Source organism: Corynebacterium sp. CCUG 51687 (assembly GCF_024453995.1).
In the GTDB taxonomy this organism is placed as follows: Bacteria; Actinomycetota; Actinomycetes; order Mycobacteriales; family Mycobacteriaceae; genus Corynebacterium; species Corynebacterium pseudogenitalium.
Window position 1 is genome coordinate 56,553 of the sequence record NZ_JAGPYT010000003.1, and the last position, 57,139, is coordinate 113,691.

Consider the following 57,139-nt stretch of genomic DNA (forward strand, 5'->3'; position numbering starts at 1 on the left):
AGGCGAGTGCGCGGCGCAGGCGGCGACGCGCGACACGCCGAACCTCTTCCAAATAGAGGAGCAGTGGGGTGCGGTTTGATAATCGCACCCGCTTCTGTGTAGTATTTGACAGTCGCTGTTTTGGGCTGTGAAGCCGCGCCGTTTACGCATGCAGGCACGGTGGAACGCGAAAGGCCACAAAGCGCTAGAGAACTGTACCAACTGTCTTCTGTGCATGCGGGGAGACACAACGAGTTTAGATAAGGGGTAACCCTCTATGTACGCGATCGTCAAGACTGGCGGCAAGCAGTACAAGGTTGCCGAAGGCGACCTAGTCAAGGTCGAGAAGATCGAGGGTGAAGCGGGCGACAAGGTTGCCCTCACCCCGGTTCTGCTCGTCGATGGCGCGGATGTCACCGCAGGCCCTGATGCTTTGTCCAAGGTTTCTGTTGAGGCTGAGATTGTCGAGCACGGCAAAGGCAAGAAGGTCGACATTCTGAAGTACAAGAACAAGACCGGCTACAAGGTCCGCCAGGGCCACCGTCAGCCACAGACAACCATCAAGATCACTGGTATCAAGTAAGACTTCCATCTAAGGAGATTCAGACATGGCACACAAGAAGGGTGCATCCAGCTCCACGAACGGTCGTGACTCAGAGTCGAAGCGCCTCGGTGTGAAGCGTTTCGGTGGTCAGCAGGTAAAGGCGGGCGAGATCCTCGTTCGTCAGCGCGGCACCAAGTTCCACCCAGGCGACAACGTCGGCCGCGGTGGCGACGACACGCTGTTCGCACTGGCAGCTGGCGCAGTCCAGTTCGGCATTAAGCGCAACCGTCGCATCGTCAACATCGTCCCAGCGGACGGCGAAGGCGTTTCGGCAGAGGTGCTCGAGGCTGCAGAGGCAGCTGGCGTCGCACAGGAAACTGCGTAACCCGTAGCAATACTTGAAACACCGCACACCCCGACCGGGTGCGCGGTGTTTTTCTTTCCCACAACCCGGTACCCTCCACTACTAGAACTCTTTTGCAAGGAAGGCGGAACTAATGGCCCAATTTGTTGACCGCGCGGTGCTGCACCTCCAGGCCGGTGACGGCGGACATGGCTGTGTCTCTGTCCACCGCGAAAAATTCAAACCCCTCGGCGGGCCGGATGGTGGCAACGGCGGCCACGGCGGCGATATCGTGCTGGAGGTATCCAACCAGGTGCACACGCTGTTGGACTTCCAGTACCGCCCGCACGTTAAGGCGAAGCGCGGCGGCAATGGCGAGGGTGATCACCGAAACGGCGCCCGCGGAGAGGACCTTATCTTGGAGGTCCCAGTTGGAACCGTTGTGCGTAGTGAGGACGGGGAAATCCTCGCCGACCTGACGGTGCCGGGTACTCGTTTCCTTGCGGCTGAAGGCGGCTTCGGTGGGTTGGGCAACGCGGCTCTTGCCACCGCGAAGCGGAAGGCCCCGGGCTTCGCGCTCAAGGGTGAGCCTGGCGAAGCACACGACTTGATCCTCGAGCTGAAGTCCATGGCGGATGTGGGGCTAGTGGGGTTCCCGTCGGCGGGGAAGTCCTCGCTGATTTCGGTGCTTTCGGCCGCGAAGCCGAAGATCGCGGATTACCCCTTTACGACGCTCGCTCCGAACCTTGGCGTGGTCAACGTCGGCGACGATACGTACACTATCGCGGACGTGCCCGGCCTGATCCCTGGCGCGAGCCAGGGCAAGGGCCTGGGTCTGGACTTCCTGCGCCACATCGAGCGCACCGCGGTGCTCGCGCACATCGTGGACGTGGCCACGATGGAGCCGGGGCGCGATCCGATCTCTGACATTGAGGCGCTCGAGCACGAGCTTGACTCCTACGCCGACCAGCTTGACCTGGACTCTGGTCTCGGTGACCTGCGTGAGCGCCCTCGCATCGTTGTGCTGAACAAGATGGACGTGCCGGAGGCCCGGGAGCTCGCGGAGTTCTTGGAGGACGACATCAAGGAAAAGTTCGGCTGGGATGTATACATGATCTCCACCGCGACCCGCGAGGGCCTTGACCCGCTGAAGTGGGCGCTGTGGAACATCGTGGAGCGTGCCAGGAAGCGTCGCGTGAAAGCCGAGAAGGCAACTCCTACGGAGGTGCTGCGACCGAAGGCGGTTGCGCCAAGGCGCCGTGGGCACGCGCAGGAGGGCGGCATCGAAGTTGTTCCTGACCCGATGTGGCCGGGCGGCTGGCTGGTCACTGGCGAGAAGGCGGAGCGCTGGATTCGCCAGACCGACTTCGAAAACGACGAGGCGGTCGGCTACCTCTCGGACCGCCTGAACAAGGCCGGCGTGGAGGACCAGTTGCGCAAGATCGGCGCGAAGGAGGGTGACACCGTCACCATCGGCGAGATCTCGTTTGATTGGGAGCCATCGCGAGCGGGTGACCCAACCATGGCGGGACGTGGCCAGGACGCCCGACTCTACGACACCACGCGCGCGTCCGCATCGGAGCGCAAGCGCGCGTCCCAGGCGCGCCGCGGCCTTATCGACGAGTTCGATTTCGGCGACGGGGAGACAGCCGACCGGGAACGTTGGCAGGGTTAGCGCTACACTGAGCTGCTATGAACGCAGCAACAACTACGGAGGCGCAGCTTCGCGAGCACATTGCTGGTGCGAAGCGGGTCGTCGTCAAGCTTGGTACCTCCTCACTGGTCAATGAGGATTCCTCGGTGAGCAGGGTCAAGATTGACCGCCTCGTTGATGCGCTGGTGGACCGCATGGATGCGGGCACCGACGTCGTGGTGGTGTCCTCCGGCGCGATCGCGGCGGGCATGAGCCCTCTGGGGCTGCGAACGCGCCCGCGCGACCTTGCGACGAAGCAGTCCGCCGCGGCCGTGGGGCAGGTGCACCTCGCGCAGGAGTGGGGTGCTTCCTTTGCTCGGCATGGCCGCACGGTGGGCCAGGTGCTGCTGACGCAGGCCGATGCCGGCGTGCGGGAGCGCGCGCGGAACGCCCAGCGCACGATCGACAGGCTGCGGCAGCTGGGCACTGTGCCGATCGTGAACGAGAACGACACGGTGGCGACCTCCGAGATGCGCTTCGGCGATAACGACAGGCTCTCGGCGATTGTGGCGACGCTCATCGGAGCCGATGCGCTCGTGTTGCTTTCAGACGTCGACGGCCTCTACGACCGCAACCCGGCCGACCCGAGCGCGCGCTTTGTCTCTGAGGTCCGCACCGGCGCTGACCTCGAGGGCGTCGTGGCCGGTGACGGTGGTGCGCTCGGGACCGGGGGGATGGCGGCGAAGGTGTCGGCGGCGCGGCTCGCAGCCCGCGGCGGAGTGCCAGTGCTGCTGACCAGCGCGACCAAAATCTCGCAGGCGCTGCAGGACGCAAGCTGCGGAACCGTATTCCACACCCGTGAGCAGTCAACGCTTAGGGCATGGAAATTCTGGGCGCTCTACGCCGCGGACGCTGAAGGCGTGCTGCGCCTGGATAAAGGCGCCGTGCAGGCCGTCACCAGTGGGGGCACGAGCTTACTCGCGGTGGGTATCACCGACATCGAGGGGGACTTCCACGCCGGTGACATCGTGGAGATCCTGGGGCCCGATTCGGAAGCCGTCGGGCGCGGCGAGGTTGCGTATGATGCCGCGGAGCTTGCCGGCATGCTGGGCAAGCACACGGATGAGCTGCCGGAAGGGCAGCGCAAACCCGTCGTGCACGCCGACTATTTATCAAATTTCGCCACCCGTCTGTAAATACACGCTAGGTTGGGGTGCATGAAATTTGCATTCTTACCGAAACCTTGGGACGCAGTCGTCGATGACCTGACAGATCACGGCCACACGTTTGTGGACCTCGACGAGTCTCCAGACGTGTTGGTGTTTCGCGGGAATCCGGAAGATTTCCCAGAGGAATTACCGCCGAGCGTGAAGCTTGTGCAGGTGGCGTATGCGGGCGTCGAAAAGCTGGTAGAGGCAGGGGTGCTCGATGTCGATGTGCCGGTGGCTAATGCCGCCGGGATATACGACGACACTGTGGCCGAGGCGGCACTGGCGCTGCTGTTGGGGGTGCTGCACCGGCACAAGGCGGTGACGCCGCAGTGGAACGACAGGCAGCTCAACGAGGAGACGGACTACCTGTTCGACAACAAGAAGGTCGCGGTGATTGGGGCGGGTGGCATCGGTAAGATGCTGATCCGCTTCCTCGAGCCGTTCGGGCCGGAGATTATTGCGGTGAACCGCTCCGGCAACCCGGTGCCGGGGGCCAAACGCACCGTGGCGATGTCCGAGGCGCAGGATGTGTGGTCGAAGGCGGACTACTTCGTGCTCATCGCGCCACTGACGAAGCAGACGCACCACCTCGTCAACGCGGAGGTGCTGCGCGCGATGAAGCCGAACGCGGTGGTGGTCAACGTTGGCCGTGGCCCACTGATTGATACGGAGGCGCTGACCAAGGCCCTGCAGGATGGCACGATTGCTGGCGCTGGCCTGGACGTGACGGACCCTGAGCCGCTGCCGGAGGATCACCCGCTGTGGCAGATGGACCGCTGCCTGATTACCCCGCACACCGCGAACATCCCGCGCTACATGCAAGCGCGCGTGGGTGAACTGACACGCCGAAACTGGGAGGCACTGCAAGAGGGCCGCCCGTTGCCGACGCAGATTGATGTGGAGGAAGGATACTAATGACGACTATCGAAGCTCAGGTACTGCAGTTGGCGAAGGCTGCGAAGCAGGTGGCGCCGGTGATCGCGACGCTACCGACCGTCCGCAAAAACGCTGTGCTGCAGCACGCGGCGCAGGCGCTGGAAGCACGTACTGCGGAGATTCTGCAGGCCAACGCCCGCGACATCGAGGAAGGCCGCGCGGCTGGCATGGACGAAGCGTTGGTAGACAGGCTCGCGCTGGATGAGCAACGCATCGCGGGCATCGCGGACGGACTGCGTCAGGTCGCGAGCCTCCACGACCCAGTTGGGGATGTGGTGCGCGGCGGCACGATGTACAACGGGATCCGGATGCGCCAGGTTCGCGTGCCGCTCGGCGTGATGGGCATGGTCTACGAGGCCCGCCCGAACGTCACGGTCGATGCGTTTGGCCTGGCGCTGAAGTCAGGCAACGTGGCACTGCTGCGTGGTTCGAAGTCGGCGGCGCATTCGAACGCGGCGCTGGTCGCGGTGCTGCAGGACGTGCTGGCGAAGGAGGGGCTGCCAACCGAGGCGGTCCAGCTGCTGCCGAGCGACTCGCACGACTCCGTCACCGCGCTCATCACGGCACGCGGCCTCGTCGATGTGGTCATTCCGCGCGGCAGCGCCCGGCTTATCGACGCCGTCGTTACCCAAGCAACCGTGCCAACCATCGAGACCGGCACTGGCAACTGCCACGTATACGTGGATGCTTCAGCGGACATTCAGCAGGCGACCGACATTGTCGTCAATGGCAAGACGCGCCGGGTGTCGGTGTGCAACGCGACCGAAACGGTGCTGCTTGACGCGGCGTTGCCGGATGCGGACAAGCTGGCCGTCGTAAAGGCACTGCAGGACGCCGACGTGACCGTCCACGGGGACCCGGCAGCACTTGGTGCGTTCGGGGCTTGCGACGTAGTCGAGGCCGACGAGCACGATTGGGCGGAGGAGTACCTTTCGATGGACGTTGCCGTCGGTGTCGTCGACGGCGTTGAGGAGGCCGCGAAGCACATCGCACGCTACTCCTCGGGGCACACGGAAGCCGTGGTCGCCACTGATGCGCGCGTGCTGCAGTACTTCGCGGACCACGTGGATTCGGCAGCCATCATGCTCAATGCCTCGACCGCGTTTACGGATGGCGAGCAATACGGCATGGGTGCAGAGATCGGGATCTCTACCCAGAAACTGCACGCACGTGGACCAATGGCGCTGCCTGAACTGACAAGCACGAAGTGGATCCTGGAGGGCAGCGGGCAGACTCGAAGTTAGGAAAATGGTGTGGGCGGGCTACACTAATGCGCAGTTTCTTCACACCCGGAGTCCAAGGTGTGACTCATCCATAGAGAAGGTGCATAGTGTTCCGCAAAATGCGTACGTTTTTCCGTCGTCGGCTACCCGTGACTGCAGTTGCGTTCGTCGCAGCAGCAGCTGCGGTGGTTACCCCCGTGCTGCCGACGGAGGAAGCGACCGCCCAGCAGCGGTGCCCTTCGGTCGCGGTAATCGCTGCACGCGGCTCCGGTCAGAATAACCAGATTTACCGAACACGCTATGCCGGGGAAGCCCCGTGGACCTCGAATGGTTGGGAGGGGGAGACCATTCGCGCTTTCCTTCGCTATTCGGAGTCGCGCTACCGTGCCACTCACGGCGGGAACTCCCTGATGAAAGACGTGGAAGTCCTCGGTATGGAGCCGCGCTACTACCCAGCGATTTACCCGGATTATGATATCCCTTCCGTTGCAGCACCCGCGACGCTGCTGCAGGCGCTGGGTTTGGCTATCCAGTACGCGGTGCCGTTGTTTACGATGGCGCGACAGGCTGGCACGGACTTTATGGACTCCGTCAACATTGGTCGTACTGGCGTGATGGCGCTGGTGAACGACTACGAACGCGCGAGCGGGTGCCATCCGAAGTACGTGCTGTCCGGTTACTCACAGGGCGCGATGATCCTGCTGGAGCACGAGCGTGAGCTGGCACGCCGCGGCAAGCTGGCGGGCGTTGTCTACTTTGGCAACCCGATGACTGCTGCGCGTGATGCTGGCACTGTGGGCGTGACAAACGGTGGTGCAGGCGGCATGCTTGGCTTCCTGCCGTTTAACACCCGCACCGCGGGTGCGACCCGCAACAAGGTCAACTACTGCTTGCCGCTGGACGCAGTGTGCGATCTTTCCGTCCAGGTCCTGCGGGCCGCTGCCCCGACGGGCGGTACCCACGGCCAGTACTTCCTGCGGTGGAACCGTTGGGATGACCAGGTGGCAGACTCTTTTGGTCGCTTTGTTGATCAGGTTCGGTACCGCTAAGAGTTGACGGAAGGACAAGGATACAGTCATGGTTTCGTGGAAGCGGGCAGCGTGTAGCGCTCTTGTAACAGCGACGCTGTTGACCAGTGGGGTGTCGGTTGCGCAGGCTCAGGAGACTGAAGCAGGCGTGGCGGTGCCGACGCCCTCACGCGGGGTATACATCCAGTCGCAGAAGTGCCAGTTCCGGACGGATGGCAAGGGCAACGTACTTGTCGACGCCAACGGGCAGCGCATCCCAGTGCTTGACGAGCATGGCAAGCCGGTGTGTGAAGACCTCAACGCCAGCTCGATGTCATCGAAGAAGCAGCGCCCAGATTCATCCGCAGAAGGCAAGGAGAAGCTGCCGTGGTGGGGCATCCTGCTCATTGTGCTTGGCTCAATTGTTGGCGTGGGGCTTACAGCGTTCTGGCTCGCTTTCGAGCAGGCGAACGTCTGGATCGGGTAAGCACGTGGCAGAGGCCGTAGCAGCATCATTGCGCGACGCCCGACGAGTGGGCGTCATGGGCGGTACTTTCGACCCGATCCACAACGGCCACCTCGTGGCCGCGAGCGAGGTCGCCGACCGTTTTGACCTCGACGAGGTCGTGTTTGTGCCGACGGGTCAGCCCTGGCAGAAAGCGGATCGGCAGATCACCGACTCTGAAGATCGCTACCTCATGACGGTCATCGCGACTGCCTCGAATCCGAGGTTCTCGGTCTCTCGGGTAGACATTGACAGGGAGGGACCGACCTACACCCTGGACACGCTGCGGGATTTGCGCGCCCTGTTGCCGCAGGCGGAACTGTTCTTTATCACGGGTGCGGATGCGTTGGCGTCGATAATGTCGTGGCGCGACTGGGACCTGATGTTTGACCTGGCGCAGTTTGTCGGCGTGACGCGCCCCGGCTACGAGCTGAGCGAATCCTTCCTGCCCGAAGACGTGCAGGAGCAGGTGCATTTGATTGAGATTCCTGCGATGGCGATCTCGTCCACGGGGTGCCGCGAGCGCGCCAAAGAAGGCCGCCCGGTGTGGTACCTGGTGCCAGATGGCGTGGTGCAGTACATTGCGAAAAACGACCTATATCGTTCAAGTGGCGAACAGCGCCCTTAGCGTGGGACAATAGGCGCGTTACTGCTATTTTTCATTACTGACGAAGGACTGAGTACTTGACTGCTCTGCAGATCTCTCTTGATCAGGCCGCGATCGCCGCGAAGGCCGCCGACGAGAAGCTCGGCGAGAACATCGGCGTCATCGATGTGTCGAACGTGATCGGCATTACCGATATTTTTGTGATTGTCTCCGCGGACAACGAACGCAAGGTAAACGCGATCGTCCAGGAGATTGAGGACGACATGACCGACGCCGGCTTCGAGCCGAAGCGCCGCGAGGGCGTTCGCGAAAACCGCTGGGTGCTGCTGGATTACGGCAACATCGTGGTGCACGTGCAGCGCAGCCCGGAGCGCGACTTCTACGGCCTGGACCGCCTGTACGCAGACTGCCCGGCAATTAGCGTGGAGGGCCTGCCAGCCTACGAGCGCCCGGGTGCGTTTGCTGACGGCGAGAGTGTGCGTTCGGCGCAGCAGATTGAAGACCTTCCGCTGGCAGGCGATGCCCCTGAGGACGAGGACGAGTTCTAACACCATGGCGCGACGACTCATCTTGCTGCGACACGGCCAAACCACGTATAACGCCACGTCGAGGATGCAGGGGCAACTCGACACGGAGTTGTCGGAAGAGGGGAGGCAGCAGGCGCGAAACATTGCGCCGGTGTTGACAGAAATGGGCGTCGCCAAGATTGTGGCTTCGGACCTGAGCAGGGCTGCAGTCACGGCACAGATCGTCGCGGAGCACCTCGAGCTGCCGGTGACCTATGATGCGCGCCTGCGCGAGACGCACCTCGGGCAGTGGCAGGGCAAGACACACGCCGAGGTCGATGGTGCCGACGGCAGCGTTCGCGCCCACTGGCGCAATACCCCAACGTGGGCGCCGCCGGAAGGCGAGAGCCGGATTGACGTCGCGCAACGGGCACGCCCGGTTGTTGACGAGTTGATGGAGCACTTCGACGGGTGGGATGACGCGGCGGTGCTGCTTGTCGCCCACGGGGGTACGATCGCGGCGCTGACGTCGAGCCTGCTGGACCTGGAGATTTCGCAGTACCCGATGATGAAGAGCCTGCGTAACGCGAACTTTGCGCAGCTGCAGGCGTTGCCGCGCTACGGCGAGCCGGACACTGGCGTGCAGTGGTACCTCGAGGCGTGGAACCAGGGGTTGACGGTCTAGATGGCGGTACGGGTTGTTGTTGATTCCTCGGCGGGCTTGCCAGCTGATATTGCCAGTGAGCTCGACATTACGGTGCTCCCGCTGCACGTCATGGAACAGTCTGAGGACGACGAGGTGTCGACGAGCGGGCTGTCGGCCTTGGAACTCGCAGCGGCTTACGGGCGTCAGCTCGAGCGCTCTGGGGACGATGGCGTGGTAGCCCTACACCTGTCGAAGCACTTTTCTTCCACCTGGTCCGCGGCGGTTTCTGCTTCGGGGGTGTTTCCGGGGAACGTGCGGGTGCTCGACACCAGTACCGTTGGTATGGCGGTCGGGGCGGCAGCGATGGCGGCGGCGACCGTCGCGCGCGAGGGGGCGAGCCTCGACGAGGTAGAAGCGATGGCGTCCTCCACGCTGAAGCGCTCGGAGACGTGGTGCTACCTGCACCAGCTGGACTGGCTGCGCAAGTCTGGCAGGATTTCCACGGGGACTGCGGTGTTGTCGGCGGCGTTGCTGGCAACGAAGCCGATTCTGCGGATGCACAACGGCAAGCTCGAGTTAGCAGGCAAGACTCGCACCCAGACGAAGGCGTTTTCCAAGCTCACGGAGCTTGTTTTGGAGCGTGCGGATTCCCAGCCGGTGTTTGCTGCGGTGCAGCATGCGGACGCGGAAGAGTCCGCGCAGCAGCTGGCGGGCATGCTTGATGAGGTGCTGCCGCGGCACTCACGAGTGCTGGTGGAGCCAATGGTCGATGTGCTTGCCGCGCACACCGGGCCCGGCGCGATCGGGCTGTCGGTCGTGTTTGGTTCACGCACGTAGCGGCGCTGTCAAGGGGGTTGGCTGCGACTGTGGAGAAGTAGCCTGCACGGGGTGTGCGGTTTGGGGGTTGTCCACAGCGGGTTTGCTTGGTCTGTTGGGGCGAGGACACCGGTTTTAGCCTGTGGTTATGCAGGTCAGTGAACGGATTCAAGAGCTTACGCGCCCGACTGGTGAAGAGGCGCTGCTGCAGGTGAAGTACCCGACTCCTCGCGTGCACGTTCCGGTGAAGCCGGCGGCCGCGGTGATGGGGGTTGTGATGAGCCTACTGGTGCTGTGGGCGGTGGTGCAGGTCCGCGGCCCGGACGTGGCGGAGGAGGACGCGCCTGTTTGGGAGAACGTTGCTACTGCGACCGATGTGCCGGAGCGCGTGGTGGTTGCGGTGGTGGGGGAGGTGGCAAATCCTGGGCTGGTGACGCTGAACCAGGGTTCCCGCGTGGCGGATGCGCTGGATATTGCGCAGCCGCTCGACCACGCGGACTTGCTGCAGTTGAACCTCGCTCAAGTGCTTGTCGACGGCCAACAGCTCCACGTCGTCGCAATCGGTGAAGGGCCCGCCGCACCGACTGGGGATGGCGCACCTGCGGGGGCGAGCGGCCAGCTTTCACTCAACGGGGCGTCGGCCGCGGAGCTGGTCACGCTGCCCGGGGTGGGGGAGGCGACCGCGGCGGCGATTATCGCGCACAGGGAGGCGAACGGCCCGTTCCAGAAGGTCGAGGATCTGATGCAGGTCAAGGGGATCGGCCCTGCGAAGTTTGAGGCGATTGCGCCGCTGGTGGGGCTGTAAGCGGTGCAGGAGCTTCGGCTGGTGCCCACAGCGCTGTGCGTCTGGATAGCGACGATCATGACTGTTGCCCTCGCGCCGTGGGCCGGGTTCGCGGTAGTTGCCGCAGTGGTAGCGCTGTGCGGGTGTGCGCGTGCGGTGGGCCAGGCGGTGCTGGTCGGTTCCGGTGGCGTGGCGACCGTCGTGGTGGCCTGGGTCCGCATCACGGTGGCGCGGGCGGGGACGCTGCGCCTGCCGGTGGAGGCCACCGTGACCGCTGCCCCAAAGGAGCTTGCCGCTGGCGGGATGCTGGTACGCGTGCGCGCCGGGAGCGGTGGCGCGGAGCTGCCGGTGTTCGTCCGCGGCGGCGTCCCCGATGGGGTGGTCAGTGGTGCGACGGTGCGGGTGGACGGCACCGTGTCGGAGTCTTCGCGGGCGGGCGTGAACCCGTGGGCGGTAAATGGCACGGTCGAGCCGTTGGCCGGGCCGACGGGGGCAACCGGGTGGGCGCAGCACGTGCGGGCGACGTTCGCCGATGCGGTGCGCGAGCACGTCGGGGAACACTCGCAGGGCCTCATCCCGGGCATGGTGCTGGGCGATACCTCGATGCAGGGGGCGTCGGAGCAGCAGGCGTACATCGCTACCGGGCTATCGCACCTCTCGGCGGTATCGGGTTCGAACGTTGCCATCGTGACGACGTTCGCCGTGGTAGTAGCTGCAGCGCTGCGCATCGGGCTCTATGGCAGGCTCGTTGCAGCGGGTGCTGCGTTGGCGGTTTTCGCCTTGCTCGTTGGGCCGGAGCCGAGCGTGCTGCGGGCATCGGTGATGGGGCTGGTGGGGCTCGTCGCGGTCGTCTCATCGAGCCAGACGGAGGTCATTCACGCGTTGTGCCTGGCGGTGATTGCGCTCATTTTCTTCGATACCGACCTGGCGCTGCACTACGGGTTTGCGCTGTCGGTGGCTGCGACCGTCGGCATCGTGGTGCTCTTCCCGCTGTTCTACAGGGCGCTCGCACCGACGGCGTTGCCGGACATCCTCGTGCGCGCCGTCGCGGTCGCCATCGCCGCTGACGTTGCGACGATGCCGCTCGTGGCCGCGATGGCGGGCCAGGTCTCGCTGGTCTCTGTTGGCGCGAACGTGCTGGTGGCTCCCGTCACGCCCCTGGTGACGGTGCTCGGGCTGTGCGCGGTGATGCTGGCGGTGCTGCCGGGAGGTCTTGAGGCGATCGTGCTGTGGTTGATCTCCCCGCTGACCTGGTGGGTCCACACCGTGGCTGAACGTGGAGCGGCGCTGCCCGCCGCGACCGTCGCTGCGAATCCGGTGACGGTGCTCATCGGCTACGGGTGGGTGGTCGCCGTGCTGTTGCTTGTGCCGTGGCGCCGCCGGACACTGGCGCTGTGCCTGACCTGCGTGGTGGTAGCAAGCGCTTGTATCGCGTGGCCACGAGGCACCGTTGTGGATCCCGCGACGCTCCGCAGCCACGTCGTGGCCACCAAAGACGACATCCTCCCCGTCCCGTCAGGCACCGAGCTCGTCGTGGTACTCGAGGAAGGCAGCGCACCCAAGCGCCCGGCAGCAACCCCGGACGGCATCCCCGTCATCTTCCCCAACCGGGGAGCGGTGCCCGTCCTCTACGCAGATGGGAGGCAACAGCTACGCTAAGAAGCATGCTCAACCCAGTGCACCTGGTCCTCGGGGAAGACGAGTTCCTCGCCGAACGCGCCACCAAAGCCATCATTGCTCAGCTCAGCCCAGCTGCGGAGCGCACCACCCTGCGCGCAGGCGACGTCACCGAAGGCGAACTTGCCATGGCGACCAGCCCGTCACTGTTCGCCGAGGAACGCATCGTACTGATCAAAAACACCGAGCTGGCAGGCAAGGAACCGCTCGAGATCCTGCTGCGCGCCTGCGTGGACCCGGCGCCAGGTATGACGCTGATCATCGAGCACTCCGGAGGTGGGCGTCAAAAAGCCTATGTGAAGAAGTTCGAAAAGATCGCCGAGGTCCACCGCGCGAACCCGCTGCGCGACCGCGACCGGCACTCGTGGCTCACCCAGGAGTTTAGGCGCTACGGGCAGCGCCCAACCCCGGACACTGTCGCTGCGCTGCTCGAATCCGTCGGCTCTGACCTGCGGGAACTCGCCAGTGCGGTGAGCCAGCTCGTGGCGGACACCGACGGGGAAGTCGACGTAAACGCTGTGCGCAACTACTACACGGGCGTGGCGGAAGTCGCGGGCTTCGACATCGCGGAGCAGGCCATCGCCGGGCGCGCCGACCGCGCGCTCGCCTCCACACGCCGGGCACTGCAGCTCGGCACGAGTCCGGTGGCGATCGCGGCGGCGCTCGCGCACAAGGTCGGGGACATCGCCAAGCTGTACGGGGTGCGGGGTAACCCGGACCAGCTCGCGCGAACGGTCGGGATGCACCCCTTTGTGGTGAAGAAGACCATGAACGTTGCGCGCCAGTGGTCGGGTGATGCGGTGTCGCAAGCCGTCATCATCGTCGCTGAGCTGGAGTCTACGGTGAAGGGCAATGGCGGGGAGCCGGAGTACGCGGTGGAAGAAGCAGTCCGCAGGATTGCCCAACTCGCGTGATAGCGTAAGAAAACTATGACGCAGCAACCAAACGAGATCCCCGAAGACGTCCAAGCCTTCGCCGCCCGCCTCTTCCAGATGGCGCGTGACGGCGAGGCAACCCTGCTCGATTACGTTGACCAGGGCGTCGACGTCAATCTGGCGAACCAGGACGGAAACTCGTTGTTGATGCTCGCCAGCTACTCCGGGCACCTCGCCCTGACCGAAGGGCTCATCGCGCGCGGCGCAGACGTCAACGCGCTGAACGCGCGCGGGCAAAGCCCGCTGGCAGGGACGATCTTCAAGAAGGAAGACGACATCGCCCGTGCACTTATCAACGCGGGTGCCGACGCCACCATCGGCACTCCGAGTGCCATCGACACGGCGAGCATGTTCGGCCGTGAGGACCTCATCGACCTGCTCAAGGGCACGCAGCGTTGATCGCGCCGGCAGATCTCGCGGTCATTGTCGGTCTGAACTTGGTTGGTGCGGCCGCCCCGGGGCCCGACGTCATCCTGGTGACCCGTACCGCGACGCGCTCGCGGCCGCACGCGTGGGCAACGACGTGCGGAATCCAGCTGGGTGTGCTGTGGTGGTGCTCGCTGACCGTGTTCGGTGCGGCGGCGCTGCTGACCGCCGTGCCGCGCGCGCTGCAGGTAGTGCAGGTGATCGGCGGAGCGTATCTGGTATGGATGGGTATCAACGCGGTGCGCCAGGGTTGGCGCGACCGGCGCAACCCACCGCTTTCCCTCGAGGAAGCAGAGCAGAGGCTCGGTAGCCTGCGAGCCAGCTTTGTTCGGGGACTTTCGACGAACCTGGCGAACCCGAAAATCGTGCTGGCGTTGTCCGCCATGATTGCGCCACTGCTGCCAGCCAGTCCGTCGTGGGCAACGCAGATTGTGGTGATCCTGTCGCTGTGGGCCAGCTCGTTCATCCTGTTCGGCGTGCTCACGCAGGTGGTGTCTACGAACCGGGTGCGGCGCAAATTACTAGCCGCCGGGCCCGCAATCGATATGGGCTCCGGCGGCTTCTTCTGCGTTGTTGGCGCGCTCCTCGTGGTGCGTGGTCTGCTTAGCGCAGGCTGAGCAGGAAGTCCACGGTGGCGGTACTTGCAGATGGATCCGTGAACCACGTGTGGCCGCCACCTTCGACGCGCTGCAGCTCAGTTCGGGCGCCACAGGCAGGGCTCAACGTGGTGACGTTGCCCAGGCGGGTCTCGGTGGCGGAGCCCGCGATGCAGCCGTTCTTGTCCATGAACAGGTTGAACACGTCGTTGACGGAACGGAACGGCTTGCCGTGGCGGGTGCCGCCGTCGTAGCCGACGACGTTGTCGTTGGTGCCGTGCATGATGAGCGTCGGCACGGAACCGCTCTTGCAGCCCTCGACGGTCGGGTTGTAATAGGCGCCCGCCACAGAGGCGATACCGTTGACAATCTCAGGGGCGTGGCAGGCAAGCGAGGCCACCATGCCACCGCCGTTGGAAAGTCCGACGGCGCTCACGCGGTTGCGGTCGGCGCCGAAGTTCTCGACGAGGTCGTCGATAATCGCGCGGGTGTATGCAATGTCCTCGCGCGTCGACGTACGTGCGTACGGTGCACCCGCCCAAGCCTGGGACTCGCCCTCGGCGTAGACGACGATGGCGCGGCCCGCAGCAGCGGACTCGAGGTGGGCGTAGCCCTGCATCTGGTCGGCGGTGTGCTGCCACCCGCCGTAGCCGATGATGACGGGGTAGGACTTTCCTTCCTCATAGCCCGAAGGCAACACCACATTGTAGGAGCGCGACAGGCCATCAGCGTTGACGGTGCGGCGCTCCTGGGAACCGCGGCGGCCCGGCTCGTGCGAGGAGCCGATCGTGCCGGTGACCGGGCCCAAAATCACAATGGCCGCGACAAGGCCGACGAGCAGCGCCAGCCGGTCCAGCCGAATGTTTTGCGGGTTCAACATCTTCTGGAGCTGACGCAAGTCAGGCATCTGCTGCGCCTGAGCGGTAGGGGTGACGGCGGACTGCTCAGGGGCCACCGCTACGGCGCCCAACGTCAGAGTTGTAGCTGTTACTGCTGCGCAAAGCGCACGACGATAGTTCTTCACAAATTCAGTATCGTAGAGCAGATCCAGCAATGTTACGAATGCAAAAAATCCTGCGCACCGGACGGAGCCGGGGCACAGGATTGCTCTACGCGAAAAACTTAAGCCATCTTGTTCAGAGCGCGAGCCATGTTCGACTTCTTGTTCGCCGCGTTGTTGCGGTGGAACACGCCCTTGGACACAGCCTTGTCCAGCTTGCGGGAAGCGAAACGCAGCTGCTTCTCAGCGGCAGCCTTGTCGCCGGACTCAACAGCCTCACGGAACTTACGGATCTCCGTGCGGACAGCGGAACGGACGGACTTGTTGCGAACGCGACGCTTCTCGTTGGTGAGAACGCGCTTCTTCTGCTGCTTGATGTTAGCCATAATGTGCACCTCTTAAATAAGTTGGTATCGATTGCAATGTCGAAGATTCGGCAACGGGCTGTTACTGCGTAATGCTTTGAACTTGACGCGAACCCAAGGTCCTGCCCGCGTAGATCACGCACCCGAAACCGGATACAAACAACTCGACTAAGATACCCCACCACGAGAAACGGGGCAAGTGGCAGGCTTACTAGGTCCAGTGGTAGGTGTCGCGCAGCCGGTTCGCCACGCGATCGAAGCGCCGAGCGGGGAGGGTGGCGCCTCGCCGGTGGATACTTGCCTCCGGCACGACAAGCAGCAGGTCCAGGCGCAGCCAGCCGGGCTGGCCGGAGGCGTCCCAGTCCCCGGTGCCGATGCCGAGCCACTCCTCAGTGGCGGACGCAGGGTCCGACACCGGCTCCTCGCCGCAGTGGATGAGCAGGGCGAGAACATCGTGGTGGTCGCGTCCGACGACGAGCATCGCGCGTTCCTCCGGGGGAGTCGACGGCACGAGCGCCCACACGACCTCGCCGGGCTCGGCGTTGCCATCCATGTCCGGACCGTAATACAGGTTCCGGGCGTGCTGTTCCGTAGGTTGGACGTCGATACGCGTGGCGGTGGTGCGGGTCTTGGTGTCGGGGGTGAGCCCGAGGCGCTCGTTGAGCAGCGCGAGCCCCTCCTCGAGGGAGGCACGCCGTTGCTGTTGAAGCTTGCGCCAGAAAACCATGGTGCAAACTTTAAGTGTTTTGCCTGGCCTGGGCAAGGTTGTGTTTCGAAATGGGGCACTGCGAGGTAGAGTGGCACAATTATGGCTGCCCAAAAACGAAATTTCGCGGAAACCACGTTCACGGACCCGGAGCGGATCCGGAACTTCTGCATTATTGCCCACATTGACCACGGAAAATCCACGCTCGCGGACCGCATTTTGCAGCTGTCTGATGTCGTCGAGGCCCGTGAGATGCGTGATCAGTACCTGGACAATATGGATATTGAACGCGAGCGCGGCATTACTATTAAGGCCCAGAACGTGCGCCTGCCATGGACACCGCGCTCCGGCGAGTACGAGGGCCAGGAGATGGTCCTGCAGATGATTGACACGCCGGGCCACGTCGACTTCTCCTACGAGGTCTCGCGCGCACTCGAGGCGTGTGAGGGCGCAATCTTGCTTGTCGACGCCGCCCAGGGCATCGAAGCCCAGACCCTAGCGAATCTGTACATGGCCATGGACAATGACCTGGAAATCATCCCGGTCCTCAACAAAATCGACCTACCGGCAGCCGACCCGGAGAAGTATGCGCTGGAGATCGCCAACATTATCGGCTGCGAGCCGGAGGACGTGCTGCGCGTATCCGGCAAGACAGGTGAGGGCGTCCCGGAGCTTCTGGATAAGGTGGTCGAACTAATCCCGGCACCATCGTCAGACTTCGATGCCGATGCGCCGGCCCGCGCCTTGATCTTCGACTCCGTCTACGACACGTACCGGGGCGTCGTTACTTACATCCGCATGATGGACGGCAAGCTGCTGCCGAACCAGCAGGTGCAGATGATGAATACCGGCGTGCGCCACGAGATCCTCGAGATCGGCGTGGTCTCTCCAACCATGAAGAAGACAAAGGGGCTCGGCCCCGGCGAGGTCGGTTACCTGATCACCGGCGTGAAGGATGTGCGCGAAACCCGCGTCGGCGACACCGTGACCTGGGCTAACAAGGGCGCAGAGGAGCCACTCGACGGCTTCGAAGAGGTCAAGCCGATGGTGTACTCGGGCCTGTTCCCGGTCTCGCAGGAGGACTTCCCGGCGCTGCGCGAATCGCTGGAGAAGCTGCAGCTTAACGACGCCTCCCTGACCTGGGAGCCAGAGACCTCCGTGGCGCTGGGCTTCGGTTTCCGCTGTGGTTTCCTGGGGCTGCTCCACATGGAGATCACCCGCGACCGCCTCGAGCGCGAGTTCGACCTGGACCTGATTTCCACCGCGCCGTCGGTCACCTACCGCGTGATCGCCGAGGACGGTTCGGAGCAGATGGTGCACAACCCATCCGACTGGCCAGGTGGCAAGCTGCAGGCGGTGTATGAGCCGATCGTCAACATGACAATCATCGTCCCGCAGGAGTTCGTCGGCACCACGATGGAGCTGTGCCAGTCGAAGCGCGGCACCATGAAGAACATGGAGTACCTCTCGGAGGACCGCGTCGAGCTGCGCTACTACATGCCGCTCGGCGAGATCATCTTCGACTTCTTCGACATGCTCAAGTCCCGCACCAAGGGCTACGCCTCCCTGAACTATGAGGACGCCGGCGAGCAGGAAGCGGACCTGGTCAAGGTGGACATCCTGCTGCAGGGTGACCCCGTGGACGCGTTCTCCGCGATCGTGCACAAGGACTCCGCGCAGTGGTACGGCAACAAGATGACCAAGAAGCTCAAGGAGCTCATCCCACGCCAGCAGTTCGAGGTCCCCGTGCAGGCGGCGATTGGTTCGAAGATCATCTCGCGTGAAAACATCCGTGCGCTGCGCAAGGACGTGTTGTCCAAGTGCTATGGCGGCGACATTTCGCGTAAGCGCAAGCTGCTGGAGAAGCAGAAGGCCGGTAAGAAGCGTATGAAGGCGATCGGCTCGGTCACCGTGCCGCAGGAGGCGTTCGTCGCGGCGCTGTCGACCGACGAGGCGTAGCCCCTCAGCGCCGAGTGTGGTGGAAATCACCACGCAATTTACGGTCTATATTCTTTGTGAGGCATCCACCGCGCGAGTGCGTGGTGGATGTTTTTGTGACCTTGAAGTTTCGTTAGTGTGCGGCGCCTGTTTGTGACCAGGCGCTGAAAATGTACTGAATGGGCCAAGGTGTGACAGCTCGTAAACGTGCAGGCAGGAGAATTGTCTACCGTGTTTCATATGTTTTTGTCGGGCTAATTAGGATGCGTGTTTTCGGGAAACTTTGAAGTAGCATCAGGGCGATTTTATTGCCTCCGAAAGGACACCCCTCATGCGAAACTTTGGAGCGTCCCGCGCCGCCCGCCGACGTGCGCTGATCGCCGGAACCATCATCTGCTCACTCGCGCTTAACGACGCGCCCGCTCTCGCGGCGGACCCGCACCCCGCTGTAGAGCAGGCACAATCTGAAAATGACGCCATCGCCGCCGGCCGCGTCACCTCGTTGGAGCAGATCGAGCAGCAGCAGGTGCAGGGAGTCGTGCAGGGCCGCGCAGTGCTGGCTACGGACGCCTACTCGCTGAATGCACAACAGCAGGGACTTGGAAACGGCTACACCGTCTACCTGCAGTGGATGGACAACACGTCCCCGGCGTCGCCAGTGTTCACTGCGAGCACCCACACACTTGCCGACGGCACCCCTCCGGGAGAAGGCTACTTCGTCTTCGACAACCTCGACTGGGTCGACTCCGAAGGCGCCCTGCACCGCTTCGCCCCGGAATCTGGAGGCAAACGGACCCGCTACAAGCTGTGGCTGCGCCCCAACCAGCAAGGCCCCGCTGGCAACACCCTGGTCACGCTGCGCCAGGGACCAGGTTCCGGTGTCGGATTCATGAGCCCCGACACCGACGAATTACTCGGCGCCAAAGTCATCGAAGGCTCCGCACTGACGCACGCCCACATCTACGCCTCCGAACAACCCTCCACCGCCGACGCCCCCTTCGCGTTCGCCCGCCCGCGCGCTGAGTGGCAACTCGACGAGCACGGCCCCGCCGGAGATCGACCACAGTACTCAGTCTCCGGCGCGGTGTACTGGTCCAGTATCAACCAGGAAGACGGATTCCCGCGCAAAACCGAAGGCCAAGATGGCGACGGCCACTACGTGGTGATGAGCCGGTTGAGCGAAGAGGGCGTCGAAAAGCTCAGCGAGGCCACCGGCGACATCGCAGACCCTGCCGAGCTTTCCCGCGCACAAGCCGCATACCTGCGCGAACACCCCGAAGCGATCGCTGAAACCGTGATGGCCAAGGTCGAGCACGGCCACTACACCGTGCGATTCAGCGGCCGCGTAACCGAAGACTCGCTGTACGGCTTCGTCGTCGCAGGCTCGAAGCACTCTGGGCCAACGCAGCAGGTGCTCCCGGCGTACTCGGGATGGTCCGTGCCGATGTTTGGCCCCGCCGGCGAACACTCCGTACTCCCCGCAGCCCAGTACCGCGCGGAAGGCATCTTCGCCGCCGACGGCGTCCACTTCGCCCTCGTCCCCGACGCCTCCGACCCCCGCCTCCACCTCAGCGCCTCCACCGGCCTGCACCGCGCCGCGCCTGGAGCCGACGTGCACCCCTTCGTAGAAATGGTTTCCGCACTTGGCCAGTCCGCCGACATCGAGTGGACCAACGCACGAGGCGAAATCGTCGGCGCCTGCAACGACGACAACCTCAACACCTGCACCTTCACCGTCCCCGATGACACCCCCGACGGCGCCACCTTCCAGGGTCGATTGATGCTCGAGTCCCAAATTGTGGACTCCGCGCAATTCTCAGTCAGCGCCAAACCACTCGCCGAGGACTACCAGCCGGAATGGCAACCAATCACCGTCGAGGCAGGGAAGCGCACCACGGCGCCGTCACCCACACTCGCCCCCACAAGTCGTCCCGCGCCTGACGACATCAGCTTCGCCCGCGACGCCCACACACAAGATTGGGTCACCGTATCCTCCGACGGTTCCCTCACTGTCGCACCGCCCGCCGGGACAAAGGCCGGGCGCCACGACGTCCCGGTTTTGGTTACCTACCCGGACCAGTCCACCGAGACGGTTACTGTCGCTGTGACAGTGTCCGCAGCTGAGGCTGAGGCCACGCCGTCGAGTTCGGCGCCGAGTGTGGTGCCGAGTGTAGCGCCTAGTTCGACGTCTACTCCGAAGTCGAAGCCGTCCGCGCCGCGGACAACTACGTCTGCTCCGTCGAGTGCTGAAAGTTCCACGCCGCGGACAACCGCGAAGCCGAAGCCTTCAACTGCAACGTCTGCTCCGAAGACCTCTCCGCGGACAACCGCAACCACCAAGCCGTCCGCCCCGCGGACAACCGCAACCACCAAGCCGTCCGCCCCGCGGACAACCGCAACGACGAAACCGTCCGCGCCGCGGACAACCGCGAAGCCGAAACCGTCAGCCACGACGTCTGCTCCGAAGTCCACGCCGCGGACAACCGCAACGACGAAACCGTCCGCGCCGCGGACAACCACGACCACGACCACGAAACCGTCGGCTACGAGGCCGGCACCGAAGTCCACGCCGCGGACAACTAGGCCTGCTTCGTCGAGTGCTGAAAGTTCCGCGCCGCGGACAACCACGACCACCAAGCCGTCCGTCCCGCGGACAACCACGACCACGAAACCGTCGGCTACGAGGCCGGCTCCGAAGTCCACGCCGCGGACAACCGCAACGACCAAACCGTCTGCCCCGCGGACAACCACGACCACGAAACCGTCGGCTACGAGGCCGGCTCCGAAGTCCACGCCGTGGACAACCGCAACGACCAAACCGTCCGCCCCGCGGACAACTAGGCCTGCTCCGTCGAGCGCTGAAAGTTCCGCCCCGCGGACAACCGCGACCACGAAACCGTCCGCCCCGCGGACAACGAAGGCACCGACTTTGGATGCCCTCGTTGAGGGGGTGACAGAGCTCCGAGGTGGCGCTGACCATGCGGGGCAGAGGCTAACAGTGTCGGTAACAGGTCAGGGCGAGTCGGCTGTGCAGGCGAACAACAAAAAGAGGTGGAGTCTCCGGTTGTCGCGGCCGTTGCGTGCGGGGGACGTCGTGAAGGTTCGTGATGCTGCCGGCAACGAAACGAAAATGACTGTTCAAGCGAAACCGACGGCAGCACCTACGCCAGGCTCCTCGACGGGCAGCATCGTTGGTATCGTGCTCGGAATCTTGGCGGTGTTGATCGGTGGTGCTGTCGCGTTCGGGCTGCACACGGGTATGTTGAAGCTGCCCGGGGTGCTGCATCGATGAGGTGAGGCTCGGCCGTAAAACCTAAAAGGTAGTAACAGGATGGTAGTAATCCCTTTTTCGGGGTCCAAAATCCGGATTACTACAATCCTGTTACTCCCATTTGCGCAAAGGGCGCTGATGAGCCGAGCTGGTCGGCGCCCAACTAGTCCTTCTTGGACTCAGAATCAGAACCGGAGTCCTCGGCCTCGTAGCCGTCGGCCCACGTGCCGGTTTCGTAGTCGTAGCCGACGTTTTCGCCGTCTTCGTTGGTGCGCTGGTACCAGTCGGTGACGTGGGCGGCGGTGGAGTCGAAGTCGGCGCCGGCGCCTTTGCCTTCGTCGGCTTGGTTGACGGTGAGTTCGAAGTCGTCGCCGTACTCTTCGAGGCCCTTGATGACGGCGGCGCGCATCGCGGAGCGCGCGTAGGTGTTGCGGATCGCGAGTGGGTCGGTGGAGAGATCCCGCAGGAAGGCGATGCCGATGAAGATCAGGATGACGGAGAAGGGCAGCGCGGAGAGAATAGTCAGGGACTGTAGGCCGGACAGCGCGTCTTCGCCGCCGGTCAGGAGCATGACGACGGCGATGCCCATCATGCATGCGCCCCAGAACAACACGATGAGCTTCTTCGGTGCCGGGTCGCCCTTGGAGGACATGGTGCCCATGACGACGGAGGCGGAGTCGGCTGAGGTGATGAAGAAGATCGAGAGGATGACGATCAGGAGCACCGAGGTGATGCTGTACAGCGGTAGCTGCTCAAACATGGCGTAGAGGACGCTTTCGGTGGAGCTGGTGCCGTCAAAACCTGGGATGTTATCCCGGTTGAAGGAGATGGTGGTGCCACCGAAGATGGTGAACGCGAGGATGAGCACGGTCGTCGGTACGACGATGGTGACGATGACGAACTGGCGCAGCGTGCGGCCGCGGGAGATGCGGGCGATGAACATGCCGACGAACGGGGTCCACGCGATCCACCATGCCCAGTAGAAGGCAGTCCAGGCCGACTGGAAGTCGAGGGTTTCCGTGCCCCAGGTCAGCGAACGGGACGCCATATCCATGTACTTGTCGACGTACGCGATGGTGCCGGACGGGATCAGGTTCGTGAGGAACAGGGTCGGGCCGGTGACGAACACGAAGAAGATCGCGCCGAGCGTCAGGGTGATGTTGATGTTGGAGAGGATGCGCACGCCCTTGGACACGCCGGAGACGGCGGAGATCATGAAGCCAGTGGACAGCAGCATGACGATGGCGATGAGCACGCCGGTGGATACTTCGATGCCGCCAACGATGGAAACGCCTTCGGTGATTTGCAGCGCGGCAATGCCGAGGGAGGCTGCGGTGCCGAAGAGGGTGGCGACGATCGCGAGGATGTCGACGATCTTCCCGGTCCACGCAGCGCCGCCCTTGGTCAGCGGGTTGAAGATGGAGGAAAGGAGGGAGACGCGGCCGCGTCGATAGGTGGAGTAGGCGAGTGCGCCGCCGACGAGCGCGTACGCGGACCACGGCGAAACGCCCCAGTGGAAGTGGGACTGCGCCATCGCTTGGTGTAGGGCTTCGGGGGTTTCGGCGTCGACAGTCAGCGGTGGTGGGGTGATGTAGTGGGTGAGCGGTTCGGAGGGGCCGAAGAAGAAGATGCCGACGCCAATACCTGCGGCGAACATCATGGCGATCCACGAGAAGAAGGAGTACTCCGGCTCCTCGTCGTCCTTGCCGAGCTTGATGGTGCCGAAGCGTGAGAACGCGATGACGAGCATCAGGACGACGCAGCCGGACATGATGATGTTAAACAGCCAGCCGAAGTTGTACATGCCCCAGTTCAGTGCGTTGCCGGCGACTTCGCCGACGGTGTCTGGGGCGCTGATGCCCCAAATGATGAACGCGACGATGAGCACCGCTGTGACACCGAAGACGAGTTTGTCCACCCCGAATCGGTTGCGTTGTTCTTCTACGCTGATCCCGGGGACGAGTCCGGGGTGCATGTCGTCGGGATAGGCGGGTGCAGCATTGGTGCTGGACATGAGGTTCTCCTTGAGATTGTGAGTCTCTTAGTTAACCGCATCCGGGACGATATGGCTAGTTGGGTCCGGACGTTTTCGGCGGTTGATAGCCAGGAGGAGCAGGGTCGTGCCGATGGTGAACGCGGAGGAAAACGCGAGGTCAACCCACCCAAGTTCGGTGGGGCTGGCGTCGGGTTCGATGAAGAAAACAGAGATATTATTAAACGCGTGCATCACCACCGCAGCTTCGAGCCCACCGGTGTACCAGACCAGGACTGAGACGCAGAGGGTGAACACGAGGATGTCGGTGAGCCCGATCCAGTTGTACTCATGTAAAGCGACGAAGGGGATGACGGGTACCGCGTACGCCACCCACGGCGAGCGCACCCACGTGCCGACGATCTGGGGGATAGCGCCGCGGAACACGAACTCTTCCGCCGCCGCCTGAAACGGCGTGATGAGCACGTACATCAGCAGGATTGGCGTGAGGTCGATGTCCTCCCACGGCGTGGTCAGACCGAACAGCAACAACATGACCAGGCTGCTGCGAAGCACGATTGGCCAGCGCACGCGGCCCGCCACGCTGACGAGCAGCGCCGGATCGCGCCCGGCCGCTCGAGCTGCGAGAAACGCCGCCGGTAGTGTCAGCGCGAGGCTGAGCACGATGGCCAGCTGGGAGTCCATGTCGCCGGTTACGTCCAGAAACGCGACGGCTGCAAGGGTGAACGCGAGGAAGAACGCGACGAGTAGCAGCGCCTCCACGAGCCCGCGCCACCACGGCCGTTCAGCGGCGAGGAGGTGGTACTCAGGGTAGGGCTGCAACGGCGACCTCCAGCGCGATGCTCGCGGAAGCACCCGGGATCAGGGTCACGCCGCGGCGGTCTTCGCCGAGCAGCGCTGGCTCCACGCACACGAAGTGCGCCCAGTCGTCGTCGCCGAGGTCCTCGGCTACGCGGCAGACGTCGGGGCCCGGGTTCCACACCACGAGGTGGTCGGTGCCGGTGCAGGTAAACGTGAGCTCGCGGGTGGCGTCGCGGAGGACGGCGCTGGTCGCTCCGGCGATCACGGCGTCGGTCTCCTCGCCGAAGCGCAGCGGGCCGTCCACCGTCTTCAACTTGCCGTCAGTTTTGTCGAGGAAGCGGGAGCCGTCGACACCCGAGAGTTCCGCTGTCGCCGCGTCGCAGGCCCAGTAGGGGTGCAGTGCGATCTGGACGGGCCGCGGGGTGGTCGCCCCGTTGGTGATGGTCAGTTCGAAGCGCGAGCGGGCGTCGTCAAGCTGGGTGCGGAAGACGAGGTGGAAGTTGTCGTGGCTCACGCGCATCGTGTCGCCGTCGTGTTGCCACTCGAGGCTGGTTGCCCAGCCGTGCATCTGCTCGCCGAGGGTCTGTGCGAACCACGGGGCGACTACTGGGATGCCTCCGTGGGCCGGATTGTGCTGGGAATGAAAAAACAGTGGTTGTGTCACGGCTCCCAATGCTAGTGGGGGTATAGCATGAGGGCCATGTCTCTGTTTGCTTCCTCTCTCCACTGCGTTGATGTTCCCTTCGAGCGCGAGGGGGTGCAGCTGTTCGCGCGCATCGTGCGCGGCGCCACAACCGCGAAGGACGCGCCGGCGCTGCTCTTCCTCCAGGGCGGGCCAGGCTTCCCGAGCCCGCGCGAGCGCTTCGAGTGGATCGAGTACGCCACCAAGCGCGGCTACCAAGTGGTGCTGCTGGATCAGCGTGGCACGGGCCGCTCCTCCCGCATCGATCGCGCCATGCTTGGCGACGCCACCATCGACTTCACCCGCCTGCGCGCCGACGCCATCGTGGACGACGCGGAAGCGCTGCGCCGCACGCTGGGGCTGGCGAAGTGGGACGCGCTGGGCCAGTCCTTCGGCGGGTTCTGCCTGGTGCACTACATGCTGCGCTACCCGGAGTCGCTGCGTGCGGCGCTGTTTACGGGTGGGTTGCCCTCGATCAGCAGGGGCGTGGACGAGGTGTACGAGGCGACGTTCGCCACCGTGCGGGCCCGCCACGAGGAGCTCTTCGAGGCAGTGCCGTGGGCGCAGGAGCGCATCGCGGAGGTGTGCGAGCACCTCGAGCAGCGCGAGGAGTTCCTGCCAACCGGGGAGCGGCTGAGCGCGCGGCGTTTCCGGACCATCGGCACGCTGTTGGGGCAGGAGGGCGGCGCGGGCACGATCGCGGCGCTGCTCGAGGCCCCCTTCCACCCGAATGGTGCGATGCGCACGGACGTGCTTGCGCAGATCGGCGCGCTGGTCAGCTACGAGTCTGGCCCGCTCTACGGGGTGATCCACGAATCCATCTACGGCGGTACCGTACCGGGTGCGACCGCGTGGTCGGCGCAGCGCGTCGCCGAGCGCACTCCCGGCTTCGGCGCCGGCGAAGGGTTGCTCACCGGCGAGCACGTCTTCCCGTTCCAATTCGACGAGGACCCGGCGCTGCGCCCCTTCAAACAGGCAGCGCACGAGCTGGCGGCCAAGGACGATTGGCCCAACCTTTACGCCGGGGCTGCAGGGTTCAACGCAGCCGACCACGGGATTCGGACCGCGGCGGCCGTCTATACGCAGGATATGTACGTGCCGCGCCAGTTCTCCCTCGAGACCGCCGAGGCACTCGGCATCAACGTGTGGGAAAACGACCAGATGCAGCACGACGGGTTGCGCAGACACGGCGAGACCGTGCTGGGTGCGCTGTTAGAAATCGTAGGCGTCTAGCTCGACGGCGCTCGGGTAGGAGGGCTGCGCGCCGGGCTTCGTTACAGCGATCGCGCCGACCTTCGCCGCGACCTTCGCGGCCTCGTCCAGGGTGTCGCCCTCAACCAGGCGGTGGCACAGCGCGCCCGCGAACGCGTCACCAGCGCCAACCGTGTCGACGGCCTCCACCCGAGGCGTGGCCACCGGGCGCAACCCATCCGCGTCGGCGATGAGCGCCCCGGCCGCACCGAGGGTGAGCACGACGGAGGCGAAGCCGGCGTCGAGAAGCTGCTGGGCGAGCTGCTCCGGGGGCTCCTGCGGGGAGACGCCGAGCTGCTCGAGGATGAGGCCGGCCTCGTGCTCGTTGGCGAGCAGCGGGTCGGCGGCGAGCAGTGCTGCGCGGTCCACCTCCACGACGGGGGCAAGGTTGACCACGACGCGCGCACCGTGGGCCTGCGCCAGCTCGACCGCCTTGGCGAAGCCGTCCGCGGGGATCTCGCCCTGCAGCAACACGAGTGAGGCGTCCTCGATGGCGGCGACGTGGCGCTCAACGTGGTTCGCGTCCACCTCGGCGTTCGCGCCGGGCACGACCAGGACGGTGTTCTCGCCATCGGCGGCCACGGTGATCACAGCAAGGCCGGTGACCTCCTCTTTCTGCTCGACGTGGGTGAGGTCCACACCCGCGACCTCCAGGAGCGCGAGCGCCGGTGCCGCGTTCGAGTCCTTACCAACCGCGCCGACTAGCGCCACATGCGCGCCCAGCTTCGCGGCTGCGCACGCCTGGTTGGCGCCCTTGCCTCCGGCGGTGAGCCCGCCGCCTTCGCCCAGTAGGGTTTCGCCCGGGTTAGGGTGGCGGGCAACGTTGACGGTGAGGTCTGCGTTAATGGAACCAACTACTACGATCTTCATACCCACCCACAGTAGCGCCTAAAACATGCTGTCGATGAGGCGCCGCGTGTATTCGTGCTGCGGATTACGCAGGACGTCCTGCGTGCGGCCCTCCTCCACGATTTCGCCCTCGTGCATCACGATCGTGCGAGGGCACAGCGCGCGCACCACGCCGAGGTCGTGGGAGACGAACACGAGGGTGGAGGCGAGCTCGTCGAGCAGGGTGAGCACCTGGTTACGCAGGGTGGCGTCGAGGGCGGAGACGGGCTCGTCCGCAAGCAGGATATCGGGGGTGGCGGCGGTCGCGCGCGCGATAGAGATGCGCTGGCGCTGCCCGCCGGAGAACTCGCGGGGCAAGCGTCGCTCGGTGCCCTCGAGGCCCACCGCGGCAAGCACCTCGCGGGCCCGCCGCGTATCGACGCCCGCCTCCTCCACCGACGCCCCGACCCGCATCCGCGGGTCCAGGGAAGAGTAGGGGTCCTGGAACACCATCTGGCAGCCGCCGTTGATGCGGACCTCCCCGGAGTCGACGCCGCGCAAGCCCGCGATGACGTGCAGGAGGGTGGTCTTGCCGGAGCCAGAACCGCCCACGATGCCGATGCGCTCGCCCCGGCGGACCTCCAGGTTCACGTTGCGTAGTGCTTTGGTGGTGCCGCGGGTGACGGAGACGTCGCGAAGCGTGACCACGGGCGCGCCTACCTCGCGTGGCGCAGTCGCGAGCGTGGGCAGCGTCGGGTTGAGCAGTTTGCGCGAGTAGGCGCTGTCCGTCGGCTCGATCGACCCAGCGCGAAACACCAGAACTTCCTGCGTCATGTGCCTGACCACCGGCATGTCGTGGGAGATGAACAGCAGCCCCATGCCGCGGCGGCGGACCACGGCGTCGATGAGGTCCAGGATCTGGCGTTGGACGGTGACGTCAAGGGCGGTGGTGGGCTCGTCGCAAAGCAAGAAATCGGGGTCGCCGGCGAGGGCAAGCGCGATGAGCACGCGCTGGCGCTGCCCGCCGGAGAGCTCGTGCGGGTAAGCCTCGGGGCGGTCGACGCCGACTTCCTGCAGCAGGTGCCGCGGCACGACCTTGCCGATCTTCTTGAGCGGGTCGAGTGCCGTCATGGGTTCTTGGAAGACCATTGCGACGCGAGAGCCGCGCACGCGGCGGCGGGTCCGCTCGGAGGTGCCGACCATTTCGACGCCGTCGACGGTGATGGAGCCTTCGGCGGGGAGGTCCGTGAGCCCCATGATGGATAGCGCCGTGAGTGACTTGCCGGAGCCGGACTCGCCGATGATGCCGAGGCGCTGGCCGCGCTCGAGCGTGAAGCTGATGCCGTGCAGCAGGCCCTCGATGCGGAGGTTAGAAACGTTGATCACGGCGGCCTCCTGCTACGTTGCACGCGAGAATCGTCAGCGCGATGGCCAGCGCCGGCCACAGCGCAAGGTGCGGGGCTGTGGCCAGGTAAGGCTGGCTGGCCTGCAGCATCCGGCCCCAGGACGCGTAGGGCGCCTGCACGCCGAAGCCGAGGAAGGATAGGCCCGACTCGGCCAGCACCGCCATGGAAAACGCCACCGCGATCTGGGTGATGACCACCGGCAGGATGTTCGGCAGCACGTGGCGCCACGCCACCATAATCCCAGGCACCTTGTTCAGGCGCGCGGCCAGGATGTAGTCCTGGGACATCACGCGAAGCGTGGCCACGCGCGAGACACGGACGAACCCGGGGATACCCGCGATGCCAAGGGCGAGCACCACGATCCACATGCTGGCGCCGAATGCAGCGGTCAACGCGATGGCCAGCAGCAGCGCCGGAAACGCCATGAGCACGTCGCTGCCGCCCATGATGGTGCGCTCCGTCCAGGAGCGGCGCATGCCCGCGAGCACCCCGAGCGGCACGCCCACAATCAGGGAGAGCGCCGCGGCACCTGCGCTCGCAGCAACGGTGTAGCGCGCGCCCATCATGATGCGCGAGAGTAGGTCGCGACCCAGCTCGTCGGTGCCGAGCAAGTGCGTAGCGCTTGGTGCGGCGAGGCGCTGCGCCGGCATGGCCTGCAGCGGGTCGTAGGGCGTCCACACCAGGGAGAGCACCGCCACGAACACGATCGCCCCCAGCGTTATCCACCCAGCTATTCGTTTCGGGTTCACTTCGCCCTCCTGACACGGGGGTCAACGACCCCGTAGGCGATGTCCACGAGCGCGTTGACCAGTAGCGTAAACGCCACCAGCAGCATCATCGTGGACTGCACCGCCGTGATATCACGGTTTCGCACCGAGTCCAGCAGGAAAGAGCCAAGGCCGGGGATGGCGAAGACCTGCTCCACAACCACGGCGCTGACCACCAGCGCGGACAGCTGGATCCCCACCACCGTGAGCACCGGCAGTGCGGCGTTGCGAAGCACGTGCTCGCGCACCACCTGCGCCATGCTTGCACCGGTAGAACGCGCGGTGCGTACGTAGTCGCGCTCGAGCTCCTCGGAAACCGCGGTGCGGATATACCTCGCTAGGATCGCCGTCTGCACGGCGGTCAGCGACAGCACCGGCAACACCGCGTGCGCAGCCGTGCCCCACCCGTTGGCAGGCAACCAGCCCAAACGCACCGAGAACACCGCCACGGCCACAATGCCGACAACAAAGCTCGGCACCGCCATGCCCAACTGTGTCAGCCCGGACAGCACCGCACTGTTTCGCTGCGCCAGCCAGATCCCGACAGGAAGCGCGATGGCCAGCGACAACACCATCGCAGCCACCGCCAACACCAGCGAGACCTCCGCGCGCTGCCAGATCACCGGGCCCAGGTCCGCGCCGCTGGCCAGCGACACCCCGAAGTCACCGCGCAGCATCGCGACAATCCAGCTCACGTATTGGGCCACCAGCGGGCGGTCCGTCCCTAACGTGTGCGACAGCTCCGCCACCGCTTCATCCGAGGCGTTGAGCCCAAGCGCGATGCGCGCCGGGTCGCCTGGGATGGCGCGCAGCAGCAGGAAGATCACCACGCTGGCCGCAGCGAGTAGCGCGAGTAGTCGCAGGAGCGTTGATGCAACGTGTTTCATCGGCGCACCTCGTTCAGCGGCAGGGAGTCGGTGACCACGTTCGGGTCGAGCCCGTGCACGCCCGGCGCGTAGAGCACGATGTTCGGCGCGTTAACCAGGGTGAGCGCCCCGGCATCCGCCATGATGGTGTCCACCGCGGCCCGCAGGTCGCCCTGCGCCATGAGCTCGCGGGCGTGCGCGGAGTCGTAGCCGAAGTAGTAGTCCGGGTTGCCGAACATGTGCACCATGTCGCGCGGCTCCACGTGCGAGATAATCGACGCCTGATAGTCGTGCTGCTTGTGCACCTTGTTCAGCCACACCGCCGGGAACTCCACGGTGTGCAGCGTGACACGGAAGCCGACGCTGCGAAGCTGGGAGTAGATGAGCTCGCTGGCGGTCTGCGCGTACGGCAGGCTGGGCACCTCGATGGTGACCTCAGGGGTGCGCCCGGCGAGCAGCTCCCGTGCCTTGTCCGGGTCGAAGGGGTAGTAGTTGGTGCCGGTAAACCATGGGTCGGTTGGTGGGACGGGGGCGCCGCCGGTGTCGGTGGCAAGCCCGTTGTAGACCACCGCGTTGAGCGCGTCACGGTCGATGGCGTAGGCGGCGGCGCGCCGCACGGTGACGTCGTCGAAGGGTGCGGCCTTGTTGTTCATGCTGAAGACCACCTCGCCGTTGGTGGTACCGACGGCGGTGGTGATGTCTTCAGGCAAAGCGTCGAGTAGCTGCGGCGCCTGCATCGCCCACACGACGTCCACATCGCCCACGCGCAGCGCGTTGACCGCAGCGATGGCGTCGCCGAAGTAGCGGATCATGGCCCCGCTTTGCGGCTTTGTGCCCCAGTAATCGGGCCGCGGGTCGAAGGCAATCGAGTGGCCGGGCTCAAACGAGCGCAGCGTGTACGGCCCGGTGCCCAACGGGTTTCGAGCGAGCCTTCCCACGGAGTCGGGCGTCATCATCGCGCCCGTCATCGTTCCCATGGACCACAGCCACTGCTCGCTCGGTGTCTTCAGTGTCACCTCGAGCGTGCGCGGGTTCACCGCGCGCGCGGATGCGACCGGGTCCATATTCTCCTTGATGCCGTTGACCCAGGAGTCTTTCACGTAGTTGATGGAGAAGACGGCGTCGCTGGCGTCGAAGGGGGAGCCGTCGGAAAAGGTCACGCCCTCGCGCAGGTCGAAGGTGTAGACGGTGCCGTCGTCGCTTACGCGCCACGAGGTCGCCAACCACGGCTGGGGCTCGCCGTTGGCGTCGATACGCACGAGCGTCTCATAGATGTTGCCCATCAGCGCCTGTGGTGCCGCGGCACCACCGATGGAGGTGAAGTCGAGGCCCGCAGGGGGCCCTTGCGTTGCGACGACCACATCCTCCCTGGGCGTCGCGGGACCACACGCAGCGAGGCTCAGTCCGAGCGCGGACGCCATCAGCCCGCGCGACAGGGTGCTGAAATGCATGAGTGTAGAGTCTAGCGGTCCCAGACTCCTGCGAGAATTTCCATCGAACGCAGCGCCTCTTCATGCGTTGGGGCCTGCAGCGAAATCATCAACTCGTCCGCGTGCGCGGTGGCGGCGAAGTCGGTGAGGTAGTCGCGGACCTGATCACCGGTACCGGCCGCGGTGTAGCGCAGCATGCCGATGATCTGCTGGCCCTGTGGGGAGCGCACGACCTCGTCGAGCTGTTCATCGTTGAGCATGGTGCCGCGGCGGCCGATCATGGCGCGCACCCGGTTGCGGTGCACCAGGTGGGTCTGGCGCTCGGCGTCCTCGGCGGTGTCCGCGGCGGTGACGTTTACGGCCGCGATGCAGTAGGGCTCCGGGTAGCGCTCGGACGGCTCGTAGTTCTCCTTGTAATACGCCGTGGCCTGCTCCAGCATGTTGGGCGCGAAGTGGGAGGCAAACGAGTACGGCAGACCGAGCTTCGCTGCGAGCGACGCCCCGAACATAGAGGAGCCGAGGATGTACAGCGGCACGTTGGTGCCTGCGCCCGGCACGGCGGTCACCCCGGCCAGCGGGGAGTTGTCGCTCAACCACGCCTGTAGCTCGAGCACGTCTTCCGGGAAGTGCTCGGCCGCCCGCGGGTCGCGCCGCAGGGCGCGGCCGAGCGTTTGCTGGTCGGTGCCCGGGGCGCGGCCAAGGCCAAGGTCGATGCGGTTCGGGTAGAGCTCCTCGAGCATCCCGAACTGCTCCGCAACCACGTACGGCGAGTGGTTCGGCAGCATCACGCCACCGGCGCCGAGCCGGATGCGCTCGGTCTTCGCTCCGATGTGGGCGATGAGCACCGAGGGCACCGAGGAGACAATGCTGTGCATGTTGTGGTGCTCGCTGTACCAAATACGAGAGAACTCCAGCGATTCCGCCTTCTGTGCGAATGCAACGGAGCGCTGCATTGCGTCGGCGACGGACTCGCCGGAGTATCTGGTGCAAAAATCAATCAGTGAGAGTGGGGTAGACATGGCCCCACACTACGCGTTGACGTCCTCCGCGTGTTGCTTCGGGCGGGCCAGGTCCACGACCAGGCCAATGACGAACGCGACGACCACCGGCAGGACCCAGCCGAGGCCCGCGGAGTCGAGCGGAGCCCACGTCACCAGCGGACGCAAGGCGTCGGCGCCCCAGTCCAGGGAAATGAAGGTCTCGATTGCGGACCAGACCACAGCAACCCAGATCGGCAGGAAGAACGCCCAGCGGAAGGTCAGGCGGCGCTTGAACGCTGGCTCGACCAGGGTGACGAAGATCAAGGCAATGGCCGGCGGGTACAGGAAGCCGATGACCGGTGCGGCAATCGTCATCACGAAGTCCAGGCCCTGGGTCGCGATGACCATCGAGGCGATGGTGAAGATGACTGCCCATGTGCGGTAGGCGCCGCCAAACTCGGTGGAGAAGTACTCTGCGGTCGCGGTGATTAGGCCGACTGCGGTGGTCAGGCAGGCCAGCAGCACGATCAGTGAGAAGATGACCTGGCCCGCCTGGCCCATCGTCAGGTTGGAGGCTTCAGCCAGCAGGCCTGCGCCGTTATCGAACTGGTCGGAGTCCGGCATCACGCGACCGATCATGCCCAGCCCGACGTAGATGAGTGCCAGCAGCGCGCCCGCACCGACGCCAGCTGCGATGGTGCCGTTGACCAGCTTCTTGCCCTCAGGGAAGCCCTTCGAACGCAGCGTGGAAATCACAACAATGGAGAAGGCCAGCGCGGCGATGGAGTCCATCGTCAGGTAGCCCTCCAGCAGGCCGGTCGGGTACGGGCCGGACTGGTAGTGCTCCGAAGGGGCGGAAGGCTCTACGTCCCAGCGGAACAGCGAAACGGCGATCATCACGATCAGCAGGATGACCAGCGCCGGAGTGAGGAACTTACCGAGCTTTTCCATGATGGTGTTCGGGTTCCAGCTCAGCGCCAGGGCAATGCCGAAGAAGATGACGTTGAACACGCCCGAGGCGAACAGGCCGGACACACCGAACAGCGGGGTGATGGCCGTTTCCATCGACACCGCGCCGGTACGTGGCAGCGCGTAGAACGCGCCGATGGACAGGTAGGCGAGCACCGGGAAAACGACACCGAAGATGCTGCCGGCGCGCTGCGCGAGGTCGCGCACGTTCGTGCCGGACAGGGCAATAGCGATGACCGCCAGCACCGGCAGCAGGGCGCCGGTGCTGAGGAAGCCGAGGATGGCAGGCCAGAAGTTATCGCCTGCCTGGACGGCCAGGATTGGTGGGAAAATCAGGTTGCCGGCACCGAAGAACATGGAAAACAGTGCCAGCGCGGTGACGACGACCGCCTGGGTGGAGTTCCCCTGTTTCGTGCCCGTTTGAGCGTTCTGTGTATGGTCCATTGCCACACAGTACAACACACAGCGAAAAAATGGGAAATCTTTTCCATTCTGTGAGACGTTTATACGAGTGTTTCGATCGCCCTCAACGGAATCTCCACCCAATCTGGGCGGTTGTTCGCCTCGTACACCACCTCGTACGCAGCCTTATCCACCACGTACGCTGCAAGAACCGGGTCCTCGCTTGCGGGGGCAGTGCCGTAACCCTCCAACAGCTTTTCGACGTGCTCCCGCTCCCAGGCAGCGTCAAACCCGCCCACAGCCGCGGCGTACCCGTAGGAGCGGATCATCCCAGCGACATCGCGCAGTGGGTGATCCGGCAGACGGCGCTCCTGCAGCGGGCGGGCTGGCTCGCCCTCGAAGTCGATGAGGAACCACTGGGAATCCGTCTTCAGCGTCTGTCCAAGGTGGAGGTCGCCGTGGACGCGCTGCGTGGTCAGGGTCGGAGCGGCGGTGGTGGCGGAGCTGGCGTCGAGAAGCGAGTAGAGCTTCAGGATGCGCTCGCGGTACTGCTCGAGCACCGGCGCGCGCTGAATGTAGGAGTCGAGGTGTCGCGTCAGTCGCGTGCGCAGCGCCGACGGACTGGCGGTCTCGGTGGGGAAGGCCTCGGCGAGCGCGGTGTGTACCTGGCGGATCGCCGTGCCGAGTGCCTCAGTGTCGCTGGTGTCGAGCGTGCCGCCCGTGGCGAGCACGAAGCCGTCGGTGCCACCCACGATGCAGTCCTGCTGCATCGCAAGGGTCTGGCCGTCGCGGGTGGCGTAGCCGCGCACCGCGGCGACCGCTGGGCAGTCTGCGATCTGGCTCAGCAGCTCCACGTCTGGGTTCAGCCCGTCCTCGAGGCGGCGGAACACCTTGACGATGTGCTCGCCGACCACCAGTGAGGTGTTGGACTGCTCGGCACCGAGCGGGCGCGCGCCGGCGGAGTCGATGGCGCCCTCTACCGCGCCGAAGGATGCGACGTTAGCCAGGTAGGCCTCGGCGCCCTCGGGGGTGTGCAGGACGTCGTGGGTGCCGGTGGCGTCGACAAACACTTGGTAGTGGTCGACTGTGCCGCCGTGGTGCACCGCGAGAATCTGCCAGGTGAAGCGCTCACCGGTGGTTGGGGAGGTGACATCTTCCGCGGCGACGACGTCGATGGCGTCGACTGGCTCGGACTTCGCGCCGTAGAAGCGCTGCGCAGCAATATCAATCATGTGACCAATGTTAGGAGATATCGAACCAGAAGAAGCCATGAGGCGCGAGTGTGCTCAGCCACGGCAGCTCACCGATGGCCGGGAACTCCTCACCGCCGGTCAGCTCACGGGGCACCACGCCGTTGTAGTGCGACAGGTCCATCTCGACGGCCTGCGGGCGCGAAGACATGTTGTGCACGCACAGGATTCGCTCGCCCTCGTACTCGCGGATAAACGCTAACACCTGCGGGTTTGCGTGATCCACCTCGATGTAGGAGCCTCGGCCGAACGCGCGGTACTGCTTGCGGATCATGATCATCTGGCGCACCCACTGCAGCAGCGAGTTCTCCAGCTTCATCTGGGATTCCACGTTGACAATGTCGTAGCCGTACTGGTCGTTGCGCACCGGCGGCAGGTAGAGCCGCTCCGGATCCGCCTTGGAAAAGCCACCGTTGCGGTCGTTCGACCACTGCATCGGGGTGCGCACACCGTCGCGGTCAGGCAGCCAGATGTTGTCGCCCATCCCGATCTCGTCGCCGTAGTACAAAAACGGCGAACCGGGCAGGGACAGCAGCAGCGCGTGCGCCAGCTGCAGGCGCCCGCGGTGCCCACCCAGCAGCGGGGCAAGGCGCCTGCGGATGCCCACGTTGGCGCGCATCCGCGGCTCGAACGCGTAGTTCTGGTACATGAACTCGCGCTCCTGGTCCGTCACCATCTCCAGCGTGAGCTCGTCGTGGTTGCGCAGGAACATGCCCCACTGCGCGGACTCCGGAATCGGCGGCGTCTCGCGCAGGATATCGACGATCGGCTGCGCCAGCTCCTGGCGAATCCCCATGAAGATGCGCGGCATGACCGGGAAGTGGAACGCCATCTGGCACTCGTCACCCTCGCCTTCACCGAAGTAAGCGACGACCTCCTCCGGGAGCTGGTTCGCCTCTGCGAGCAGGAAGCGGCCCGGGTACTCCTCGTCGAACAACGCGCGGACCTTCTTAATGAACTCATGCGTCTCCGGCAGGTTCTCCGAGGAGGTGCCCTCGCGCTCGAAGAGGTACGGGATGGCGTCGAGGCGGATGCCGTCCATCCCCAGATCCAGCCAGAAGCGGATGACGTCCAAAATCTCCTGCTGGACCGCCGGGTTGTCGTAGTTCAGGTCAGGCTGGTGGGAGAAGAAGCGGTGCCAGAAGTACTGCTTGCGCACCGGGTCGAACGTCCAGTTGGACTCCTCGGTGTCAATGAAGATGATGCGGGTCCCGGCGTACTTCTCCGGGTCATCCGACCACACGTAGTAATCCCCGTACGGGCCCGACGGGTCGCGGCGAGACTCCTGGAACCAGGGGTGCTGGTCGGAGGTGTGGTTGATCGGAAAGTCTGTGATGATGCGGATCCCGCGGCGGTGGGCGGCGTCGATAAGGGAGACGAAGTCTTCCACCGTGCCGAACTCCGGCAGCACCTTGCGGAAATCCCGAATGTCGTAGCCACCGTCCTTCAGCGGCGAGTCGTAGAACGGTGGGATCCAGAGGCAGTCGACGCCGAGCCACTGCAGGTAGTCCAGCTTGGACTCCAGGCCCTGCAGGGTGCCGGAGCCGGTGCCGTTCGGGTCGAAGAAAGCGCGGACCAGCACCTCGTAAAACACTGCGTCTTTGTACCACTCCGGGTCAGGGCGCTCCCACGGCTCGGCGGCCGGGGTGGGTGTGGAGAAGTCGGTGGCCTGCGGGGTAGGAAGTTTGTCGTTTTCGTTCATGCTTCCTCACAGTAGCTTGATTGCCTCAGCCATGCGCCGGACGGCTTCCTGCAGGATCTCGGGCGAGGTGGCGAAGTTGAGGCGCGCCTTGTGCGCGCCGCCGGGCCCGAAGCTGGTGCCCTCGTTGAGCGCCACGCCCGCGTGTTCCAAGAGCCATTCGGCCGGGGTCTCGGTGGTGAGCTTCGTGCCGGAAAAGTCCACCAACAGCAGGTAGGTCGCCTCCGGGACGGGGAAGGTGATGCCGGGGATCTGCTTCGGCAGCTCCTCGACGAGCCAGTCGCGGTTCGCCCGCAGCTGCTCTACCTGCTGGTCTAGGTACTCGGTGCCCTGCCCGTAGCAGGCCTCCGCAGCCACGATGCCCAGCGTGCCCGTGCCTTCCTTTGTGATGTCGGACAGCGCGTTCCAGGTAGCCACGTCCTCATCGTTGGAGAAGAGTATCTGCGCGCACTTTAGGCCTGCCACGTTCCAGGCCTTCGACGTCGCCGTGATCGTGATGCACACGTCCGGGTTGTGCTCGGCGGCGCACACGTGGCTGCCCTCGTAGACGATCGGGGCGTGGATCTCGTCAACGATGACGCGGCCCCCGTAGCGGCGCGCGATGTCGCAGATCGCGTCGAGCTCCTCGCGGCTGAAGATGTAGCCCCACGGGTTCATCGGGTTGGTCACGATAATGGAGCCGGCACCGTTGCGAAACGCCTCCTCGACCTCTGCCAGGTCCAGGCCGCCCTCGCTGCCGACGTCCACGCGATTGCGCCCCGCGGTCGATGCGATCTCGAGGAAGGGGAAGTACGCAGGCACCGGCACAATGACGTCGCCTTCGGTGAAATGCTCGATCGCAAGCAGCACGCCGCGCACCACGTCGGGGACAGTAAAGATGCGTGCAGGGTCCGGCCGCCAGCCGTAGCGCTGGGCGTAAAACTCGGAGACGTTCTTTGCCAGGCACTGCGCGCGAGGTGCGGGCGTGTAGCCGAGGCATTCGCGTTCGACGGCGTCGAGCACCGCCGCCTTCACGGGCGGGGCGGTGGCGAAGTCGCTTTCGGCGATAAACAGTGGCAGCACGTGCTCGTCGTGCACGGTCCACTTGCGGGTACGGCGGTCGCGGAGGGTGGAAAGGTCTGGGAACTTCATGTCCCACGACTGTAGTCAGGCCACCCTCACACGCCACAGGCCCGCAAGGTTGCTACTCCTCGTCGCTGTCGTCGGTGTGGAAGCCGAAGGCCTGTAACCTGGCACGATCCGCCGCCGAGGAGGACGCGGTGAGCCGCAGTAGCTCTGAATAAATACCGCCGGAGATCGCAAGCTCCGCAGGGGTACCAATTTCGTCGATGCGGCCGTCGCGCAGGGTGATAATGGTATCGACATCCGCGATGGTGGATAGTCGGTGCGCGATCATGATGGTGGTGCGGTCCTCCATCAGCGCGTCGAGCCCGGCCTGCACGGCGCGCTCCGCCTTGGTGTCGAGGGCGGAGGTGGCTTCGTCGAGAATCAAGATCGGCGCGTCCTTCAGCATCGCACGCGCGACGGCGACGCGCTGGCGCTGCCCGCCGGACAGGCGCAGGCCGCGCTCGCCGATGACGGTGTCGTAGCCTTCGGTGAACTTCATGATGAAGTCGTGCGCGTTGGCGCGCTTAGCCACCGCGACCACCTCGTCCATCGTCGCGTCCGGCTTACCGTAGGCGATGTTCTCAAACACCGTGCCCGAGAACAGCGCCGCCTCCTGGAACACCACGCCCGTGGTCGCGCGCAGCTTTTCGACGCCCAGCTCCGCCAGATCCTGCCCGCACACCTTCAGGGTGCCTTCCTGGATGGGGTAGAGGCCCAGCAGCAGGTTCACGATGGTGGACTTGCCACCGCCGGACTCACCAACCAGGGCGACCTTCTCTCCAGCGTGGGCGCGAAAGCTCATGTCGTGGATGACGGGCTCGCCTGGCTCGTACTCGAAGGTGACTGAGTCGAACTCCACGACGGGCTCGTGGACTGGCAGCGGGCGGTGCTTTACAACGGTGAGTTCCGGCACACCTGAGGTCTGGGTCGCGGCGACGAGCTCGCGGTTCGCGGTGGGCTCCACCAGCTCGTCCATGACCTGGAAGTAGTCGCGGGAACCAGCGACGGCGCGCTGGGCACTGTCGACGATCCAGCTCAGCATCATCACCGGCTGACGGGCCATGGTGACCAGCTGGATGAGCATGACCATGTCGCCGATACTGAAGTGGCCCTGGATGGTGCGCACGAACAGGATCATGTAGATCCCCATGAAAATCAGCGACATCGCCAGCCCGCGCAGGGCGTCCATGGAGTGCCACCAGCGCGACTGCGGGCGGGTGATGCTCACCGTGTTGTTGTAGTGGTTGCCGAACTTGTCCAGCTCGCGGACCTCCGCCACGTATGACTTGGTCACCTTGACCTGGCCGACGACCTCTGCGAAGCGCCCGTTCGCTTCGTCGATCTGCGCGTTCTTCTCCGCCTCCCACTTCTGCCACCGCTTCGAGGTCAGCGCCGTCAGCCACGTGTAGATGGGGAAGAGCGCCAGCAGCAGCAGGGTCAGCGGCCAGTAGTAGAAGGACGTGATGATGAGGATAGCGATGATCTGGATGATCATCGGCAAGAAGTTGTTGGAGAAGGACTGGATGAACTGCGTCACCGAGGCAATCGAACGATCCAGCCTGGCAATGATGGTGCCGGTGACCTGGGTGTCGAAGTAGCGCTGCGGCAGCGAAAGCAGCTTGGCGAAATAGCGGGTGGACAGGATCTGCCGGATCCGCGCCGCCATGACGTCGCCGAGGTAGCCGGAGACATTTTTCGCCAGCCCGCTGAGCGAGGTCGCAATAAACAGCGCGAACGCGAGCCACAGGACGGTGCGCACTGGGTCGGCGGGAGCGTTGTCGGAGTTATTGATGGCGTCGACAATTGTGTCGGTGGCCTCGCGCACGATGAAGGGAGAAATCAGCCCGAGGCCTGCCACAACCGTCGAGATGATGACGATGGTGAGGTAGAACGGCCACAGGGCGGAAGCGCTTTGTAAAACACGGGTGAGAGATTGCATAGGTGGCCCAGCGTAGCGCGACCGGGAGATACTCGTACAATAGTGACCAATTGTTTTCGCTTGAACCATACGAAAGGGCACCGATGCGCCACCACACACTGTCAGCTGCGGCCTTGCTGCTCGTTACTACTCTCACGCTGGGCGGGTGCGTGTCTGAGGATGACACCGCAACATCCACTGACATCGAGGTGACGACGCCCACTGGCGCCCCACAGCCGGAGTTCCACCAAGAGCAGGTGGACCCGGTGACCTCCACGGAGATCACCGGCGAGCGCGTCGATGACCCGAAGATGGAGCTGTCCTACAAGTGGCAGGGCAGCAGCTACGGCACCGGCGCCGGCAGCATCATCGTCGTGGCAGTGACGAACAAGAGCGACGTGCCAATGCCCGTTGACGTGCTCAAGCCGAAGCTGCGCTACAACACCGGCAACAACAAGTTTGTCGACGCCAACCCGATCAGCGCCGAGCAGGCCGGGGTGGACATCCTCGGCGTGGACCGCCCGCTGGGTCCGGGGGCAACCACGAACGCGAAGTATGCCTTCGACGTGACCCCGGATGGCCTGTGGGATGCGGAGTTTACGATCGGCAACGTGAAGTTCAAGGGGAACCTGAATAACTAATGCGCGAAGAAGTAATCCTGCTGAGCGACGACGGGTCCCCGATCGGCTCCGCGGACAAGGCCGCAGTCCACACCGGGGAAACCCCGCTGCACCTGGCGTTTTCCTGCTGGCTGTTCAACGAGGACGGCCAGCTGCTGCTCACCCGGCGCGCGTTGGGGAAGAAGACGTGGCCCGGTGTGTGGACCAACTCCTTCTGCGGCCACCCCGGCCCCGGCGAGGACGTGTCGGCGGCGATCCTGCGCCGCTCGGTCGAGGAACTGCGCTTGCCGCAGGGGGCTGTGCTGGACGTGACGCCGGTGCTGCCGGAGTTCCGCTACCGCGCCGTGGATTCTTCTGGCATCGTCGAGTACGAGATCTGCCCGGTGTATTCCGCGCGCCTGGCCTCCGGCCACGAGGCTGTGGACCCGAACCCGGATGAGGTGGACTCGTGGCACTGGGCCGACCCCGCCGACGTTGTTCGCGCGGCGGACGCGACCCCGTTCGCGTTTTCGCCGTGGCTGGTCGAAGAGCTGGCGGATAAGCGGCTGCGCGCTGTACTGGAGCGCGCCGGACGCTAGCCTACTGGTTGAACGCCTCCCGAACGCTGCGCAGCGGATCCTCCACGACGGTCGTCGTGTCCGCGCTGAGCGAGGCGCGCAGGACGTTTCGGCCCGGGCGGTAGGTGGGCCAGTCGGCCTGCCCGCTGCTGATGTAGCTGTAGACAAGTTGACCGATGCGCGTTGTGGGTTCCCCGAACAGCGTGTCCAGCTCGTAGCTGTGGCCAAGTGGCGTATCTGCGCAGAACTCGATCTGGCGGATGTCGGCGGGGCCGTGCTCGCAGGCGGCGTCGACCCAGCGGCGGATCAACGCGTCCGAGAAGAACCTCCCCGCGAGTTTGCCGGGGTCCGTGGTTCGTGCGGCCTCGATGTAGTTGCGCCGGGCTGCCGCGCTTTTGGCGCCGAAGAATCGGCCGAAGCAGCGGATGAACGTAGCGCCGAAGGCGTTGAAGCCCTCGCCGGACTGGTGGAACTCCTCGCGGGTAGAGGTGACCACGATTGGTACCTCGGCGAGCTCCGCAGGCTCGAAGGGTGCCGGGCCAAGCGCGATGTCGTGGAAGTACTGGGTGCGGAAGCGCTGGTAGGCGCGCTCGATGGCGTCCGGGCGGCGCTCGGCCAACCAGTTGAGGTCGAGGCGCGTCAGCGGCGTGCCGAGCGCCCCGCGCGCCGCCCACTTGCGCTGCGCAAAGGGCACGCGCGGAAACGCGGGGGACAGCGCCAGCACGCGCCGGAACGCTCCCTGGTAGTGGTCGCGGCGCGCCAACCAGAGCGCCAGCGCCGCCCCCGCCGAGTGCCCGACCAGCGTGACGTTGGTTGGGTCGCCGCCGAAGTGCTCGATGTTGCGCAGCACCCACCGCAGCGCCTCCTGGCAGTCCTCCACCGCGCGGAACGACGTGTCATTGGTGAAGGGGAGCAGTCCAGGGAATTTTCGACGGTACCCCACCCGCACCTGCACGACGCCTTGCTTCGCGAACGCCTCCGGCTGGGAGGTGGTCTCACAGTGGTTGCCTTCCTCGAAGCGGCCGCCGTGCAGATAGACCATCACCGGGTAGTCGTCGAGGGCCCGCGCCGTCGCCGGGGTGGTGATGCTCAGCCCGATGGTGTCTGGGTGCGGCGTGGTGGCGTCGATGAGATGACCCTCGGGGGCGGGGCGTGGGGGATCGAAGGGGACGTCGATACGCGAGTAGGGGATGGAGTAGAACTCGCGGGTGGCTGTGGTGGCGGTGCCGGTGATCGCGCCGGCGGGGCAGGTGATGGTGACGTCCATGACAGGCCAGTCTAAACGCTTCCGCCAAGTTCCTCGACGAGCTGCCGAAGGTGACTTATGCTAGTGAGTGATTATTGTCTTTCTTCTGTAGGAATGAGTTGTCCCAAATGACAGATACCCAAGCACGCATCACCGAGTACTGGGCAGGCCGGGCTGAGGCATACCACCGCGAACACAGGACAGCAGAGCGCGCCAAGGCAGACCGCGCAGCGTGGACTGACATCTTCAAGCGCTACATGCCGCAGGACGCGGTTCGCGTGTTGGACATGGGCACGGGTGACGGCTACATTGCGCACATCATTGCGGAGCTCGGCTACGCGGTCGTCGGCGTGGATGCGTGCGAACCAATGCTCGATGAGGCCCGCGACGAAGCGGAGCTCCGCCAGGAGGAAGGCATCAACACCCCACTGTTTGCCGAGGTCGACGTGACGGACCTGCCCCCGTCCTTCTACGACTTCGACGTCGTTGTCAGCCGCTACCTGCTGTGGACCCTGCGCGAGCCGGCAGAGGCGATCCGCGGTTGGACCGAGGCACTGAAGCCCGGCGGTCTGGTCATCGCAGCGGACGCGACCTGGTTCCCGAACGGGATCTCGAAGGAAACGCAGGTCATCTCCGATAACGGTCCGGACTCCTTCGTGCTAACCTACACCGACGAACTGCTCGAGGAGCTTCCACTCGCGACGGCCGACTCCCCGGAGGCGTACGCGGATGTGTTCCGCGCCGCTGGCCTGGAGGACGTCGAGGTCGTTGAGCTGCCGGAGATTACCAAGATCGACGAGGAGTTCGGCGCGCCGCAGGGACATGAGTCGCGCCCGACCTTCCTGGTGATTGGCCGCAAGTCGGCCTAACTCGCGCTCCAAGTAGGATGGGGTGCCATGACTGACAATCCGTTGTTGCACCCGTCCGAACTGCCTTACGGGCTGCCTGATTTCCAGGCGATCCGTCTTGAGCACGTGCTGCCCGCCTTCGAGCGGGCGCTTGTCCTGCATGAAGAAGAAATCGCCCGCATCTGCGCCGAGGACACCCCGACGTGGGAGAACACCGTCGAGGCGCTGGAGCGCGCGGGCAGCGACTTAGAGCGAGTCCTGGCATGGTTTTTCAACCTGCAGGGCACCGACGGTTCGCCTGAGTTCGACGAGGTCGCGGACGCGATCGTGCCACGCCTGTCCGCGCACACCGACGCGATCTACCAGAACCAAGAACTTTATGGCCACCTGCGTGCAGTGGAGGCCCCGGCGGACGAGGAGTCGCGCCGCCTCTACGACCTGCTGCTGCGCCGGTTCACCCGCCGTGGCGCGGAGCTCGACGAGGCAGGCAAACAGCGCCTGCGCGAGCTGAATCAGCGTCTCTCGGAGCTTTCCGAGCAGTTCGGCCGCAACCTACTCGCGGACACGACGAAGCTCGCGGTGCGCATGACCCGCGACGAGCTGGCGGGCTTGACCGAGGAGGAGCTCGCAGCCTACCGCGACGCCGATGACCCCGGTGTTTACGTCGTGCCGATCGAGCTGCCGACGACCCAGTCGCTGCAGGCCGAGCTCGAGTCCAGCAGCGCGCGCCACAAGCTGTTCGACGCCTCCCGCCAGCGCGGCCGTGACACGAACAGTGCGCTCGTGATCGAGTCGGTGCGGCTGCGCCAGGAGCGCGCGAAGCTGCTGGGCTTCGCCACGCATGCCGATTACGTCATCGCGGAGGAAACTGCGGGCAGCGCTGCCGCGGCCCGCAAGCTCATCAGTGACCTCGCGCCCGCGGCCGCGTCGAACGCCGCCGCGGAACGCAAGCTGGCAGGTGAGCTGGCCGGGATGGAACTGGACGGCGCGGACTGGCCGTACTGGGAAGCGCGCCGCAGGGAGGAGGCCTTCGCGGTCAACGACGCGGAGCTGCGCAAGTACTTCCCGCTGCAGCAGGTGCTGCGCGACGGCGTTTTCTACGCTGCGAACCTGCTCTACGGCATCACGGTTACTCAGCGCGAGGACCTGCACGGCTACCGCGACGACGTGCACGTGTGGGAGGTCAAGGAGGAAGACGGCACCGGCATTGGCCTGCTGCTGACGGATTACGGGGCGCGGCCGTCGAAACGCGGGGGAGCCTGGATGAGCTCCTTCGTGGACCAGTCGACGCTGACCGGCACGAAGCCCGTCGTGGTGAACGTGATGTCGCTGACCTCCGACCTGCTGACGATCGATGAGGTTACGACCGTGTTCCACGAGTTCGGCCACGCGTTGCACGGGCTGCTGTCCAACGTGCGCTACCCGACGCTCTCCGGCACCAACGTGCCGCGCGACTGGGTGGAGTTCCCCTCCCAGATCAACGAGAACTACGCGTTCGCGCCCGAGATTATCCGTAATTACGCGCGCCACGTGGACACCGGCGAGGTCATCCCGGATGCGCTGCTGGAGGCGGTGCGCCAGTCCCGGACGTTCGGGCAGGGCTTCGCCACCGCAGAGTACCTGGCGGCTTGCGCGATTGACCTGGCCTGGCACTCGCTCGACGGCGAGGTCCCCGAGGACATTGACGCCTTCGAGCAGCGCGCACTCGAGAAGGTTGGCCTAGACGTCGAGGGTCTCGAGCCGCGCTACCGCTCAACGTGGTTTAACCACATCTTCGCGGGCGGCTACTCGGCGGGCTACTACTCCTACTTGTGGGCGGAGGCGTTGGACGCCGACGGCTACCAGTTCATCGAGGAATCCGGTATCAACCGGGACAGCGGCCAGCGGTTCCGGGACACGGTGCTCTCGGTTGGTGCCGCGCGCGACTACGCCGAGGCCTACCGTGCCTTCCGTGGCCGTGACAAGGATACCCGCGCCCTGCTGGTGCGCCGCGGGCTCGAGGGCAGCGATGTTTGATCTGTCACCCTGGCTGCAGACGCCACTGATCCTGCTGGTGGCGCTGCCGCTCGCGGGGGTGGCGTCGTGGGCGATGCTGCGTTTGAGTGACTGGATCGCGTACAAAATTTCGAAGAAGTAAGGTGGTCAACTATGGCCAACCCTGAAGAACTCCGCAAGCGCGATCAGCAGCTTCCGAAGCAGAAACGCAAATACCCACAGTCCCGTGTTACACAGGCACTGTGGGTGATGATTGCGCTGGTCGTCGTCGCGGCCCTGGCCGGGCTGTTCTAGCGCTCTAGCGTTTCGACGCCTCCGCGACCCGACCGAACAGCTCGATACTCGGCAGGTCCTCGATGAGGACCGCCTTGCCGTTGTTGTCCGTCAGCGGGATGCACCAGTTGGAGTACTGCTCCGCGTTGGTACCCGGCTGGTTCTGGATGCGGGTATCGCCGACCATGTCCACCAGGTTCGTCACCGTCATCGCCGATGGGGTGGCGGCGATGAAGCGGGTAAGGCCGACGAGCAGGTCCTCCACGTCGACGTCGCGCGCGAATTCCTCTGCGCTCAGGTGCGTGAACTCGGTGTGCTCGAGGGAGGTGCCGTGGAAGTGGCCGTCCTCGCGCACGCGGTCAAGCACGCGGGCCTGCCACTGGTGGTCCTGCTCGTTGAGCTCATCGAGGGGCTCCTCGATCAGGCCGAGCTCGTCGCGCAGGATGTTGTGCGCGAACCGCAGGTAGCCAGCGGTCGGCGGCAGGTCATGTGTGCCGACGGCCGACAACGCCAAGCGGCGGTAATCCCAGGTGTGGAGCGGGGAGCCGTCGTCGTACGACTCGAACCACAGCACCGTCGTGCCAAGGATGCCCTTGTCCTGCAGGACGTCCTGGACCCACGGCTCAAACGTGCCCAGGTCTTCGCCTACTACCACGGCGTTCGCACGCTGCGCCTCGAGCACCAGGGTGCCCACCATAGCCTCGTGGTCGTAATTCATGTAGGTGCCGAACATCGGGGAGACGTTTCGTGGCATCCAGAACAGGCGGAAGAGACCAAGGATGTGGTCGACGCGGATACCGCCGGAGTGGCGCAGCACAGTGCGCAGCAGCTCACGCCACGGCTCGTAGCCGGCCTCGGCGAGCGCCTGCGGGTGCCATGGCGGCTGCGACCAGTCCTGGCCCTGCTGGGAGTACTGGTCCGGCGGGGCACCGACGGACGCCTCGGGGACGAGCACGTTGGCGAGCGTGTTGGCGTCGGCACCATCGGGGTGGATACCCACGGCGAGGTCGGTCATGATGCCGACCTTCATGCCCGCTGCCAGCGCTTTGTCCTGGGCGCGGCGACGCTGCTCGTCGGCGATGAACTGCAGCCACATGTAGAAGCGTGTGAGTTCCTCGAGTTCCTCGTCGAGCTCGTGGCGCGATGGCGCGGTCTCCATCGCCTCCACTGCGCACCAGCGGGCGAACTCCTCGAGGCCTTCGCCCTCGTCGAGGCAGAAGAGCTCGAAGTCGTGGGTGCGGCGCTCATCGGCGCAGGCGATGAAGAACAGCTCGCGAAGTACGGCGAGCTTCGTCTCGAAGATTTCGTTGCGACGCAGCGGCTCCGCACTGCGGTTGAGTGCCTTCAGCGGAGCGACCATGCGCTCAATCTGGACCTTCGCGTCCTTGTCCAGCTTGTAGTACTCATCAACCGCCTCGACAGAGATGTAGATCGGGTTGACGAAGCGGCGCGACGTCGGCAGGTACGGCGAGTCCTCCACCGGCGGAATTGGCTGCGCGGCGTGCACCGGGTTGATCAGCAGGTAATCAGCGCCCTGCTCAGCCAGCAGCACCGCAAGCGTTCCGAGGTCTTCGAAGTCGCCGATGCCCCAGGACTGCTCGGAACGCACCGAGTACAGCTGCGCCATCACGCCGAAGACTGGGTTATCGATGTAGCGCTGGTTGCTCTCCAGACGCGCCGGGACCACCAGCAGCGGGCAGGAGTCCTTGAAGTTATCGGACTCCAGGTGCAGCGTGTGGTAGCCCGGGGGCAGGTTGCCCGGCACGTGGAAGGTGGCCTCGCCCCAGACCACGCCGGCGACGTCGGCAGTTGGTGGTGCCCAGTTTTCGTCCTGGTAGGTCTCGCGCGGGGTGCCGTCCTCAAGCTGGATCCAGGTGTGGGCCGGGTGTCCGTCGTGCACGTGGACGTTGAAGTGGCGCTCCTGCCCGGCCGTGGCCACAACGCAGGGCGGCAGCGGGCGAGTCGCCCAGTACTGGTGCCTGGCGTGAATGAGGTGGTGCAGCTCCTCGTCGGAGGGGGCGTCGCTAATGTTGACGCCCAGGGCCTGCAGCAGAGAGATGAACGATTCCGGCGGCGGGGTGGTCATCGCACCGTTGGAAGCGCGGTAGCTTGTGCCGAACCCGTACGCGGAAGCTAACGAATGGAGTAGTTCTACGTTGGTCACATCAACCCATTGTGCCAAAGAACTGATGTTTTGCAGAGTGGAGCTCACGCAAAAGGTAGTTTCTGTCAGGTAACCTTGCCAACCATGGCTTCAGAAACGTACACAACTCCGCTCGGATTCAAGCTGAGTTCCACTGACACCTGCCTGTCGGCGCTCGTGGATATCTGCACGAAAAAGCCTCACATCGTGCTGTTTTCCCGCCCACGTAATTACGACTGGGTCAACGTGACGGCGGGGGAGTTCCTGGAAGAGGTCTACGAAACGGCCAAGGGGCTCATCGCAAACGGCGTCGAGCCGGGCGACCGCATCGCGGTGCTTTCCTCCACCCGTTATGAGTGGTCCCTCGTCGACTTCGCCATCTGGGCAGCTGGGGCGGTCAGCGTTCCGATCTACCCGTCGAGCTCCATGCACCAGATCCAGTGGATCCTCGAGGACTCCGGCGCCGAGATCGCCTTCACCGAGTCGCGCGACCACACCCAGCTGATGAGCGCCTTCCTCCTCCAGGAAGACGGCAAGCCGCGCCTGAAGGACTCGAGCTCGAAGCTGCGCAAGATCTACGAATTCAACGCCGCCGGGGTCGAAACCATCAAGTTCGAGGGCAGGGACGTAGAGCAGTCGCTTGTCGACGCCCGCTCCGCCTCCCTCACCCACGACGACCTCGGGTCCATCGTGTACACATCCGGCACCACCGGCCGCCCGAAGGGCGTGGCCTTAACCCACGGCAACTGGGCGCACCAGACCTGGGCGCTGATCAAGAACGACATCGGTGAGGTGGCCCGCCCCGGCAAGCGCGTCGTCACGTTCTTGCCGCTGGCGCACGTGCTGCAGCGCGCAGTCAGCCTCGCGCTGACGATGGCGGGCGCCACCCAGTCCCACTGGGCGGACACCCACACCCTGACCGTGGAGCTGCAGCGCGCCCAGCCGAACATGGTGCTCGGCGTGCCGCGCGTCTTCGAGAAGGTCCGCAATGCGGCCTATAACAAGGCCGCGGACGGCTCCGCCATCGGCAAGGCTGCGTTCCTTGAGGCGGAGAAGACCGCCATCGAGTACTCCAAGGCCATGGACACCCCCGAGGGGCCGAGCCGGATACTCAAGGCGAAGCGCCGCGTCTTCGAGCGCGTCGTCTACTCCAAGATTAAGGAGGCCATCGGCGGCTCCGTGAAGTACGGCATCACCGGCGGCTCCGCCATGAGCGCCGACTTGCTGCACTTCTTCCGCGGCATCGGCATCCCAATCTACGAGGGCTACGGGCTCACCGAAACCTGCGCCGCATCCTGTGTCAATAACAAGAATGCCAACAAGATTGGCACCGTCGGGCGCCCGGTCAACGGCTACCAAGTCCGCACCAACGACGACGGCGAAATCGAGTTCAAGGGCCCTGGTGTCTTCGACCGCTACTGGAACAACAAAGCCGCCACCGAAGAAGCCTTCACCGAAGGCTGGTTCAACACCGGCGACCTCGGCGAGGTTGACGACGAAGGCTACGTGCGCATCACCGGCCGCAAGAAAGACCTCATCGTCACCGCCGGCGGCAAGAACATCTCACCGGGGCCGATGGAGGACATCATCCGCCAGGACCCGCTGATCTCCAACGCGCTCGTCGTCGGCGACGGCAAGCCGTTCGTCGGCGTGCTGGTCACGCTCGACGAGGAGGAGCTGCAGCGCTGGAAGTCCACCCACAACATCCCGGAGAACCGCAAACTCAGCGACCTCGCCGGCGACCCCGTCCTGCGTGCCGAGGTGCAAGACGCCATCAACGTCGCCAACGGCACCGTCTCGCACGCTGAGGCGATCAAGAAGTTCCGCATCCTCGACCGTGACCTGAGCGAGCAGGCAAACGAGATGACGCCAACCCTCAAGGTGAAGCGCAATGTGGTGTTCGAGCGCTTCCGCGAGGACATCGACAAGCTCTACGAGCGCTAAGCCCCCGGCGCGCCTCAACCCGTGGGGCGCGCCCATGGCTTAACATTTCCATCGACTTTTGATCCGTACTTCCTGTGAGCCAGAAGGGGGCTATTCGTGCATAAAACTGCAGCGATGCTACGCCACCGTGAGCTGACACAGGAGATTCACAACATCGGCGACGAAGTCGCTGAATACACGGAGCACCTCGCAGAAGCAGTCGCAGACTACGACGGCGAACTTACCGACGACTGCCTCGCCGAATTCGTCGAAATCGTCGACGATGCCCGCAACGACGCCCGCCGCATCGTCGGCGAACTTATCGGGCTTCGCCAGGCGCTGACGACCGGGATGCGCGCCGGGGTGCTCTCCGCCTCCTACCGGCCGGAGGAAAAGATCCCCGAGCCCGAGCTTCTCGACGCCGCCGGCCTCGAAGACCTCTTTCCACTCCAAGCGCCGTTCTCCGTGCAGACCATGCAGGATGCGCTTGCCGGCCGCACCGACCTGACCGTGCAGCACCTCGGCGAGATCGTGCAGTACACGCTCGAGCAGACCGAGATGGTCGCCCGGGAACTGGGTGCCGTGAGCTTGCCGCACCTTTATGCGCGGGTCGGGGAGCTGGTCGAGGCCGCCGTCGACGGCTGGATGGAAACCGTCTGTATCGACCACCCCGCGTTCGTGCGCACGATGCGCGGTGTCGCCCCGCCACAGTTTCTCGAGGAGCGCGCCCGGGTGGACGCCATCGTGGCGAAGGTGGCGGCGAAGCGTCGCCGACGCGGGGCATAGGTCTGTGGCACGAGGGGGTGCGCACCAAATTCCTTCATTTTGAGGGCGGGGGTTAGCGTTTCCTCAGTTCACTAATGGCTTGTGAGGGAATTTGGTGCTTGTCCTCATGTAGCAGTGCCAAAGGACGCACTTCTTGTTGGGGGAGGAGGCAAAAGCCCAGGTCGTGAAAAAGAGCGGGGGTTGCGTCTTTTGGCACTGGCCGGTCAGGGAGCGCGCCTCGAACACAATTCGCAAACTCGGCCCCGGTCTGCTGCAATTGCGAGGTATGAACACAGCGCAGCAATCACAGCCCGACTTTGGCGTCTATATCCACGTGCCGTTTTGCGCAACGCGGTGTGGGTACTGTGACTTCAATACCTATACGCCGACGGAGGTGGAAAGCTCCCACGCGGAGTACCTGGCGTCACTGGAAAAGGAGCTGCAGCTGGCGGCGCAGCAGCCGGGCGTGGCTGAGGCGAGCACGGTGTTTATTGGGGGAGGGACGCCCTCGCTGTTGGGGGCGGATGGACTGGGCAGGGTGTTGTCGATGGTGCGGGACACCTTCGGCATCCAGGCGGGGGCGGAGGTGACGACGGAGTCGAACCCGGAGTCGACGGATCCGGCGTACTTCGCGGGGCTGCTGGAGCACGGCTTTACGAGGGTGTCGTTGGGGATGCAGTCGGCGTCGGCGTCGGTGCTCAAGGTGTTGGACCGGAAGCACACGCCGGGCAGGGCGGTCGCGGCGGCCAAGGAGGCCCTCGACGTCGGCTTCGAGCACGTGAATCTGGACATGATTTACGGCACGCCGACGGAAACGGACGACGACGTACGCCGCACCCTCGACGCCATCCTGTCGACGGGCGTCGACCATGTGAGCGCCTACTCGCTGATCGTGGAGGATGGCACCGCCATGGCGCGCAAGATCCGCCGCGGTGAGCTGCCCGCGCCGCAGGAGGACGTGTATGCGGACCGTTACGAGATGATCGCCGACACCTTGGAGGCGGCCGGGTTTGGCTGGTACGAGGTGTCGAACTGGGCGCGGCCGGGTGGGGAGTGCCAGCACAACCTGTTGTACTGGCGTGGCGCGCACTGGTGGGGTGCGGGCCCGGGGGCGCACTCGTTTATTGGGGACCGCCGGTTCTGGAACGTGAAGCGGCCGGAACGTTACAACCAGTTGCTCGCCGACAGCACGCTGCCGATTGACAGCGGGGAGACGCTCACACCGCAGGAGCGGCACGAGGAGCAGGTGATGCTGGGGCTGCGGCTGAAGGAGGGTGTGCCTCGGGGGCTGATTGGTGAGGGGGCGGAAGGGGTCGTCGAGAAGTATGTGGCGGCGGGCCTGTTGACTGCGGGTGAGCGCGTGGCCGTGACTGATGCCGGGCGCTTGCTGGCGGACGGGATCGTGACGGACATTTTGGCTGCCGAGGAGGCAGAGTAGTATGAGTTAGCAGTCGACGAAGGGGAGTGCTAATGAGTGCAGCGAATGATCGCAGACAGCGGGTGCTGCGCGCAATCGTCGCCGACTATATTGCGCGGCAGGAACCCGTCGGATCGAAGATGCTGGTGGAGCGCCACGGGCTGAAGGTCAGCTCGGCGACCATCCGCAACGACATGAGCGTGCTGGAGCGCGAGGGCTACATCACGCAGACGCACGCGTCCTCGGGGCGCATCCCGACGGAGGCCGGGTACCGCGCGTTTGTCGACGCCCTCCACGACGTCAAGCCGCTGTCCACAGCGGAGCGTCATGCCATTTTGGACTTCCTCGAGCACGGCGTGGACATGGAGGACGTGCTGCGTCGCAGTGTGCAGCTGTTGGCCCAGCTGACGAACCAGGCGGCGGTGGTGCAGCTACCGACGCTGAACGTGTCTCGCGTGAAGCACTGTGAGGTGGTGGCGCTGTCGCCGACGCGGCTGCTGCTGGTGCTGATCACGGACACCGGGCGCGTGGACCAGCGCAACGTGGAGCTCGCCGCGCCGCTGGGCACCGACGGGGTGTTCCTGCTGCGGGACCTGCTCAATACGGTGCTGGTGGGCAAGACGATGCGCGATGCCTCCGCCGCGCTGAAGATGCTGCACGCGCAGGCGCCGCCGGTCATCGCGGATGCGGTGGAGCGGGCGACGGCGGTGCTCATCGAGACGCTGGTGGAGACCACGACCGACCGGCTGCTCATCGCGGGCGCCGGGAACTTGAGCGTGAACCGGATGGTGGATCTGCACAGCGTGATTGAGGCGTTGGAGCAGCAGGTGATCGTGCTGAAGCTGTTGGCGAACGCGCAGCAGTTGGAGCACGTCTCGGTCAGTATTGGCAACGAGAATGAGGAAAAGGAATTTTCTCAGGCCTCCATTGTTAGTACTGCATATGGAGCTGGCGACGAGGCGCTCGGCGGCCTTGGGGTGGTCGGTCCGACGCATATGGACTATCCGGGTACCATGCAAAAGGTTGCCACCGTGGCTCAGTACATCAGTCGCATTTTGCGGGGCGAATAACTTCGAAGTGTTGAAAGGGAACTAACTAGTGGCTCGTGATTATTACGGCATCCTCGGCGTTGACCGAGAGGCGACCGAGCAGGAAATCAAGAGGGCGTACCGGAAGCTCGCCCGCAAGTACCACCCGGATGTGAACCCGTCTGATGAGGCGGCTGAGAAGTTCGCCGAGATCTCGCTGGCGCAGGAGGTGCTGCTGGACCCGGCGAAGCGCAGCATCGTGGATCGCGGCGGCGACCCGATGGAGCAGGGCGGCATGGGCGGCGCCGGTGGCGGTGGCTTCGGGGGCTTCGGCGACATTTTCGACGCCTTCTTCGGCGGCGGCGGGCGCAGCCACGAGCCGCGCTCGCGCGTCCAGCCGGGCAACGACGCCCTGCTGCGCACCCAGATCACCCTGGAGGACGCCTATGCGGGCGTGACCAAGGAGGTCACCGTGGATACCGCGGTGCTGTGCCAGAAGTGCCACGGCACCGGCTCCGAGTCTGAGGCGAAGGCCGTGCAGTGTGACTACTGCGCGGGCCAGGGCGTGGTGCAGGAAGTGCAGCAGTCCTTCCTGGGCAACGTGATGACCACGCACGACTGCCCGAAGTGCCACGGCTACGGCGAAGTGATCCAGGATCCGTGCCGCCAGTGCGCCGGCGACGGTCGGGTGCGCGCCACCCGCGACCTGAAGGTAAAGATCCCGGCGGGTATCGCCAACGGGATGCGCATCCGCATGGCGGGGCAGGGCGAGGTCGGCCACGGTGGCGGTCCCGCCGGTGACCTCTACGTGGAGGTACAGACCGCGCCACACAAGATTTTCGTGCGCGACGGCAACGACTTGCACCTGCGCCTGAACGTGCCGATGTACGACGCCGCGCTGGGCACCAGCATCGACGTCGAAAACCTTGCCGGTGACACGACCACCATCGAGATCCCGGCGGGCACCCAGCCGGGCGACGAGGTCCGCCTCGAGGGCGAGGGCATGCCACGCCTGCGCGCCGAGGGACACGGCGACATGATCGCCCACATCCAGGTCGTCGTGCCGACGCACCTCAGTGGCGAGGAGCGCCGCAGCCTCGAGCAGCTTCGCGACGCCCGCGGCGACGCCACCGGCGTCCACCACGACGACGAGCGCGACGAAGGCTTCTTCTCCCGCATGCGCGACAGGTTCCGCCGCTAAATGAGCGTCCCGTACTTCCTCACCCCGAACCCCGCCAGCGGCACCCTCGACGGCGACGAGGCGAAGCACGCCTTCGTCAAACGCATCGAGCCCGGCGAGCGCATCGCGCTGACCGACGGCTCCGGCACCGTCGCGGACGTCATTGTCCGCCACAGCGACAAGCAGCAGCTGCGCGGCGACGTCACTGAGGTACGCACCGTGCCCGCGCCCGAGCAGCGCGTCACCCTGGTGCAGGCAGTGCCGAAGTCGGAACGCGCGGAGCTCGCCGTCGACCTCGCCGTGCAAGGAGGTGTCGACGCCATCGTCCCCTGGATCTCGCACCGCACCATCGCGCGCTGGCCCGCCGCCAAACAGGCCAAGCAGGTGGAGAAGTGGCAGCACCAGGCGATCGCGTCCGCAAAGCAGGCGCGCCGGGCATGGGTGCCGCAGGTCGCAGACCCAGTGACCACGAACCAGCTGAAAGACCTGCTTGCCGAGGTGGGCGAAGGGGGCGTCGAGAAGCAGGCGCTGGTGCTGCACGAAGACGCGGCCGTGCCGCTGACCACCGTCGAGTTCGGGCCGGACATCTGGCTCATCGTGGGGCCGGAAGGCGGCATCGGCGAGGATGAGCTCGAGCTCATCGGCGCCCGCGCTGTCACCCTCGGGCCGGAGGTGTTGCGTACCGCGAGTGCCGGTTTTGCTGCACTATGCGCAATCGGCGCGCTAACGACGCGCTGGTAGGGTTAGGCGACATGGAACCTTTGGTCACGCGCAACATTGAGCTTGACTCTGTATACACCCAGGACGTGCTCGGTATTAATGACACGAACCTGCGGGTGCTCAACCAACACCTCGGCGCCGACGTGCACGCCCGCGGCAACGCGGTGACCGTGCGGGGCCCGGCCGTGGTGGTCGCGCACGCGCTGCGGGTGCTCGACGAGCTCGAGTCGATGGCGCGGCGCGGCGTTCCCATTACCGCGGATACCGTCACGCACGCGATTTCGCTGATGGAGGTGGAGTCACCGGAGTCGGTGGCGGAGCTGCTCGGCGCGGAGATCATCTCGCGGCGCGGCAAGGTCATCCGTCCGAAGACGGCAGGCCAGCGGGCCTACGTCGACGCGATCGACGACAACACGATTACGTTCGGCATTGGGCCTGCGGGCTCCGGTAAGACGTACCTGGCCGTGGCGAAGGCCGTACAAGCACTGCACAATAAAGAGGTCAAGCGCATCATTCTGACCCGCCCCGCCGTCGAGGCAGGGGAGAAGCTCGGCTTCCTGCCGGGCACCCTGAGTGACAAGATCGACCCTTACCTGCGCCCGCTCTACGACGCGCTGCGCGACATGATGGACCCGGAAGCCATCCCGAAGCTCATCGAGGCCGGCATTATCGAGGTCGCCCCGCTGGCGTACATGCGCGGGCGCACCCTCTCGGACGCGTTCGTCATCCTCGACGAGGCCCAGAACACCTCTGGCTCCCAGATGAAGATGTTCCTCACCCGCCTGGGCTTCGGCTCAAAGATGGTGGTCACGGGCGATATTTCCCAGGTTGACCTGCCGCGCGGCACGGTCTCCGGCCTGCGCGTCGCCCGCCGCATCCTCGGCGACATCGAGGGCATTTCCTTCCAGGACCTGCGCGCGGAAGACGTCGTGCGACACCACCTGATCTCCCGGATCGTCGCGGCCTACGACGAGCACGCCGCACGCTACGAACGAAAACAACGCGAAGAAGAGGCAAGACAGTGAGTATTGAAGTCCTCAACGAATCGGGGGAGGCAGACGTCAACGAGGAAATGCTCGTCGATGTCTGCTCCTTCGCCCTGCAAGCCATGGATGTGCACCCAGACACGGAGGCAACCATCACGCTTGTCGACGAAGCCACCATGGCCGACCTCCACGTTCGGTGGATGGATCTGGAAGGGCCCACGGACGTCATGAGCTTCCCGATGGACGAGCTCACCCCAGGCGGCGGACGCCCGGACGCGTCCCCGTTCGGCGCGGCGATGCTCGGCGACATCATCCTGTGCCCGGCCTTCGACCGCAAGCAGGCGGAGATGGCAGGCCACGACCTCGGCCACGAGCTCGCCCTGCTCACCGTCCACGGGGTGCTGCACCTGCTCGGCTACGACCACGTCATGCCGGACGAGGAACGCGAGATGTTCTCGCTGCAAAACGAGCTGCTCGCGGACTGGTACGACTCGCTGGCGGCACGCGGCATCGAGTACCAGCCCAAGCCGACCGGCGCCCATGCATTTCCCTCAGCCGCCGACCGCGAGGAGCTCGATCGTATGATGAAGGACCGCGACTAAATGGAGTTCACCGTTGCCTACGGCCTCGTCGCTGTGCTCGCGCTGCTGCTTTCCGGCCTGTTCGGATCGGTCGAATCGGCGCTGACCCCGATTTCGCGCGCGCGCGTCGAGACCATGGTCAAGGACGACGTCTCCGGAGCCAAGGCGCTCGCCCGGGTTGTCGACGCCCGCGCCAACCAAATCAACATGCTGGTCATGCTGCGCACCGTCCTCGACGCCGTTGCAGCGGTCTTCGCCGCCATGCTGGCGATGGACCTGATCCCCTCCGACGCGTGGGCGATCATCGCCGCCGTCGCGTCGGTGACACTGTTGCAGTTCAGCATCATCGGCGTATTTGCGCGCACCGCGGGGCGCCGCAACCCCTACACGATCTCGCTGAAGGCCGCGCCGTGGCTGATCATTGTCAACCGGGTCCTCGGTCCGGTATCGCGCCTGCTTATCTGGGTGGGCAACCTGTTCCACCCCGGCGAGGACTTCCGCGACGGCCCGTACTCCACCGAAGTGGAGCTGCGCGAGATGGTCGACATCGCCCAGGAGAAAGGCGTGGTGGAAACCGCCGAGGGCCGCATGATCCAAAACATCTTCGACCTTGCCTCCACCCACGCCCGTCAAATCATGGTGCCGCGCCCCGAAATGATCTGGATTGAAGGGGAGAAGACGGCCCGCCAGGCAACCACGCTGATGGTGCGCTCCGGGCACTCCCGCGTGCCCGTGATCGGGGAGAACGTCGATGAGATTGTGGGCGTCGCATATTTGAAGGACATGTTCGGGCCCAGCGGTACCCCAGTGGCGCCGGACACCGTGCTGTCCACCCTGATGCGCGACCCGCTGTT

The 57,139-nt window shown here is 65.0% G+C and carries 55 protein-coding genes (2 of these 55 only partly in view); 36 read left to right on the forward strand and 19 right to left on the reverse strand.

Annotated features, from left to right (window positions below):
- From KBX13_RS03890 to KBX13_RS03975, 18 genes are all read left to right on the forward strand, one after another.
- Positions 1-56, forward strand: partial view of a translation initiation factor IF-2 N-terminal domain-containing protein gene (locus KBX13_RS03890; protein ID WP_370687312.1) — the final stretch only. It extends 2,686 nt beyond the left edge of the window; the window shows 56 of its 2,742 coding nt (coding positions 2,687-2,742); the start codon falls outside the window, past its left edge; the stop codon is at positions 54-56.
- Between the two features lie 200 nt (positions 57-256).
- Positions 257-562, forward strand: coding sequence for a 50S ribosomal protein L21 (rplU, locus tag KBX13_RS03895; RefSeq protein WP_070362040.1), 306 nt, complete (start codon positions 257-259; stop codon positions 560-562).
- Positions 563-587: 25 nt separating this feature from the next.
- On the forward strand, positions 588-908 hold the full coding sequence (gene rpmA, locus KBX13_RS03900) for a 50S ribosomal protein L27 (protein WP_070362041.1): 321 nt from the start codon (positions 588-590) through the stop codon (positions 906-908).
- Between the two features lie 112 nt (positions 909-1,020).
- Positions 1,021-2,541, forward strand: a complete 1,521-nt coding sequence (gene obgE / locus KBX13_RS03905) for a GTPase ObgE (RefSeq protein WP_070362042.1) — start codon at positions 1,021-1,023, stop codon at positions 2,539-2,541.
- Between the two features lie 17 nt (positions 2,542-2,558).
- Positions 2,559-3,695, forward strand: a complete 1,137-nt coding sequence (proB, locus tag KBX13_RS03910; protein ID WP_256020797.1) for a glutamate 5-kinase — start codon at positions 2,559-2,561, stop codon at positions 3,693-3,695.
- Between the two features lie 21 nt (positions 3,696-3,716).
- Positions 3,717-4,625, forward strand: a complete 909-nt coding sequence (locus KBX13_RS03915; RefSeq protein ID WP_256020799.1) for a D-isomer specific 2-hydroxyacid dehydrogenase family protein — start codon at positions 3,717-3,719, stop codon at positions 4,623-4,625.
- On the forward strand, positions 4,625-5,890 hold the full coding sequence (locus KBX13_RS03920) for a glutamate-5-semialdehyde dehydrogenase (RefSeq protein WP_071573550.1): 1,266 nt from the start codon (positions 4,625-4,627) through the stop codon (positions 5,888-5,890). The genes KBX13_RS03915 and KBX13_RS03920 overlap by 1 nt, the downstream gene beginning before the upstream one ends.
- 98 nt (positions 5,891-5,988) lie before the next feature.
- Positions 5,989-6,918 (forward strand): cutinase family protein, encoded by a 930-nt coding sequence (locus tag KBX13_RS03925; protein WP_070975218.1) that lies wholly within the window; start codon positions 5,989-5,991, stop codon positions 6,916-6,918.
- A gap of 28 nt (positions 6,919-6,946) precedes the next feature.
- Positions 6,947-7,363: a hypothetical protein gene (locus tag KBX13_RS03930; protein ID WP_070362046.1), complete on the forward strand. Its 417-nt coding sequence runs from the start codon at positions 6,947-6,949 to the stop codon at positions 7,361-7,363.
- A gap of 4 nt (positions 7,364-7,367) precedes the next feature.
- Complete coding sequence (gene nadD, locus KBX13_RS03935; RefSeq protein WP_369822018.1) at positions 7,368-8,009, forward strand: nicotinate-nucleotide adenylyltransferase; 642 nt, start codon at positions 7,368-7,370, stop codon at positions 8,007-8,009.
- Between the two features lie 56 nt (positions 8,010-8,065).
- Positions 8,066-8,536 carry a ribosome silencing factor gene (gene rsfS, locus KBX13_RS03940; protein WP_070478390.1) on the forward strand — a complete coding sequence of 157 codons (471 nt, stop codon included), beginning with the start codon at positions 8,066-8,068 and terminating at the stop codon, positions 8,534-8,536.
- A 4-nt stretch (positions 8,537-8,540) separates the two neighbouring features.
- Entirely contained in the window at positions 8,541-9,179 is a 639-nt protein-coding gene (locus tag KBX13_RS03945) for a histidine phosphatase family protein (RefSeq protein ID WP_071573548.1), read from the forward strand.
- Positions 9,180-9,977 carry a DegV family protein gene (locus KBX13_RS03950; RefSeq protein ID WP_256020801.1) on the forward strand — a complete coding sequence of 266 codons (798 nt, stop codon included), beginning with the start codon at positions 9,180-9,182 and terminating at the stop codon, positions 9,975-9,977. It abuts the gene before it with no gap.
- A 127-nt stretch (positions 9,978-10,104) separates the two neighbouring features.
- Entirely contained in the window at positions 10,105-10,761 is a 657-nt protein-coding gene (locus tag KBX13_RS03955) for a ComEA family DNA-binding protein (protein WP_070362051.1), read from the forward strand.
- A 57-nt stretch (positions 10,762-10,818) separates the two neighbouring features.
- Complete coding sequence (locus KBX13_RS03960; RefSeq protein ID WP_256020803.1) at positions 10,819-12,399, forward strand: ComEC/Rec2 family competence protein; 1,581 nt, start codon at positions 10,819-10,821, stop codon at positions 12,397-12,399.
- A 5-nt stretch (positions 12,400-12,404) separates the two neighbouring features.
- Positions 12,405-13,331 (forward strand): DNA polymerase III subunit delta, encoded by a 927-nt coding sequence (holA, locus tag KBX13_RS03965; RefSeq protein WP_070362053.1) that lies wholly within the window; start codon positions 12,405-12,407, stop codon positions 13,329-13,331.
- A 15-nt stretch (positions 13,332-13,346) separates the two neighbouring features.
- Complete coding sequence (locus KBX13_RS03970; protein WP_071573544.1) at positions 13,347-13,751, forward strand: ankyrin repeat domain-containing protein; 405 nt, start codon at positions 13,347-13,349, stop codon at positions 13,749-13,751.
- Positions 13,751-14,395 (forward strand): LysE family translocator, encoded by a 645-nt coding sequence (locus KBX13_RS03975; RefSeq protein WP_071573595.1) that lies wholly within the window; start codon positions 13,751-13,753, stop codon positions 14,393-14,395. Before KBX13_RS03970 ends, KBX13_RS03975 begins: the two co-directional genes overlap by 1 nt.
- On the opposite strand, the gene KBX13_RS03980 is transcribed toward KBX13_RS03975, so the two are convergent.
- The 3 genes from KBX13_RS03980 to KBX13_RS03990 form a co-directional block, all read right to left on the reverse strand.
- The gene (locus KBX13_RS03980; RefSeq protein ID WP_256020805.1) at positions 14,382-15,398 is read right to left on the reverse strand and encodes an alpha/beta hydrolase-fold protein; all 1,017 of its coding nucleotides are present in this window, start codon (positions 15,396-15,398) and stop codon (positions 14,382-14,384) included. The genes KBX13_RS03975 and KBX13_RS03980 overlap by 14 nt on opposite strands.
- Before the next feature lie 98 nt (positions 15,399-15,496).
- Positions 15,497-15,760, reverse strand: a complete 264-nt coding sequence (rpsT, locus tag KBX13_RS03985; RefSeq protein WP_070362056.1) for a 30S ribosomal protein S20 — start codon at positions 15,758-15,760, stop codon at positions 15,497-15,499.
- A gap of 190 nt (positions 15,761-15,950) precedes the next feature.
- Entirely contained in the window at positions 15,951-16,466 is a 516-nt protein-coding gene (locus KBX13_RS03990; protein ID WP_256007960.1) for a type II toxin-antitoxin system PemK/MazF family toxin, read from the reverse strand.
- Between the two features lie 81 nt (positions 16,467-16,547).
- Here KBX13_RS03990 and lepA point away from each other — a divergent pair, with 81 nt between their 5' ends.
- Together lepA and KBX13_RS04000 are read left to right on the forward strand one after the other, a co-directional pair.
- Positions 16,548-18,404 (forward strand): translation elongation factor 4, encoded by a 1,857-nt coding sequence (gene lepA, locus KBX13_RS03995; RefSeq protein WP_256020807.1) that lies wholly within the window; start codon positions 16,548-16,550, stop codon positions 18,402-18,404.
- Positions 18,405-18,714: 310 nt separating this feature from the next.
- Positions 18,715-21,675, forward strand: a complete 2,961-nt coding sequence (locus KBX13_RS04000) for a Rib/alpha-like domain-containing protein (protein ID WP_256020809.1) — start codon at positions 18,715-18,717, stop codon at positions 21,673-21,675.
- A 142-nt stretch (positions 21,676-21,817) separates the two neighbouring features.
- On the opposite strand, the gene KBX13_RS04005 is transcribed toward KBX13_RS04000, so the two are convergent.
- The 3 genes from KBX13_RS04005 to KBX13_RS04015 are packed head-to-tail and all read right to left on the reverse strand — an operon-like array spanning position 21,818 to position 25,112.
- Positions 21,818-23,668 (reverse strand): BCCT family transporter, encoded by a 1,851-nt coding sequence (locus tag KBX13_RS04005; RefSeq protein WP_256020811.1) that lies wholly within the window; start codon positions 23,666-23,668, stop codon positions 21,818-21,820.
- 27 nt (positions 23,669-23,695) lie between these two features.
- Positions 23,696-24,469, reverse strand: a complete 774-nt coding sequence (locus KBX13_RS04010; RefSeq protein ID WP_256020813.1) for a CPBP family intramembrane glutamic endopeptidase — start codon at positions 24,467-24,469, stop codon at positions 23,696-23,698.
- On the reverse strand, positions 24,453-25,112 hold the full coding sequence (locus KBX13_RS04015) for a hypothetical protein (protein WP_256020815.1): 660 nt from the start codon (positions 25,110-25,112) through the stop codon (positions 24,453-24,455). Before KBX13_RS04015 ends, KBX13_RS04010 begins: the two co-directional genes overlap by 17 nt.
- A gap of 36 nt (positions 25,113-25,148) precedes the next feature.
- Here KBX13_RS04015 and KBX13_RS04020 point away from each other — a divergent pair, with 36 nt between their 5' ends.
- Positions 25,149-26,363, forward strand: a complete 1,215-nt coding sequence (locus KBX13_RS04020) for an alpha/beta fold hydrolase (RefSeq protein ID WP_256020817.1) — start codon at positions 25,149-25,151, stop codon at positions 26,361-26,363.
- Here the strand turns inward: KBX13_RS04020 and KBX13_RS04025 are convergent.
- Genes KBX13_RS04025 through KBX13_RS04075 form a run of 11 tightly spaced genes read right to left on the reverse strand, consistent with a single transcriptional unit; the run spans position 26,343 to position 40,024 of the window.
- Entirely contained in the window at positions 26,343-27,251 is a 909-nt protein-coding gene (locus tag KBX13_RS04025) for a ribokinase (protein WP_070478027.1), read from the reverse strand. The genes KBX13_RS04020 and KBX13_RS04025 overlap by 21 nt on opposite strands.
- 18 nt (positions 27,252-27,269) lie before the next feature.
- Positions 27,270-28,595: an ABC transporter ATP-binding protein gene (locus KBX13_RS04030; RefSeq protein ID WP_256020818.1), complete on the reverse strand. Its 1,326-nt coding sequence runs from the start codon at positions 28,593-28,595 to the stop codon at positions 27,270-27,272.
- Positions 28,579-29,364: an ABC transporter permease gene (locus KBX13_RS04035; RefSeq protein WP_256020820.1), complete on the reverse strand. Its 786-nt coding sequence runs from the start codon at positions 29,362-29,364 to the stop codon at positions 28,579-28,581. Before KBX13_RS04035 ends, KBX13_RS04030 begins: the two co-directional genes overlap by 17 nt.
- Positions 29,361-30,269, reverse strand: coding sequence for an ABC transporter permease (locus KBX13_RS04040; RefSeq protein WP_256020821.1), 909 nt, complete (start codon positions 30,267-30,269; stop codon positions 29,361-29,363). The genes KBX13_RS04035 and KBX13_RS04040 overlap by 4 nt, the downstream gene beginning before the upstream one ends.
- Positions 30,266-31,699: an ABC transporter substrate-binding protein gene (locus tag KBX13_RS04045; RefSeq protein WP_256020823.1), complete on the reverse strand. Its 1,434-nt coding sequence runs from the start codon at positions 31,697-31,699 to the stop codon at positions 30,266-30,268. Before KBX13_RS04045 ends, KBX13_RS04040 begins: the two co-directional genes overlap by 4 nt.
- Positions 31,700-31,710: 11 nt before the next feature.
- Positions 31,711-32,697: an LLM class flavin-dependent oxidoreductase gene (locus KBX13_RS04050; RefSeq protein ID WP_256020825.1), complete on the reverse strand. Its 987-nt coding sequence runs from the start codon at positions 32,695-32,697 to the stop codon at positions 31,711-31,713.
- A gap of 9 nt (positions 32,698-32,706) precedes the next feature.
- Positions 32,707-34,071: a branched-chain amino acid transport system II carrier protein gene (gene brnQ, locus KBX13_RS04055; protein WP_256020826.1), complete on the reverse strand. Its 1,365-nt coding sequence runs from the start codon at positions 34,069-34,071 to the stop codon at positions 32,707-32,709.
- Positions 34,072-34,130: 59 nt separating this feature from the next.
- Positions 34,131-35,261: a phosphotransferase gene (locus KBX13_RS04060; protein ID WP_256020828.1), complete on the reverse strand. Its 1,131-nt coding sequence runs from the start codon at positions 35,259-35,261 to the stop codon at positions 34,131-34,133.
- Positions 35,262-35,271: 10 nt separating this feature from the next.
- Positions 35,272-36,981, reverse strand: a complete 1,710-nt coding sequence (gene treS, locus KBX13_RS04065; RefSeq protein ID WP_070362071.1) for a maltose alpha-D-glucosyltransferase — start codon at positions 36,979-36,981, stop codon at positions 35,272-35,274.
- Positions 36,982-36,987: 6 nt separating this feature from the next.
- Entirely contained in the window at positions 36,988-38,109 is a 1,122-nt protein-coding gene (locus KBX13_RS04070) for a MalY/PatB family protein (RefSeq protein ID WP_256020829.1), read from the reverse strand.
- A gap of 52 nt (positions 38,110-38,161) precedes the next feature.
- Positions 38,162-40,024: an ABC transporter ATP-binding protein gene (locus KBX13_RS04075; RefSeq protein ID WP_256020831.1), complete on the reverse strand. Its 1,863-nt coding sequence runs from the start codon at positions 40,022-40,024 to the stop codon at positions 38,162-38,164.
- A 149-nt stretch (positions 40,025-40,173) separates the two neighbouring features.
- On the opposite strand from KBX13_RS04075, the gene KBX13_RS04080 reads away from it, so the two are divergent.
- Together KBX13_RS04080 and idi are read left to right on the forward strand one after the other, a co-directional pair.
- A complete protein-coding gene (locus KBX13_RS04080) occupies positions 40,174-40,644 on the forward strand; it encodes a hypothetical protein (RefSeq protein ID WP_240492791.1) in 471 nt (156 codons plus the stop codon).
- Entirely contained in the window at positions 40,644-41,201 is a 558-nt protein-coding gene (gene idi / locus KBX13_RS04085) for an isopentenyl-diphosphate Delta-isomerase (RefSeq protein WP_256020832.1), read from the forward strand. Before KBX13_RS04080 ends, idi begins: the two co-directional genes overlap by 1 nt.
- A gap of 1 nt (position 41,202) precedes the next feature.
- On the opposite strand, the gene KBX13_RS04090 is transcribed toward idi, so the two are convergent.
- The gene (locus KBX13_RS04090; protein ID WP_256020834.1) at positions 41,203-42,447 is read right to left on the reverse strand and encodes an alpha/beta fold hydrolase; all 1,245 of its coding nucleotides are present in this window, start codon (positions 42,445-42,447) and stop codon (positions 41,203-41,205) included.
- 107 nt (positions 42,448-42,554) lie between these two features.
- Between KBX13_RS04090 and KBX13_RS04095 the strand changes: the two genes are divergently transcribed.
- Genes KBX13_RS04095 through KBX13_RS04110 form a run of 4 tightly spaced genes read left to right on the forward strand, consistent with a single transcriptional unit; the run spans position 42,555 to position 45,563 of the window.
- Positions 42,555-43,295 carry a class I SAM-dependent methyltransferase gene (locus KBX13_RS04095; RefSeq protein WP_256020836.1) on the forward strand — a complete coding sequence of 247 codons (741 nt, stop codon included), beginning with the start codon at positions 42,555-42,557 and terminating at the stop codon, positions 43,293-43,295.
- A gap of 27 nt (positions 43,296-43,322) precedes the next feature.
- A complete protein-coding gene (locus KBX13_RS04100) occupies positions 43,323-45,290 on the forward strand; it encodes a M3 family metallopeptidase (protein ID WP_256020837.1) in 1,968 nt (655 codons plus the stop codon).
- A complete protein-coding gene (locus KBX13_RS04105) occupies positions 45,283-45,411 on the forward strand; it encodes a hypothetical protein (protein WP_255364707.1) in 129 nt (42 codons plus the stop codon). Before KBX13_RS04100 ends, KBX13_RS04105 begins: the two co-directional genes overlap by 8 nt.
- Positions 45,412-45,422: 11 nt before the next feature.
- Complete coding sequence (locus KBX13_RS04110) at positions 45,423-45,563, forward strand: hypothetical protein (protein WP_256020839.1); 141 nt, start codon at positions 45,423-45,425, stop codon at positions 45,561-45,563.
- Positions 45,564-45,567: 4 nt separating this feature from the next.
- Here KBX13_RS04110 and malQ read toward each other — a convergent pair whose 3' ends face one another.
- The gene (gene malQ, locus KBX13_RS04115; protein ID WP_256020840.1) at positions 45,568-47,706 is read right to left on the reverse strand and encodes a 4-alpha-glucanotransferase; all 2,139 of its coding nucleotides are present in this window, start codon (positions 47,704-47,706) and stop codon (positions 45,568-45,570) included.
- An 84-nt stretch (positions 47,707-47,790) separates the two neighbouring features.
- Between malQ and KBX13_RS04120 the strand changes: the two genes are divergently transcribed.
- From KBX13_RS04120 to KBX13_RS04160, 9 genes are all read left to right on the forward strand, one after another.
- On the forward strand, positions 47,791-49,629 hold the full coding sequence (locus tag KBX13_RS04120; protein WP_256020842.1) for a long-chain fatty acid--CoA ligase: 1,839 nt from the start codon (positions 47,791-47,793) through the stop codon (positions 49,627-49,629).
- Between the two features lie 96 nt (positions 49,630-49,725).
- Entirely contained in the window at positions 49,726-50,394 is a 669-nt protein-coding gene (locus KBX13_RS04125; protein WP_256020843.1) for a hypothetical protein, read from the forward strand.
- Positions 50,395-50,659: 265 nt separating this feature from the next.
- Positions 50,660-51,811, forward strand: coding sequence for a radical SAM family heme chaperone HemW (hemW, locus tag KBX13_RS04130; protein WP_256020845.1), 1,152 nt, complete (start codon positions 50,660-50,662; stop codon positions 51,809-51,811).
- Positions 51,812-51,843: 32 nt separating this feature from the next.
- Positions 51,844-52,860 carry a heat-inducible transcriptional repressor HrcA gene (gene hrcA / locus KBX13_RS04135; protein ID WP_252931278.1) on the forward strand — a complete coding sequence of 339 codons (1,017 nt, stop codon included), beginning with the start codon at positions 51,844-51,846 and terminating at the stop codon, positions 52,858-52,860.
- A gap of 28 nt (positions 52,861-52,888) precedes the next feature.
- Positions 52,889-54,019, forward strand: a complete 1,131-nt coding sequence (gene dnaJ / locus KBX13_RS04140; RefSeq protein WP_071567714.1) for a molecular chaperone DnaJ — start codon at positions 52,889-52,891, stop codon at positions 54,017-54,019.
- The gene (locus KBX13_RS04145; protein WP_256020846.1) at positions 54,020-54,739 is read left to right on the forward strand and encodes a 16S rRNA (uracil(1498)-N(3))-methyltransferase; all 720 of its coding nucleotides are present in this window, start codon (positions 54,020-54,022) and stop codon (positions 54,737-54,739) included. It begins immediately after the preceding gene.
- An 11-nt stretch (positions 54,740-54,750) separates the two neighbouring features.
- Positions 54,751-55,743, forward strand: coding sequence for a PhoH family protein (locus KBX13_RS04150; RefSeq protein ID WP_256020848.1), 993 nt, complete (start codon positions 54,751-54,753; stop codon positions 55,741-55,743).
- Positions 55,740-56,306, forward strand: coding sequence for an rRNA maturation RNase YbeY (gene ybeY / locus KBX13_RS04155; protein ID WP_256020849.1), 567 nt, complete (start codon positions 55,740-55,742; stop codon positions 56,304-56,306). Before KBX13_RS04150 ends, ybeY begins: the two co-directional genes overlap by 4 nt.
- A protein-coding gene (locus tag KBX13_RS04160; RefSeq protein WP_256020851.1) for a hemolysin family protein crosses the window boundary here: on the forward strand, positions 56,307-57,139 show its 5' portion. It continues 508 nt past the right edge of the window; the window shows 833 of its 1,341 coding nt (coding positions 1-833); the start codon lies at positions 56,307-56,309; its stop codon lies off the right edge, out of view. It begins immediately after the preceding gene.

What these genes read in the sequence shown, in the direction of transcription:
- KBX13_RS03990 (WP_256007960.1), bottom strand. Translation starts at nt 16,466, where the DNA reads ATGGTTTTCTGGCGCAAGCTTCAACAGCAACGGCGTGCCTCCCTCGAG.
- rpmA (WP_070362041.1), top strand. Translation starts at nt 588, where the DNA reads ATGGCACACAAGAAGGGTGCATCCAGCTCCACGAACGGTCGTGACTCA.
- KBX13_RS04050 (WP_256020825.1), bottom strand. Translation starts at nt 32,697, where the DNA reads ATGTCTACCCCACTCTCACTGATTGATTTTTGCACCAGATACTCCGGC.
- KBX13_RS04045 (WP_256020823.1), bottom strand. Translation starts at nt 31,699, where the DNA reads ATGCATTTCAGCACCCTGTCGCGCGGGCTGATGGCGTCCGCGCTCGGA.
- KBX13_RS04145 (WP_256020846.1), top strand. Translation starts at nt 54,020, where the DNA reads ATGAGCGTCCCGTACTTCCTCACCCCGAACCCCGCCAGCGGCACCCTC.
- KBX13_RS03915 (WP_256020799.1), top strand. Translation starts at nt 3,717, where the DNA reads ATGAAATTTGCATTCTTACCGAAACCTTGGGACGCAGTCGTCGATGAC.
- KBX13_RS03970 (WP_071573544.1), top strand. Translation starts at nt 13,347, where the DNA reads ATGACGCAGCAACCAAACGAGATCCCCGAAGACGTCCAAGCCTTCGCC.
- KBX13_RS04100 (WP_256020837.1), top strand. Translation starts at nt 43,323, where the DNA reads ATGACTGACAATCCGTTGTTGCACCCGTCCGAACTGCCTTACGGGCTG.
- idi (WP_256020832.1), top strand. Translation starts at nt 40,644, where the DNA reads ATGCGCGAAGAAGTAATCCTGCTGAGCGACGACGGGTCCCCGATCGGC.
- KBX13_RS03960 (WP_256020803.1), top strand. Translation starts at nt 10,819, where the DNA reads ATGACTGTTGCCCTCGCGCCGTGGGCCGGGTTCGCGGTAGTTGCCGCA.
- KBX13_RS04075 (WP_256020831.1), bottom strand. Translation starts at nt 40,024, where the DNA reads ATGCAATCTCTCACCCGTGTTTTACAAAGCGCTTCCGCCCTGTGGCCG.
- rplU (WP_070362040.1), top strand. Translation starts at nt 257, where the DNA reads ATGTACGCGATCGTCAAGACTGGCGGCAAGCAGTACAAGGTTGCCGAA.
- holA (WP_070362053.1), top strand. Translation starts at nt 12,405, where the DNA reads ATGCTCAACCCAGTGCACCTGGTCCTCGGGGAAGACGAGTTCCTCGCC.
- hemW (WP_256020845.1), top strand. Translation starts at nt 50,660, where the DNA reads ATGAACACAGCGCAGCAATCACAGCCCGACTTTGGCGTCTATATCCAC.
- brnQ (WP_256020826.1), bottom strand. Translation starts at nt 34,071, where the DNA reads ATGGACCATACACAGAACGCTCAAACGGGCACGAAACAGGGGAACTCC.
- KBX13_RS04105 (WP_255364707.1), top strand. Translation starts at nt 45,283, where the DNA reads ATGTTTGATCTGTCACCCTGGCTGCAGACGCCACTGATCCTGCTGGTG.
- KBX13_RS04005 (WP_256020811.1), bottom strand. Translation starts at nt 23,668, where the DNA reads ATGTCCAGCACCAATGCTGCACCCGCCTATCCCGACGACATGCACCCC.
- KBX13_RS04070 (WP_256020829.1), bottom strand. Translation starts at nt 38,109, where the DNA reads ATGAAGTTCCCAGACCTTTCCACCCTCCGCGACCGCCGTACCCGCAAG.
- KBX13_RS04150 (WP_256020848.1), top strand. Translation starts at nt 54,751, where the DNA reads ATGGAACCTTTGGTCACGCGCAACATTGAGCTTGACTCTGTATACACC.
- KBX13_RS04095 (WP_256020836.1), top strand. Translation starts at nt 42,555, where the DNA reads ATGACAGATACCCAAGCACGCATCACCGAGTACTGGGCAGGCCGGGCT.
- KBX13_RS04090 (WP_256020834.1), bottom strand. Translation starts at nt 42,447, where the DNA reads ATGGACGTCACCATCACCTGCCCCGCCGGCGCGATCACCGGCACCGCC.
- KBX13_RS03925 (WP_070975218.1), top strand. Translation starts at nt 5,989, where the DNA reads ATGCGTACGTTTTTCCGTCGTCGGCTACCCGTGACTGCAGTTGCGTTC.
- KBX13_RS04025 (WP_070478027.1), bottom strand. Translation starts at nt 27,251, where the DNA reads ATGAAGATCGTAGTAGTTGGTTCCATTAACGCAGACCTCACCGTCAAC.
- treS (WP_070362071.1), bottom strand. Translation starts at nt 36,981, where the DNA reads ATGAACGAAAACGACAAACTTCCTACCCCGCAGGCCACCGACTTCTCC.
- KBX13_RS04110 (WP_256020839.1), top strand. Translation starts at nt 45,423, where the DNA reads ATGGCCAACCCTGAAGAACTCCGCAAGCGCGATCAGCAGCTTCCGAAG.
- KBX13_RS04120 (WP_256020842.1), top strand. Translation starts at nt 47,791, where the DNA reads ATGGCTTCAGAAACGTACACAACTCCGCTCGGATTCAAGCTGAGTTCC.
- KBX13_RS03955 (WP_070362051.1), top strand. Translation starts at nt 10,105, where the DNA reads ATGCAGGTCAGTGAACGGATTCAAGAGCTTACGCGCCCGACTGGTGAA.
- lepA (WP_256020807.1), top strand. Translation starts at nt 16,548, where the DNA reads ATGGCTGCCCAAAAACGAAATTTCGCGGAAACCACGTTCACGGACCCG.
- KBX13_RS03945 (WP_071573548.1), top strand. Translation starts at nt 8,541, where the DNA reads ATGGCGCGACGACTCATCTTGCTGCGACACGGCCAAACCACGTATAAC.
- KBX13_RS04060 (WP_256020828.1), bottom strand. Translation starts at nt 35,261, where the DNA reads ATGATTGATATTGCTGCGCAGCGCTTCTACGGCGCGAAGTCCGAGCCA.
- KBX13_RS04040 (WP_256020821.1), bottom strand. Translation starts at nt 30,269, where the DNA reads ATGAAACACGTTGCATCAACGCTCCTGCGACTACTCGCGCTACTCGCT.
- KBX13_RS03930 (WP_070362046.1), top strand. Translation starts at nt 6,947, where the DNA reads ATGGTTTCGTGGAAGCGGGCAGCGTGTAGCGCTCTTGTAACAGCGACG.
- proB (WP_256020797.1), top strand. Translation starts at nt 2,559, where the DNA reads ATGAACGCAGCAACAACTACGGAGGCGCAGCTTCGCGAGCACATTGCT.
- KBX13_RS04000 (WP_256020809.1), top strand. Translation starts at nt 18,715, where the DNA reads ATGCGAAACTTTGGAGCGTCCCGCGCCGCCCGCCGACGTGCGCTGATC.
- hrcA (WP_252931278.1), top strand. Translation starts at nt 51,844, where the DNA reads ATGAGTGCAGCGAATGATCGCAGACAGCGGGTGCTGCGCGCAATCGTC.
- obgE (WP_070362042.1), top strand. Translation starts at nt 1,021, where the DNA reads ATGGCCCAATTTGTTGACCGCGCGGTGCTGCACCTCCAGGCCGGTGAC.
- KBX13_RS03950 (WP_256020801.1), top strand. Translation starts at nt 9,180, where the DNA reads ATGGCGGTACGGGTTGTTGTTGATTCCTCGGCGGGCTTGCCAGCTGAT.
- KBX13_RS04020 (WP_256020817.1), top strand. Translation starts at nt 25,149, where the DNA reads ATGTCTCTGTTTGCTTCCTCTCTCCACTGCGTTGATGTTCCCTTCGAG.
- rpsT (WP_070362056.1), bottom strand. Translation starts at nt 15,760, where the DNA reads ATGGCTAACATCAAGCAGCAGAAGAAGCGCGTTCTCACCAACGAGAAG.
- KBX13_RS03920 (WP_071573550.1), top strand. Translation starts at nt 4,625, where the DNA reads ATGACGACTATCGAAGCTCAGGTACTGCAGTTGGCGAAGGCTGCGAAG.